The organism is Paenibacillus apii, from assembly GCF_011043685.1.
Classification (GTDB): Bacteria; Bacillota; Bacilli; order Paenibacillales; family Paenibacillaceae; genus Paenibacillus_AQ; species Paenibacillus_AQ sabinae.
The window spans coordinates 230,686-288,356 of sequence record NZ_JAAKGU010000004.1; the positions used below are offsets into that span (position 1 = coordinate 230,686).

The following is a 57,671-nucleotide window of genomic DNA, read 5'->3' on the forward strand; positions in this document are numbered from 1 at the left end:
AAGGAGGCTGCGACAATGGGTACGATTGATCGCATTTTGGATAAAGCGCTCCAGGGTGAACGCCTTGGGCTTGAAGATACGGTAAGACTGTTTGAGAGCAACGAAATCGAGAAAATGGGCGCCGCGGCGGATGTGATTATGAAAAGATGGCACCCCGAGCCGATCACGACGTTCGTTATTGGCCGCAACATTAACTATACGAATATATGCGATGTGTACTGCCGTTTTTGCGCATTCTACCGCAGACCCGGTTCGGATGAGGGCTATGTTCTGCCGGATGAGACGATTTTCGAGAAAATCAGGGAGACCCAGGCCGTCGACGGAACCGAGATTCTGATGCAGGGCGGCACGAATCCCGATCTGCCGTTTGATTATTATACGAACCTGCTGCGGAACATCAAGGAACGTTTCCCCGGCATCACGATGCATTCCTTCTCCCCTGCGGAAATCATGAAAATGAAGGAGCTATCGGGATTGTCTCTGGAAGAGACGCTTCGCCAGATTCATGCAGCCGGTCTGGACTCGCTTCCAGGAGGCGGCGCGGAAATTCTGGACGACCGCACGCGGCGCAAGATCAGCCGGCTCAAGGGCTCGTGGCATGACTGGATGGACGTGATGCGGACGGCGCACCGGATCGGTATGAATACGACGGCGACGATGGTCATCGGTCTAGGCGAGAGCATGGAGGAACGCGCGCTGCATCTTCTCCGGGTGCGTGAAGCCCAGGACGAGTGTATTGGGCATAATTACAACACGGAAGGGTTCCTCGCCTTTATCTCCTGGACGTTCCAGCCGGATAATACCAACCTGAAGCTGGAAAGACAGACGCCCGAGGAATACCTCAAGACCGTTGCGATCAGCCGGCTTGTGCTGGACAACATCAAGAATTTCCAATCCTCCTGGGTCACAATGGGACCGGAGGTAGGCAAGCTGTCGCTGCAGTACGGCTGCAACGATTTCGGCAGCACGATGATCGAGGAGAATGTCGTGTCTTCCGCGGGTGCCACATACAAGGTCAACATCGAATCGATTCTGCAAATTATCCGCGAGGCGGGCAAAATACCGGCGCAGCGCAACACGCAGTACGATATTCTGAGAGTGTTCGACGACGTTTCTTCAGGAGTACGGCGTGATTTTGTAATGCAGAATTAAATAGGGCAAGCTTAAGAGCCCGAGGCCGCTAAGGCTTCGGGCTCTTTATGCTGCGCGCGAAAGCTGGAGCCGGGTAAGGCGTGAAGGCTCCGGCGCATCAGCCGGACAGGGCAGCTTTCGTTCATGAGCCGCAAAGGCTGACTTATCCGGTCCGATAGGACTGTATCTGAACTGGAGTCTATTCGGCGGCTTCCCATTTGCAGCGGATGGGGGAGACGATCGCTTTTTCCTTTTTAAGCTCGTTGAATGCCTTGTCAATCTCCTTACGGTCCAGACCGGACAGCTTCTCTACCTCGCCTGCGCTTACCGGCTTGCCTGCAGATTTAATTGTTTCCAGCACCTGCTCCTTAACGCTCATTCTTCATTCACCTCCCCGTTTGTAGTCGCTTAATCCACAGCTTGTCTATCAAATTTATAGTAATGGAAAAACCGGCTGCACATCTGTGACCTTTTTCTGAAGTGCGATACGCCTGAAAATATAGATTTACAACAATATCCAAAAGTGATATCATATAAATATCAAATACATATCCTTTTGGAGGTGCCTCATGAAAGAGAAAATACTTCAGCCCGTCAGCGGTTTCTGGATTATTGCTTTAATCGTTGTTTTTGCGGCCGGGGGAGTTTATGGTGCCAATCAGGGCTACGATGCTGCGGCTGCCATTTTGTTTGTGCTGGCGGCGGTTCTGATGACAAGTATCACGGTAGTTCAGCCCAACAAGTCAGTCGTGGTCACTTTCTTCGGCCAATACGTCGGGACGATTTCGGAAAGCGGCCTGTGGGCCGTCATTCCGTTTAGCGTGCGCAAGACCGTCTCCCTGAGGGTCCGCAATTTCAACAGCGTCAAGCTGAAGGTCAACGATGTCGAGGGCAATCCGATCGAAATCGCAGCCGTTGTCGTGTTCAAGGTCATCAACTCGGCCAAAGCGCTCTTCGATGTGGACAAATACATGGAATTTGTTGAAATCCAGAGTGAGACTGCGCTGCGTCACGTAGCCAGCAAGTATCCGTACGACAGCTTCAGCGGAACCGGTATGTCCCTGCGAGCCAACGCCGACGAAATTGCGAAGGAATTGGCCGGCGAGCTCCAGGACCGGCTGTCTCTGTCCGGGGTTGAAGTGCTGGAGGCTCGCCTGACGCATCTGGCCTATTCCACCGAAATCGCAAGCACTATGCTTCAGCGTCAGCAGGCGTCCGCCGTTTTGTCGGCCCGGCAGATTATTGTAGAAGGCGCGGTCGGCATGGTGGATATGGCGATCAAGCAGCTGAAGGAGAGCGGCGTGGTGGAGCTGGACGAAGAACGGAAGGCCGCGATGATCAACAATCTGATGGTGGCCATCGTGTCCGAGCGCGGAGCGAGTCCGGTCATCAACGCCGGCTCGCTGTATTAAGGCGGTCCAATCATGGCGGCCAAGAAGAACTTTCCGCTGCGGATCGATCCCGCGCTGTACGAAGCGCTGGAGCGCTGGGCGGGGGAGGAGTTCCGCAGTGTGAACGGGCATATCGAGTTTTTGCTGCGGGAAAGCCTGAGACGCGCCGGCCGCTTGCCGGATCGAAAGACAGGCGAAGATCGGCCCTGAACGGCTCTTGGGCGTTCAATGCTTGAGCTTACAGGGTTGACGAAAGCGGCCGCCGGAATTATAATTACACATTATTCACGCGAACAGCATTGACAAAGACATGAATCGACTTTCTGGACCGTACAGAGAGAGGAAACACCTGGGCTGTAATTTCCTCCGGAATCCGGTATTCGGTTTACCCCTTTGTAGCTGCGGTTATGAACTTTCCGCGCTGGACGGATTCTTGATCCGTTAAGCACCGGAAACAGTAAGAACCGCCGGTTCATGGCCGTTATTCCCATGCTGAACAAGGATTCTGCCGTCGCCCGTTCTTTTTTGAAGTCCGGGGATATGAAGCAGAATTGAATTTGGGTGGAACCACGGGTATAACACTCGTCCCTGCGCGGGACGGGTGTTTTTTGTATGCGTGGATATGTCCGTTCCGCAAGACCGGAATGCGGCTGACGGCCGCTGGTATTAGTTTACTTGACTACCCGAGGAGGAAATGACAATGGCAGTAAGCATCAAATTGCCGGACGGCTCGGTCCGGGAATACGCAGAAGGCAGCAGCATCGAAGATGTAGCGTCTTCCATCAGCAGCGGGCTGCGCAAGAACGCCGCCGCCGGCAAGCTGAACGGGGTAATCGTCGATTTGTCCGCCAAGCTTGGCGACGGAGATCTGGTGGAGATCGTAACGCTGGATTCCCCGGATGGGCTGGAGGTTATGCGGCACAGTACCGCCCATTTGATGGCGCAGGCTGTCAAGCGCCTGTTCGGCGCCAAAGAGGTGAAGCTCGGCGTAGGACCGACGATTGAGGACGGATTCTACTATGACATGGATCTGGAGTATCCGCTGAATCCGGAGGACCTGCAGAAGATCGAGAAGGAAATGGAGCGCATCGTATCGGAGAATCTGCCGATTGTCCGCAAGGAAGTCAGCCGCAAGGAAGCGCTGGACCTGTTCGGGGAGCTTGGCGATCCGTACAAAATCGAGCTTATCGAGGCGCTGCCCGAGGACAGCGTGATCACTATATATGAGCAGGGCGAATTTTTCGATCTGTGCCGCGGGCCGCATCTCCCTTCGACCGGGAAAATCAAAGTGTTCAAGCTGATGAACGTGGCGGGAGCGTACTGGCGCGGAGACGCCAAGAACAAAATGCTGCAGCGCGTTTACGGCACCGCCTGGGTCAAGAAGGCGCAGCTTGACGAGTATCTCCGGCTGCTCGAGGAAGCGAAGAAGCGCGACCACCGTAAGCTCGGCAAGGAACTGGAAATTTTCACATTCAATCAGCTGGTCGGCCAGGGACTGCCGATCTGGCTGCCGAAGGGCGCCAAGCTGCGCAGCATTCTGGAACGCTATATCGTCGATCTTGAAGCGAGCCTTGGTTACCAGCATGTCTATACTCCGGTGCTCGGCAATGTCGATCTCTATAAGACCTCCGGCCACTGGGAGCATTATCAGGAAGACATGTTCCCGAAGATGACCATCGACACCGAGGAATTCGTGCTGCGTCCGATGAACTGTCCGCATCATATGATGGTGTACAAGAGCAGCATGCACAGCTACCGCGATCTGCCGATCCGGATTGCCGAGCTCGGCATCCAGCACCGCTACGAAATGTCCGGCGCGCTGACCGGCCTGCACCGCGTCCGCTCCATGACCTTGAACGATTCGCATATTTTCTGCCGCCTGGATCAGATTAAGGGTGAATTTAAACGGGTGCTTGAACTGGTCAAGCAGGTGTACAGCGACTTTGGCATCAACGATTACCGCTTCCGCCTATCGTATCGTGATCCGGCCGATACCGAGAAATACTACCAGAACGACGAGATGTGGGAGACCGCACAGCGCATGCTGCGCGAGGTAGTAGAGGAAGCGGGGCTGCCATTCTACGAAGCGGAGGGAGAAGCTGCGTTCTACGGACCGAAGCTGGACGTTCAGATCAAAACGGCGCTCGGCAAGGAAGAGACCCTGTCGACTGTACAGATCGACTTCCTGCTTCCGGAACGCTTTGAGCTGGAATATGTCGGCGACGACGGCCAGAAGCACCGTCCGGTCGTGCTGCACCGAGGCATCCTGGGAACAATGGAACGTTTCGTTGCCTTCCTGCTGGAGAACTTTGCCGGCTCGCTGCCGCTCTGGCTTTCTCCGCAGCAGGTGAAGGTTATTCCGGTGTCCAGCGCTTTTGACGACTATGCGAACGAAGTTGTCGACAAGCTGCGCCTTCGCGGCCTGAGAGCCGAGGCCGACCTTCGCAACGAGAAGCTGGGCTACAAGATCCGCGAAGCCCAGCTGGAGAAGCTGCCGTATATGTTCATCGTCGGCGAGAACGAGAAGAATGGCGGGTCCGTCTCCGTCCGCAAACGCGGCGAAGGCGATATCGGGGCGAAGCCGCTTGACGAGGTGATCAATAGCCTCTCTGCCGAAGTTTCGAACAAGTCCATTTTCTAAAATAAATTAATTTGCTGCTTAAGACCTCTGCCAACACTCCGTGGGACGGTATATCCGGCTCATGTATAAAATTTTGGGAATCGGGAAACCTTCGCTAATAAGGGGGAGGATTTCATGATGAACAAAATGGGTGTTTGGCAGAGGTCTTGGTGTATATTGGTTACATTTGCATTTTTGTTGGCGCTGTCCTTGATATATACGAAAGCGGGCCGCGAGGCCGACCGGGAACTTCGGTTTCCTCCGGTTCAGTTGAAGGCGTCCGCGCCGAACCTAGAGGCCGGTTCCTCGGCGCTTGCCTATGAGGGCGGCGGACACCGGCCCAGAATCAGGCTGATCCGTGCAACGGTATTTCCGCATCAATCGACGGAGAGTGACGCGGTGTTCGAGCCGTCCGAGGCAGTAATAACCCGGGCCCAAGCGCCGAAGCCTGGGAATAAATCTTCCATACCCGTTGCCGCTCCGGCACCGGATCAGATCATCCGCACGCTCAAGGTAACGGCGACGGGCTATACCGCGGGATTTGAATCGACCGGCAAGCGCCCGAACCATCCGGAATACGGAATTACCTATTCCGGCGTCAAGGTTCGGCGGGACAAGAACGCCATATCAACCATTGCCGCCGATCCGAAGGTGCTGCCGCTGGGAAGCATTTTGTATGTGCCGGGATACGGCTATGCGGTGGTCGCGGACACCGGGTCGGCGATCAAGGGCCATAAGGTAGATCTGTATTTTGCAACGACTAGGCAGGTTTACAAGGAATGGGGCAAACGAACGGTCGAGGTTCAACTGATCAAACACGGCAGCGGCAAATGTACGGAAGCGATGCTCAAAAATATCGGAAGAGCCATCCGGGCCTACGACACCGTGCCTCAGGAAATGCTTAAGGAATTAATCTAAAGGGAAAGTCATGAACTTAATTTCACATTCGGTTTGAATAATCGGCCGCCTGCCTAGCCATAATACGGACTGGGGCACAGCAGTTAGCCTCTATTCGTCCCCTGTGCGACGCTTCCATGCACGCGCGAGGGAGCAAAGGGAGGTGACCAACGTGGCTAAAAAACCGAAGGTTCAAGAAAACTACAAGACACCAAACGAAAAATTCAACGCTGAGTTCGCTGCCGAGAACAACGTAGCGTCGAACGTAGCATCGAAGCAAGGCGGCATCGCCAAACCGGTCCAAAAACCGCAGGTGTAACCGTCAAATAAGTTAATAAAGTGTCGGCTGCAGGCCGAGCGATGTCCCGTCTTCTTTTGGAGGCGGGGCATTTTATTGCGGGGACATTGGGTATTTTCGTATTTTAGGGTCAAAAACTTCCACTCTCTCCGTCCGCAGACCGATAAGGTTTTCATTCCGCCGCCGCTGTTATCCGGTCGAAGCCTGTTGTAAACTTAGTCCATAAGGAAAAGTGTTAGACTAAGCTAAAGGGGAAATGACAGATGAGAAGACGAATAGCCAGTCAGGTATTCGGCGGTCTAATTCTAATCGGAATCGGCGTGCTGTTTCTGCTCAGGCAGATGGGATATACAGATATTGATATCGGCTACCTGTTCTCCAATTTCTGGCCGGTAATTCTGATTATTATAGGCTTTCAGCGGCTGCTGGGGGGAGGACGAAACGGCAGGGGATTTGCTTCTGTCGGAGCCCTGTTCCTTCTGGCCATGGGCGTTTATTTTCTGGGACGGAATCTTGAGTGGTTCGAATTTTCCCCCGGAGATTTCTTCACCATGATTATTCCGGTCGCGTTGATCGGAGGAGGGCTAATGGTCATCTTCAGACCGCACCGCTCCGAACCGCCGGTCCCACCGGTTCCGCCGCCGGCACCGCCGAGATTCTATCCCGAGGACAAGCGGGGGAGCGATGAACCGCCCCGGCCGCTGGGGTCGACATTGGACGAAGAATTCGAGCGGAAATTCGGCAGACCCGAGGAGAACCGCAGCTCCATCGGCATGCATGAGGCCACAGAAGGAATGAGCGATGAGGAGCGTGAACGGCGCCCGCATGAAGATATGGACCTGGATGGTGAGAAGCCTGCAGGCTGGGATGAGAATCGGGACCGTCATCAGCACAGACGCCAGGAGCGGGAGGAGCGCCACGAACGCAGGAGAGAAGAACGCTGGGATCGTCATGAGCGCAAGCATGGACATTATGCCGGGCATGAATGGACCCAGAGCAGCGACAAGGAAACGACGAACCGGTCTACTTTTATCGGTGATATCCATATGGGCCGGGAACATTTTCAGCTCAAAAACACAAATATATCCCAGTTTATCGGCGATACGGTGCTTGATCTGACCAATGCGCAAATCCCGTACGGCGAGACGAAGATCAATCTTTCGGCGTTTATCGGCGATCTCAAGGTCTACATTCCGGACGATATGGATCTCGGCATTTCCGTCAACAGCAGCTCGTTCATCGGGGACATGGAAGTGCTGGAGCAGTCGCGCAGCGGATTTATGAGCAGTGTGCAGTGCAAGACGCCATATTATAAGGAAGCCGGCAAAAAAATCCGTATCAATGTCAGCGCTTTTATCGGAGATATCAAGGTTAAGACGGTGGGTTGACCGATGGGGACGATTATTAAAAATACAAAATGGGTGCTGCTGCTCTATTTTCTGCTATGCGGAAGCGTAACGGCGGTGCTGATGTATGCCGGGAGCTGTCTGGGCTATATCAAAGTCGAAGATTACCGGATGTGGGTGTACCTGTGCCTTGGCATCGTGCTGTTTACCGGCGTTATTGGCTATATGGCCGTGCAGCGGATTCAGCGGCGGATCGATCATCTGGATCTCAATATGCTGAAGGTAGCCAAAGGCAATCTTTCCGTTCGGATGCCGGGGAGTGACGACCCTTCTTTTGCAAGAGTTTATCATGAGTTCAATCTTATGATGGATGCGGTTGAGAACAAAATGAAACTGCTTCAGCGTCTGGGTGAGCAGGAGGTTGTTGAGAAGGAGAAGGCGGCGGAGAGCGCGGTTCTTGAGGAACGGCGGCGGATGGCCCGGGATTTGCATGATACGGTGAGCCAGCAGCTCTTCGCCATCCACATGTCCGCTTCTTCGCTGCCGAAGGTGCTTGAGCGGAATGAAGAACATGGGCGAACGGTGATGGATCAGCTGATCACCATGTCGCAGATGGCGCAGAAGCAGATGCGGGCGCTGATTGCCCAGCTTCGGCCGGTGGAGCTGGAAGACCGGGACCTCTCCGAAGCGCTGGAGAAATGGTTCCCGGATTACTGCCGCCAGAACGGGCTGAAGGGAATGAAGGAGCTTGAACTTCAGGGCGGGCTGTCCGAGGCGATCGAGCATCAGCTGTTCCTGATTATCCAGGAAGCGATGGCCAATATTGTCAAGCATTCTGGAGCGCGGCTGGTGAGCCTGTCGCTGCGTGAGGGAGCGAGGCTCGTTGCGCTCAGCATCAGCGACGACGGGCAGGGTTTTGAGCTTGCCCACAGTAAGCAGGGCTCGTACGGATTGACAACGATGCGGGAGCGCGCCGAGAAGCTCGGCGGTCAGGTTGAAATCATCAGCCGCAAGGGGGCGGGAACGACGATCCGCGTACATATCCCTAAGTTTGTTCAGGGGAACGGCGGCCGGATACCAGGCGATGAAGCCGTAGCGGCAGGAAGAGAAGACGAGGATGAGGAGGCAATCGGCGAATGAACCGAATCAAAATATTGCTGGTGGATGACCACGACATGGTCCGGATGGGGCTCAAAACGTATCTGATGCTGGAGCCGATGTTCGATGTGATCGCCGAGGCGTCAAACGGACGGGAGGCGCTGGAGCTGCTGCGTTTGAGCGGCGAGGAAGGGCTTCCCGATCTGATTCTGATGGATCTCATGATGCCGGTGATGAACGGTGTCGAGACGACCCGGGCGGTACAGTCTGAGTTTCCGGGGATGAAGATTGTCATACTGACCAGCTTCCTCGAAGATGATCTCGTGGTTGACGCAATTGAGGCAGGAGCGGTCAGCTACGTGCTGAAGACGGTATCGGCTGAGGAGCTGATTTACGCGCTGCAAGGCGCATACCGCGGTATGCCGGTGATGACAGGCGATGTGTCCCAGGCACTGACGCGCGGCATCCGCCAGCGCACGGTGCAGGACGATACATCCGGGCTGACCGAACGGGAAAGAGAGGTTCTGCTGCTGATTGCCGAGGGCAAGAGCAACAAGGATATCGGCGAGGAGCTTCATATCAGCATCAAGACAGTCAAGACGCATGTCAGCAATTTGCTGATGAAATGCGAATTGGAGGACCGCACCCAGCTTGCCATCTATGCCCACCGCAAAGGATGGGTTACCCAGGGATAAGCGTCCGATCTGCCTTCTTGGAATGTTGAACCGCAATCTTAAAGTCTATTATAAGTCCTGTATATGGGACTTTTTTTAATGAGAGGGAAGTCTTTTAGCAAAAAAGCCCGGCGCTGAACGCAGACAGCGCCGGGCTTTTTTGCTGGGTTGATCCGGAAGGTTTTATCTTCGCTTAAATTGTTTTTAATGTCGGTTTAAGGTTTAAAGTACAAAATAAAACCAAGAAAGCAAAATGAATTCTTGTCCTTGAGGGACAGAGCGCGGGAGGGCAAAAACATTGGACGACAATAAAAACAGATTCAACGGCGAAGGCGATGGCCGTTTCGAAGGACAATCTCCGGATCGGGAACAAAACGGTAACGAGCAGTCTCCCGTATCAAATTCTTCCTATTATTATTCATACGGCCCTTTTAAATCTCTTAATCATAATGAGCGTAACAGTGACGGCGTAGAGCATTATAACCGGCGGGAGCCGGAAAGGGTGGAAATTACCCCTCCCCAGCCGGTCAAGCCGGTACCTTACCAGCTGCCGCGCCCTTCGGGTTACGGCGGCGGCTATGACGGCGGCAACGGTTCGGACGGAGGCAACGGATGGCAGTATAACCGTAAGGCGAAGAAGCCCTTCAAGACTGCGGTCCTGTCCTTCATTGCCGGTATGCTCGTGCTCTCCGGTTCCATGTTCATGGCCGACAGGGGGAACTGGTTTACGGGAGACCAGGCTTCAACGGCTTTAAGCTCGCAGGGCAAGGCGGCCAATGAGAGCGCCAACGTTACACCGACGACGGCAACGACAAAGTTTGTGACCGGATCGGAAGGCGTGTCAAGCGTAGTGGATGAAGCGGGTCCTGCAGTTGTCAAGATCGAGACGCTGGTCAAGACGGGTTCCCGGAGCCAAGGCAATCCGAACGCCAACGATCCGTTCTATCAATTCTTCTTCGGCGACCAGTTCGGCGGCAATTCTAACGGAGGCTCGCAGCGGAACAACGGAGGCAGCGGTTCCGGCTTGAATTCACAGTTGACGCCTTATGGCATCGGTACCGGATTTATTTACGACAAAGCCGGTTACATCCTGACCAACCAGCACGTAATCGATAATGCCGACGTCATTCAGGTAACCGTCGACGGCAACTCCAAGCCGTATGAAGCGAAGCTGCTCGGCTCCAGCAAGGACCTGGACCTGGCGGTGCTGAAGATTGAAGGCGACAATAATTTCCCAACCGTACCGCTTGGAGATTCGGACGCCAGCAAAGTCGGCTCCGAGGTCGTGGCGATTGGCAACCCGCAGGGATTCGACCATACGGTTACCGCAGGCGTACTGAGCGCGAAAGGCCGCAGCATCGATATTAATGAAGAGGACGGCAGCGGCACCCGCAATTACTCCAACCTGCTTCAGACAGACGCTTCCATTAACCCCGGCAATTCCGGCGGGCCGCTTCTTAACGCCGACGGCCAGGTTATCGGCATGAACGTTGCCGTCAGCACGGACTCACAAGGGATCGGCTTCGCGATTCCGGTGAATCGGATCAAGGAAGTGGTCAGCAAGCTGGAAGCTAACCAGGCTATCCCGAAAGATCCGGTTCCGTTTATCGGTGCCTCGCTGATGACAATTACGGATGAAGTGGCGAAGCAGATGGGAACTAATATCACTGAAGGCTCTGTTGTAGCCGAAATTATTTTCAAATCTCCTGCCTATGTTGCCGATCTTCGTCCATACGATATCATTACCGGCGTTGATGGAACGAAGTACGTAACCAGCCAGGAACTGATCGACTTCATCAAGAGCAAGAAGGTCGGTGACAAAATTACGCTGAACGTCGTCAGAGACGGCAAGAAGCTGGATCTGCCCTTAACGATCGGCAACAAGAACGACTTCAACACCACGCAGACCGGTCAGCAGTAACCGGTTAACTTAGGAAGCGGGAGGGGCTGCCCTTCCGCTTTTGCTGTATATGTGCGTACGGCTGCTTTCACTGCTACAATAGAGATAAAAAGAAATCGAACAAAGGGGCGGCTTATGCGACCGAATATTTTGATCATTGACGATGATGAAAAAATCATTTCCATGCTGCGAAGAGGGCTTGCTTTCGAGGGGTACGACGTAAAAACGGCTACCAACGGGGCGGACGGCCTGCGGGCCGTATTGAACGGTGATCCCGATGTCGTCGTTCTCGACGTCATGATGCCGCAGGTGGACGGCTTTGAGGTATGCCGTAGGCTCAGAGAGGGCGGCAGCACCGTTCCTGTGCTGATGCTTACGGCCAAGGACGAGGTGGAGCACCGGGTAAAAGGGCTGGATCTCGGAGCGGACGACTATCTCGTCAAGCCGTTTGCGCTGGAAGAACTGCTGGCGCGGGTAAGAGCGCTGCTTCGCCGCAAGAGCGAACAGAGCGGAGGCGCCGAACAGACCGTTGTCTATGAGGATCTGATGCTGGATGTCGACTCGCGGGAAGTGACCCGCGGGGGCAAGCGGCTGGAACTGACGGCAAAGGAATTCGAGCTGCTGCATCTGTTTATGCAAAATCCGAAACGGGTATTGTCCCGCGATCTTATTATGGATAAAATCTGGGGCTATGATTACAGCGGGGAATCCAATGTGCTGGAGGTGTACATCGCCATGCTTCGCCAGAAGACGGAGGAACACGGCGGCAAACGCCTGATTCAGACGATCCGTGGAGCCGGATATATCTTAAGAGGTGACAACTAAGATGTCGATCAAGCTGCGGCTGACCGCCTGGTATTCGGGAATATTGGCCGTAATGCTGCTGGCCTTTTCAGCCGCCATTTACGGTTTTTTCTATATAAATACTTACGGAGATATCAAAGATCGGCTGCGGAATCAGGCGAAGGGCGAATCGCTGGACGTTGTCTTTGACAACCGCCTGGAAGCCCAGAATTTATATGGTCAAATGTATTTCTACGACAGCGGCAAGCTTGTCCAGAGCCTGACTTTAACAAATATCAATCTGCGGTTCGATATTCCACCGAGGGAGAGCCTGAAGGGTGACGGGTTTAAGGATGCCTATTACAAAGGCTATCACTTTTTGATTTTTCAAAAGGCGATCAATGTTGAAGGCTATAATAAAAATCCAGCGGCCGTTATTCAGATGGCGGCCTATACCGGTGAACAGGATAAATTGCTCGAGCGGCTAAAGACGATTCTGATCGCCGGCTCCTTCGCCACATTGATCGCCGCCTTTACTTTCGGCCTGTTCCTGGCCCGCAAGGCGATGAGTCCGATCGGCAAGGTGATCGAAGCGGCCGAAGGCATTCAGACCGGCAACGACCTCAGCGTGCGGATCGAATACGACGGGCCGCCCGACGAAATCGGAAGGCTGATCCGCACGGTCAACAGCATGATCGGGCGTATGGAAGGATTTTACAAAAATCTCGAGCAATCTTACGCGGCCCAGCGACGATTCGTGTCGGACGCATCGCATGAGCTACGTACTCCGCTGACAACGATCCGGGGGAACATTGAGCTGCTTCAGAAGGTATGGGAACTTGAGCCTGGAGAAAAACCGGCGATGGATGAGGCGACGATTCGGCAGATGTCGGTGGAGTCGGTGCGCGATATCGCGGACGAGGCGAAGCGCATGAGCCGGCTTGTCGGCGATATGCTGTCTTTGGCCCGGGCCGACACCGGCCGAACCTTTGAGAAGGAGCCGGTTGCGCTGGAGCCGATGATGGTCGAGGTCGCCCGCCGTGCAGCCTTCCTTCCGCGGGAAGCGGAGTGGGTGGTAGGCGATTTGTCGGTGCTTAACGGTAAATATGTGCTGGGCAACAAGGATTATCTGCAGCAGATGCTGTTCATTTTCATTGACAATGCGTTCAAATATACGCCGTCCGGAGAGGTGAGCTTCGACGCAGTCGTTTATCAATCCCAGGTGGGCTTGCGGGTTAGAGATACAGGGATCGGCATGGAAAAAAACGAGGTGCCGTATATATTCGACCGTTTCTACCGGGCAGATGAATCCCGCGGCATTACCGAGGGCATCGGACTGGGGCTGTCCATCGCAAAATGGATCATCGATGAGCACGGCGGCTCGATCGAGGTCGTTACCCGGCAGGGCGAAGGCACAACGTTCATCATCTGGCTGCCCCTTCTCTTTGCCGCCCCTTTGGAATAGGGTATAATGAAACGGCTTGGATTAATACATTCAATGACGGCAGAAAGCTGGTGAAGCAATGGAAGTAATCAAAATATCTCCCCGGGGATACTGCTACGGTGTGGTCGATGCCATGGTTATGGCCCGTCAGGCGGCGAAAAATCTCGATCTTCCCCGGCCGGTTTATATACTCGGCATGATTGTCCATAACAGCCACGTCACCCAATCTTTTGAGGACGAGGGCATTATTACTCTGGATGGCAGCAATCGTCTGGATATTCTGGACCAGATCGACAGCGGCACCGTCATCTTCACCGCGCACGGCATTTCGCCGGAGGTTCGCAAGAAAGCGCAGGCCAAGGGGCTGACGACCGTAGACGCCACTTGCCCCGATGTCACGAAGACGCATAATCTCATCCAGGAGAAGGTTTCGGAAGGCTGCGAAATTATCTATATCGGCAAGAAGGGCCACCCCGAGCCGGAAGGCGCTGTGGGTATCGCTCCGGGGCATGTGCACCTGATCGAGAAGGAAGAGGAGATCGCTTCGCTCTCGCTCCCGGCGGGCTCCCGGATTGTCATCACCAATCAGACGACGATGAGCCAATGGGACATCAAGCATATTATGAAAAAGCTGTTGGAAACCTTCCCCGGCGCCGAGGTTCATAACGAGATCTGCCTGGCGACGCAGGTCCGGCAGGAAGCTGTGGCGGAGCAGGCCGGACAGGCTGACCTCGTCATCGTTGTGGGCGATCCGCGCAGCAACAACTCCAACCGGCTTGCCCAGGTATCCGAGGAGATCGCTGGCGTTCCGGCTCACCGGATTGCCGACGTTTCGGAGCTGAAGCAGGAGTGGCTGAAGGGCGTGTCGAAAGTTGCCGTCACTTCTGGCGCGTCGACACCGACGCCGATCACCAAGGAAGTCATAGCCTACCTGGAGCAGTATGATCATGAAAATCCCGATACCTGGGAAATCAAACGGACGGTCAATATGGCCAAGCTGCTGCCGCCGGTTAAGGCCAAGGCCGGGCAGTCCACGTGACAACCGGTTTAATAATGTGCGAGCGGTTAGCGCTCTGCTTTCTCAGCGGAAGCAGGGCGATATTATTTTTTTGAATAAAGGGTTGACGGATTTGATATTCTATCATAGAATTACTTTAGTGATTAAAAGCATAAAAGCTTAAAAGCGTCGTAGTAAAATAGCGCTGAACGAATAATCAACCATTATATAATAGAGGTTTGGAAAGGAAGGAATCAGATGATCGTTATTACATCCAATCAAACGCCGGAGGAACAAATCAACGAAATTATCGCAGTAATCGAGAAGGAGGGTCTGCAGGTGCATCTGTCCAAAGGATCGGACCGTACGGTTATCGGCCTGGTGGGCAGCGTGAACCCGAAGCTTGCGGAGCATCTTCGTCAAATGAAAGGTGTTGAGAATGTGGTCAAGATTTCCAAATCCTACAAGCTGGCGAGCAGAGATTTCCATCCGGATGATACGATCATCGAAGTTAAGGGCGTTAAGATCGGCGGAGAGCATCTGGCCATTATGGGCGGACCTTGCGCGGTAGAATCGCCGGAGCAGATCGACGAGATCGCAAAACTTGTTAAAGCGTCGGGAGCGCAGATTCTTCGCGGCGGAGCGTTTAAGCCCCGTACCGGTCCTTACAGCTTCCAGGGAATCGGTGTGGAAGGTCTGAAGATGATGGCTGAAGCAGGTGAGCGCCACGGACTGCTGACCATTACTGAAGTTATGACGCCGGAGTATGTTGATGTATGCGCGGAATACGCCGATATCCTCCAAGTGGGCACGCGGAATATGCAGAACTTTGACTTGCTGCGCAAGCTTGGCACCTGCGGCCGTCCCGTGCTGCTGAAACGCGGTTTCAGCGCGACCTACGACGAGTTCCTGAATGCGGCTGAGTACATTCTGGCCGGCGGCAACCGGGACGTTATGCTCTGCGAGCGCGGTATCCGCACGTTCGAGACCTACACCCGCAATACGCTGGATCTCTCGGCTATCCCGGTCCTTCAAGGATTGAGCCATCTGCCTGTCATTTCCGACCCGAGCCACGGTACGGGACGCCGCGAACTGGTAGAGCCTATGGCCAAAGCATCCGTAGCGGCCGGCGCCAACGGTCTGATTATCGAAATGCACACCGATCCGGACAACTCCATGACAGGTGACGGCGTTCAGTCTCTGTTCCCGGACCAGTTCGACAACCTGCTGCGTGATCTGGAGAAGCTGGCTCCGCTGGTTGGCAAGAAATTCTCCAGCCAAGTGGCCGTACCGGTCGTTTAAGGGAAATAAAGAACCCGGTCTGTACTCTGCATAAACAAGGCGCAGTTTGGGATGAGAATATTTAGTATAAATGTTAAATGACGGGTATAATGTTAGAGAAGCAGACAGCCTTTTCCCCTCGAAAAATGAGGCGGCGGAAGGGCTGTTTGCCGCGTTTTTCCATCTCCAAATGCCATCTGCGAAATAATTCACTAAAGCGTAAGAATATCTCACATTGGCTTAAAAAATACCTCACATAAGCATTGACGATGTCAGGTTTGAGTTTTATAATGACGACAGTTAAAATTAATACAAGAACATTTGCATAGTGGGTACGGCTTAATGTTCAAACTTGAGGAGGAAAAAATTTCATGTCGGTTGAAAAAGTGCTGCAAACGATTAAAGAGAACAACATTGAATGGGTAGATTTCCGCTTTGTTGATTTGGGTGGACGGGCCCATCATATTGCTTTGCCTGCTGCTGCTGTTGACGAGGAGACCTTTGTAAATGGTGTAGCTTTTGACGGTTCTTCCATCGCCGGTTTCCGCGGAATTGAAGAGTCTGACATGGTTATGATGCCGGATACAACTACTACATATGTTGATCCTTTCACTGCTCATCCTACGCTCAACATTATGTGTGACATTTTTACTCCTGACGGAGAGCGTTATGAGCGTGACCCGCGCGGTATCGCAGTTAAAGCGGAAGAATACCTGCAAAAGAGCGGCGTAGGAACCGCAGCATTCTTCGCACCTGAATCCGAGTTCTTCATTTTTGACGACGTTCGTTACGAGAGCGGAATGAACAGCTCTTCCTACTTCGTTGATTCGGAAGAAGCGGTCTGGAACTCGAACCGTAAGGAAGAAGGCGGCAACCTCGGCTTTAAAGTAGGCGTCAAAGGCGGTTATGTACCGGTTGCTCCGGTTGATACTCAACAAGATATCCGCAGCGAAATGTGTCGTCTGCTTGCCGAAGCTGGTCTTGTAATCGAGCGCCATCACCATGAAGTTGCTACAGCTGGACAAGCTGAGATCAACTTCCGCTTCGATACACTGAAGAAAACTGCCGATAACCTGTTGACTTACAAATACATCGTGCAAAACACTGCCCGTCAATACGGCAAAGTGGCAACTTTCATGCCAAAACCGATCTTTGGCGACAATGGTAGCGGCATGCACGTTCACCAATCGATCTTTAACGGCGACAGCCCGCTGTTCTATGAAAAAGGCGGATATGCTAATCTGAGCGAGATGGCTCTGAACTACATCGGCGGTATCCTGTATCATGCTCCGGCACTGATCGCTCTGACCAACCCGAGCACGAACTCCTTCAAACGTCTGGTTCCTGGCTACGAAGCTCCGGTTAACCTGGTATTCTCTAAAGGTAACCGTTCCGCAGCAGTTCGTATCCCGGTAGCTGCCGTAACACCTAAAGGTTGCCGCATCGAGTTCCGTACTCCGGATACCACGGCTAACCCTTACCTGGCCTTCTCCGCAATGCTGCTGGCTGGTCTGGACGGCATCAAGAAGAAGATCAACCCGGTTGAGCTTGGCTATGGCCCGCTCGACAAGAACATTTACGAACTGCCAAATGAAGAAAAAGCGAAAATCCGCAGCGTACCGGGCAGCCTGAACGAAGCGCTCGACGCTCTGGAAGCTGACTATGAGTTCCTGACAGAAGGCGGCGTCTTCACTAAAGACTTCATCGACAACTACATCGAACTGAAACGCGGCGAGGCTCAAGCGGTTGCCATTCGTGTTCATCCGCACGAATACACTCTGTACTTCGATGTATAAGATTTCTTAACTTTAATAAAAAAAAAGGAGCCCCGTTGGCCATGTTAATGGCTAGCGGGCTCCTTTTTATTTTGTCACAAAAGGTAACAGGGCTGTTGTTATAGGATATGAGGAAAGGGAATGTACGTATAGGCTGCAGCGCGCTGCTGGCCGAAATGACTCAAATATGGGCTTATAGCCCACAGCTTGTATGGGCGATCTGCTGACGGGCCGTGGAAACCCCTTAGGCGCCGCGGAAATACGAATGGGTAAGAAGTCCTTTCGTATGAAACGAAAGACTCTTACCTGGAAAAGTGGCGGCACTCAATAGTAGGGCGGGTTTCAGCTTGCTGCCGCAGGTCATTGGTCGTCATTCCATTCAGTTGATTTTTTAGGTCAAGAGTTGGATTTACTTATTGCCTTTCCCGGATTTTATGGTCAATGCGGTGCATTTATCAAGCCAATGGGAGGAGAAAGTCAATTGCATAATTAATCCGACAGAACCCGCATTCCCTATTTTTCGGCGGCAGCCGGAAAAAACAGCGATTTTTTACCTTATCATCCGTATTATTTGTGAATAATTATACTTGCTGCCATGTTAGATTATTGCTATCATTACGATATTGAAAGAAGAGAAAGGGTGGGAGTATTTTGAGCAAGAGAGCTTATAATTTCAACGCCGGTCCGGCGGCTTTACCTCTTGAGGTACTGGAGCGCGCACAGGCGGAATTCGTCGATTTCCGCGAAACCGGAATGTCGATCATGGAAATGTCGCACCGCGGAGCCGTTTACGAATCCGTTCACAACGAAGCGCAGGAACGTCTGCTTTCGCTTTTGGGCAATCCGTCGGGCTATAAAGTATTATTCATTCAAGGCGGCGCAACGACGCAGTTCGCCATGATTCCGTTGAATTTCCTCTCCGAAGGCAAAGTGGGAAGCTATGTCATGACGGGAAGCTGGGCTGACAAAGCGTTCAAGGAAGCCAAAATCGCCGGCGGAGCGCATGTTGCAGCTACCTCCGAAGACAAGAAATTCCTGGCGATCCCGGATCTTGGTTCGATTAAACCGGCCGACAATGCGGCTTACCTGCACATTACTTCCAATGAGACGATTGAAGGCACCCAGTACAGCGAGTTCCCGGATACCGGTTCGCTTCCGCTGATCGCGGATATGTCGAGCGATATCTTGAGCCGCGCGTTTGACGTTAACAAGTTCGGACTGATCTATGCCGGCGCGCAAAAAAATCTCGGACCTTCGGGCGTTACCGTTGTGATCGCGAAAGAAGAGCTCATTGCCGAATCTCCATCCAACATTCCGACTATTTTGCGTTACAGCACCCATTACAAGAACAACTCTCTTTACAACACGCCGCCATCCTACTCGATCTACATGGTGAACCAGGTTCTGAAATGGATCGAAGAGCAGGGCGGTCTGGCAGGCGTCGAAGCGAAGAACCGCGACAAGGCCGGATTGCTGTACAATACCATCGACGGCAGCGGCGGATTCTACCGCGGCGTAGCCGAGCTGGGCAGCCGGTCGATCATGAACGTGACGTTCCGCATGGAATCCGAAGAGCTGGAGAAGAAATTCATCAAGGCATCGGAGCAGGAAGGCTTCGTCGGTCTTAAAGGACACCGCAGCGTAGGAGGACTTCGCGCTTCCATTTATAACGCTGTTCCTTATGAGAGCATCAAGGCGCTGACCGATTTCATGAGCCACTTCCAGAAGACTAACGGCTAATTGATCATTGCAGCTTAAGCAGAAGACCTTCCGCCTCCGGTGGAGGGTCTTCTAAGCGAATAGGCTATTTTTTCAAGGTTCCCCCAAAGCAAAGGAAGTCTTGCCTCAGGGCAAACCTTTGCTCTTGGGGGTATTTCCTTCACTAAGACATTGTTCAGCGATAAGGAGACTAGCACTATGGCCCTTCACATTGTACTGGTAGAGCCGGAGATTCCGGCCAACACGGGGAACATTTCCCGCACCTGCGCGGCTACCGGCACCCATCTGCATTTGGTTCGTCCGCTCGGCTTTCGTACAGATGATGCTACCCTGAAGCGGGCCGGACTGGATTATTGGCACGCCGTTCACATTGAATATCACGATTCTTTTGGAGAAGTGCTGGAGAAGTACCCGGAAGGGCGTTTCTTTTATGCAACAACCAAGGCGGACAAGCGGTATACGGATTATACTTTTCGCGACGGCGATTTTTTTGTATTCGGTAAAGAAACGAAAGGTTTGCCTGACAGCATCCTGAGCGCCGGAAGAGAAACGACGATGCGCATGCCGATGACCGGAGATGTAAGATCGCTTAATTTGTCGAATTCGGCGGCCATTATCGTATACGAGGCCCTTCGGCAACTGAACTTTCCGGGGTTAACCTGAAGAAGTTACAGAAATTTATTTTTCATCAGCAGGATTCGACATTTTCACATCGAATAATTCAACGTAATGGAAATTTCATCATTTTGATTAATCAGTTGAATAGGAAAGGTGTGCTTTTAGATGAAGCCTGCTGGTGTAGTTCGCAAGGTGGATCAGCTTGGCAGAATTGTTCTGCCCAAATCCCTGCGTAAAAGGTATCAAATGAATGAAGGGGACCCTGTTGAGATTTTGGTTCAGGGCGACCATATTATTTTGGAACGTTATCGTCCAAAATGCGTATTTTGCGGTTCGATGGAAGAGGTCAGCGAATATAAGGAACGTTACATTTGCGGCCAATGCCTGAGTGAAATGACCCAACTGCAAAGACACGCTTAAGCAAAATAGAGGACCTTCCCGAAACGCTTCAAGCCGTAGCGTCTTCGCTCGGAAGCCGGGCGCTGCATTTATGCGGCGCTTTTTTCTTCAGCGGATACGTTCTCCTGCTTAAGTATAATAGCCTTCCCAGCCTTCCCTCACACAAAAAAAGCTCCCTCCATGAAACGGAGGAAGCTCGGCCTTTATAGGCCCTTAGTCTTGTCGTCATTATACGAGGCAGTTAGAATCCCGGTCAGAAACAGCAGAAATACGAGTAAGACAATCCAAAAGGTCAAGGAGAACGACATTCGGGCACCTCCAAAATGGAAATGTTGTTGTCATTACTCTCATTATAACCGGCCTTTAAATAAAAATAAATGTTATGGTGATATGCCGCATAGACATTATTGATGAAGCTTTTATTTGAAAAATAGAAAGCTTGTCGGCACCGGCCGCAAAGCCCCGTCCGAAGGCCTGTTCACAACCCGCCCGTTAAAGACGAGCGACGAAGACCCCCCGCCATCCAGATTATAGGCATCGCTTACGCCCATATTGAACAGCTTGTCCTGAAGCTCCTCCAGCGTAGCTCCCGAGCTGCCGTTCTCATTGTCTCCCTCGGTTACAATAATCAGCAGCTGATCGTCTTTGTATTTGCCGATTGCGGTACGCGGCGCCCGCCTCGGGGAAACTTCCCATTTCGCGGGTATCTCCGTTTTGTAACCGCTCTGCAGCAGCACCGGCACAAAGGAAGCGCCAAAGGCCGGCTTCAGCTTGTCGAGCTGCTCCCGGCTGTAGAACTTCCCGCCGATCAGCCGCCCGTCCTTGTTCAGTCCAACGAAGCTTAAATCCTTATAGCTCGGTTCAAAGCCCGTTAAATACCGGCCGCCCACGATTGTGGTGCTGAGCGGGTATCTCTTGCCGTCCTGATCGGCAAAGCCCCCCGCGTTGATGCCGGCGACGGCTCCGTACCTACTGGCCGCCTGGAGCGTCGTTTCCGAGCTGCCGGGGCCTCCCTTGCCGAGACTCATCGTCATCGCGTTCTTGTCCTTGAGCTTGATCTTCATCGCATAGCCCGTATAAGTCCCGGGATTGACCCGGTATAACTCTATCGCAATCCGGCTGCTGGTGATCGTTTCGTACGGGAAGCCGAGCTTGGCCGTAATCCGCCGGTTGTATATCACCCCCGGACGGCCCGCCTGTGTCTTGGCCTTAACCACAATCGAGTTCATGGCAGTAGTCGTCTCCCTGTACAGCTTGGCGCTGGCGCTAACGGCGCGCATGGTATAATCGGCGGTGCTCCGTGCCTGATCCAACTGATCCTTGATCCCGGCCGTTAACTGAACGGGACCCTCTGAAGGCGCAAACCGCTGCGTTTCCAAATTCAGCGTAAGCGAGGGCTTATAGAACGCCAGGCACACCAGCAGGCCGATGAATGGGGCGGTAACGAGCATGAAGAAACGGTTCACTCTTTTGACCGGCGTTATCATTTCAGCAGATCCATCTCTTTCTGTAACGCGTCCAGCTGCTTGCGGACTTCGCTCAGCTGGGTGTACAGCTTGTTGCTGTTGTCCGTCTTGGTGCTCGCGTTATCTTTGGTAAATGTAAGAAGTTCATTGAATGACTGCACTTTATCCTGTAAATCATTCACTTCTTCCGAAAGGACCGACAGTTTCTTCTCGTAATCCGCTTGCACCGCGGCCAATTGCTGACGGTTCTGAGCGGCAAGCTGCTCAAGCACCTGATCCTTCAAATGATTCGTATAGCTGTACACGGCAAAGCCGCCGGCGGCGATTACGATTAGCCAGAACAACAGAAACCATTTAACGGAGGAGCCGTTTCTTGTCGCGGCGCGTGAAGGATATGCATCCGGCGATTTCATTGACGGCTGCATGAATAAATCACCTCTAAACCTATTAATGAGACCTTATTCTACCAGAATTGCGCCTTTTTCGCAAAAAAGAATAGAGGAAGATTCAGGAAAAAAGTAATTGCATCCTTTGAAAGCAGTGCGTTACAATTTCACTAGAATATTCTATGCATAAATGTATCCAGACTAGGAAAAAAGGCGGAGTAACCCTCATCTTTACTGAGGGCGCCCGAAGACGTTTCTTCTGGTTTGCACCATGCGCATAAACGCGAAACGCGTCTCTTTATTTGGGTAAAATACATAATAGCAGGAGGTTTGGGCTTTAATGAGGAAGGTTTGGCAGGTAGTGATTATGGGCTGTCATCCCACAAGTATGCTGGGAACAAAATTGATACTGGAAGAGGCGGGAAGTCTGATTGTGCTTGGCACCTTCTCCGACTGGGAGCAAGGAGCCGCAATGGTTCGGGAGGAGCGGCCGGAGCTGGTGCTTCTGGACTACTGTGTGCCGGACGAGGTGATCGAGACGATACTGCCCGGGCTGAAAAAAGAGGCTCCTGCGTCTCATTTTGTCGTTATGACCGACAGGGAGGGCAGGGAGCTGCTGCTGCCGCTGTTAAAGCTGGGAGCGAGCGGCATTATTTCCAAAGGAGCGTCACCAAGCCAGCTGCTGCAGCTGATCGAAGGACTAAGGGAGGGGTTTCTGTCCATGCCGCTTGACTGGCTGGAGATGGGGATCCTGCCGATCAGCGCGTCCGAGGATGGAGACGTTCTGCTGAAGCTTACCCCGACCGAGAGATTTATTATGGAGCGGATTGTCCAGGGAATCACCTACGATAAAATAGCGGCCGAGATTGAAGTAAGCCGCCGATCCATTGACAATTACCTGCGCAAGATTTATGTTAAACTCGAAGTTTCCACGCGGGCGCAGGCTATCGAGAAATATGCGCTGTATTCGCGTCAGGTCAGACCCGTGTACGCATAGCATCCGGCGGGGCGTCATAACGCGGCTTCCTCCGGAATAATCATTCATGAGAGCATGAAGGGAGGGACGCCGCATGAAATACGATTTTTCCGCCCGGGCGCATACGCTGATGTCTTCGCCATTGCTGAGCATCCGGACGCAGACGCGCAGAGGCTCCGTGATTTCGCTGGCCGAAGAGCTGCCCGCGGAAGAGCTGTTTCCGCTGCCTCTGCTGGCGGAAGCGGCGTCTACCGTCATTTCGGCCGATGCGCAGGCGCTTCAATACGGAGATCCCGAGGGATACGGACCGCTCAGGGAGTGGTTAGCCGATGATTGGCTGAAAGGCAAGGGAGTACATATTCCCGGGGACGGCGTTCTGCTGACCACAGGCAGCCAGCAGGCGGTGGATCTTCTATCCCGGGTATACATCGATCCTGGGGACCGTGTGCTTGTGGAGAATCCGACTTCTCCGGGATTTCTTCAGGCGCTGCGGATGCAGGGAGCGGTCATTATTCCGGTCCAGGGCGACCGGGAAGGGCTATTGCCGGAGGATTTGCGAGAGAAGATTGTCAGGCACCGGCCTAAAGTGCTGTTCGCCGCACCGAGCTTTACGAATCCGAGCGGCATCCTCTGGAGTCTAAAGCGCCGCAAGGAAGTGCTGGAGGCGTGCGTTTCGCATGATGTGCTTATTGTGGAAGACGACTCCTACGGTGATCTGCATTTCAAGAGACAGGACCGCAGCGGAAGCAAGTACCCATCTCTATATGCGCTGGAAGACGCGGGCGAGGACGGGCATGTGCTGTACATCGGTTCTTTCAGCAAGACGGTGGCTCCTGCACTTCGGACGGGCTGGGCGGCGGGCAGCCGTGAGCTGATCGGGGTAATGGCCGCCGCCAAGGGAATGGCAGATTGGCAGTCCAGCTCGCTGAACCAGCGTCTGCTGTATCATCTGCTGCATGCGTCCCCGTTCAATTTGCGCGAGCACATTGCGCTGCTGAACCGTGAATACGGCACAAGGCTGAAGCTGATGGCAGAGCTGCTCAAGCGCGCCGCCTGGAAGGACAGCACGTATGATCTTCCCGCCGGGGGCATGTTCCTGTGGGTTTCGCTCCCGGAGGGGCTGGACGCAGGAATATTGCTGAAGAATGCCCTCCGCAAGGGCGTCGTTTTCCTGCCGGGGCCGCTCTGTACGGCTGACGACAGCGGAAGCCGGTATATCCGGCTTAATTTCAGCCATCCCGGCCGCGATGAGCTGCTGCTTGGGATGAATTTGATGAGCGAAGCCGTATCGGAATTTACGGCCCGCAGTTAATAGGCGTACCTGGCGGGATGTTAACCGAAGAGCCCATTCTCTAGAATGTTCTAGGAGAATGGGCTCTTTTTGCATCCGGCATCGCTTCCGTCTTTAGAGTCGAAGTTTCGAGGGGCGAAGAAGGATATAATGGTGTGATTTATCAGAACAGCTTCGCCGGCCGTGTCAAGAGGATTGATGCTCATCCTCCCCGGCATTTATACGGTCCGCCAGCGACTGGGAGACCGATACGGCGGCATATTCCAGCAGCGCGGCGCGTCCGGCCGCCTCAAGCGTGTACCGGCCGCGGGCCACCCGCTTGAACCAGCCGTAGTAGTTGTTCTGCAGGATGGCGGCCGCTGCCGGCACCCCGCTGCGCCGGCGCAGCTCCGCCGGCGTCACGCCCTTCGGCGGCGCGCTCCCGGCCGCCGCGCCCCCGGGCACGGCGCCGGGCTTCGCCGCAGTCGTGCCGCTGCCGGGCCCCGCGGCAGAGCGCGGCTCGCCTATGGCCGCGGCCATGGCGGCCTCGCGCTCCGCCGCTTCCAGCGCGGCGGCTACGCGCAGCGCCTTCTCGCGGTAGGCGGTGACGAGCTTCACCCGCGCGCTGCCGCCGGTGTTGTAGTCGCCGCTGCGCTCGCGGAACTCATAGAGCAGCCGCTCCCGGCGCCGCCCGCCGCCCCGGGCAGGTCCGGCGGGCGCTGCGGGCTCCGCCAGTACCTCTACAAGCGGCGCCTTCGTCTTGTAGAAGACGACCGTGACGAGCCCGAGTCCGAGGCGGCGGCACAGATCGCTGAGTTCACCCCAGCGCTGGCTCGCAGAGCCCTTTTTCTCCCGGCATCTCTCAACCGCCAAATAGACGACCGGACTCAGCTTCAGCCGCTCGACCCCCTGCAGCAGCAGGGAGAGGTTGAACGTCTTCTTCATCTCAACAATCAGCGGCGGCTCACCGTCCTCCCGCACACCGACCAAATCGCAGGAGCGCACCTCGCCCTTGATTTCGTAGCCTTGCTGTTCAAAAAAAATTTTTAAAGGAGCATACAGCTCTGTTTCCCGCTTTACCGCCATAGTTTGTCTCCTTTGTCACAGTTAAAGCCGATTCTCTATTATAGCACATCAAAAAAGAGGTCAATATTTCGGGCTTCCCGCATAGGTATGTATTACACTTTTCGAATGCAGACCCCGCTCTTGGCGGCGGAAGCGTCGGAAGGGACGGCGGCAGGCAGGCGGATATTTGTCGAGGGCAACCGGGCAAAGCCCGATGGACATCACGCGAGGGTCACAAGAGCGCAAGGTGAGGAGGCAGCGAGCAATGGACATTTTTGAACGTATAGCATCGTACCGGGCAGAGAACGAGCGTTTGGCATGGAGCGGAACCTTCAAGGAATATATAGAACTGCTAAGAAAAGATCCCACTCCCGCCAAAACAGCACATTCCCGTGTGTATGACATGATCAAATCGCATGGTGTGGAGGAAATTAACGGCCGCAAACGCTACAAGTTTTTCGAGCAGGAGATTTTTGGACTGGACCGGGCCATTGAGAAGCTGGTGGAGGAGTATTTTCATTCGGCTGCGCGGCGGCTGGACGTACGCAAACGGATTCTGCTGCTGATGGGGCCGGTGAGCGGCGGTAAATCGACGCTGGTTACGCTTCTTAAGCGCGGGCTGGAGCAGTATTCCCGGACAATTCAGGGGGCGGTGTATGCGATTGAAGGCTGCCCGATGCACGAGGAGCCGCTGCATTTGATACCGGGTGAGCTGCGTCCGGAGATTGAGAAGGAGCTCGGGGTGCGCATTGAGGGCAACCTGTGCCCTTCCTGCCAGATGCGGCTGAAAAATGAGTATGACGGCGATATTGAAAAAGTGAGGGTCGTGCGGGTGCTTCTGTCCGAAGAAGAGCGCGTCGGCATCGGCACATTCAGCCCGTCCGACCCGAAATCGCAGGATATCGCCGACCTGACGGGCAGCATCGACTTTTCGACCATCACCGAGTACGGGTCGGAATCCGATCCCCGGGCGTACCGCTTTGACGGCGAGCTGAACAAGGCCAACCGCGGACTGATGGAGTTCCAGGAAATGCTGAAGTGCGACGAGAAGTTCCTGTGGAACCTGCTTTCGCTGACGCAGGAGGGCAATTTCAAGGCCGGGCGGTTTGCGCTGATCAGCGCCGACGAGCTGATAGTCGCCCATACGAACGAAACGGAGTACAAGGCGTTTATTTCGAATAAAAAGAACGAGGCGCTTCAGTCGCGGATGATTGTCATGCCAGTGCCTTACAATCTGAAGGTCTCGGAAGAGGAGAAGATTTATGCCAAGCTGATCGCCCAGAGCGACATGAAGCATGTGCATATCGCGCCCCACGCGCTGCGAGCCGCCGCGATTTTCTCCGTCCTGACCAGACTGAGGGAGAGCAAGAAGCAGGGCATGGACCTCATCAAGAAGCTGCGCATGTACGACGGCGAAGAGGTTGAAGGCTACAAGGAAGCCGATCTGAAGGAGATGCAGAACGAATACTTGGACGAAGGCATGTCCGGGATCGATCCCCGGTACGTCATCAACCGCATCTCCAGCGCGCTGATCAAGGGCGATCTGGAATGCATGAACGCTCTTGATGTGCTTCGGGCGATCAAGGACGGGCTGGATCAGCATCCTTCGATTACGAAGGAGGAGCGGGAGCGGTATTTGAACTTCATTTCCATCGCCCGGAAGGAGTACGATACGCTGGCCAAGAACGAAGTGCAGAAGGCGTTCGTCTACTCGTTCGAGGAGTCGGCCAAGACGTTGTTCGAGAATTACCTCGACAATATCGAGGCGTTCTGCAACTGGACCAAAATCCGCGATCCGCTGACCGACGAGGAGCTGGAGCCGGATGAGCGGCTCATGCGTTCCATCGAGGAGCAGATTGGCATCTCCGAAAACGCGAAGAAGGCCTTCCGGGAAGAGATCCTGATCCGGATTTCCGCGTATTCGCGTAAAGGCAAGAAGTTCGAGTACAGCAACCACGACCGTCTCCGAGAGGCGATCGAGAAGAAGCTGTTCGCGGATCTGAAGGATATCGTCAAGATCACGACCTCGTCCAAAACGCCGGATGAGAGCCAGTTGAAGCGCATCAACGAGGTGTCCCGCCGGCTGATCGAGGAGCATGGCTACTGCCCGATCTGCGCCAACGAGCTGCTGCGTTATGTGGGAAGCCTGCTGAACCGGTAAGATTGCCGAAAGTATACGGCGAATGCGCGATAGATGTGTTAGAGGGACCGCTGACGGCAGCGGTCTTTTTTTGTGCGATAGGGACTTGTGGCCAGGGAGCGGAGGATATGGTCCGCACTTGTTAGCTCTTTTTTTCTCAGAAAAAATTCAGACCCCGGAGAACCCAATATCATATATAATAGATTTCAATGCACTATGACAGGGGCGAGAACATGAAAAAACGTCTTTACCTATTACCCTCGATTCTTTTTTTGCTCTTCTTTGCCTATGGGCGTATTCTCTTGTATCTGCAGAAGGATATCTCCGTGGACTTTACCTCACTCTATGCTCCTGCCTTGAAGGATATCGGCATCGGCATTTTGATTCTGCTTTTTTTATATGCGCTTTCAAAGGTCAGTCTCATCGCTTCGTATGTTCTGGCGCTCGTGCTGGGCATTTTTCATTTGGCGAATGTCGAATATATTTACGCACTGGACCATGTCGTTAATCTGAAAGATATCACGATGGCTTCGGACAAGGAGTTTATTGCGGGCACGCTGTTTCACGTCAGTTTTCCGGTCTATTCCATCCTGCTGATGGCGTCTCTCCTGGCGTCGATTTTTTGTCAGCGCAAGCTGCCGCTGCTCCAGCTAAAGACCAAACGGTACAGTCTGCTCGCCTTCGCCGGGCTGCTGATTCTCTATCTGGCCCTCGCCGTTTACTCGAGCGGAGATTGGAAGAACGGCAATTTCGTCTCGGCCTCGATCCGCAATTCCGTAGCGCTGCTGACCTTCAACGACGAGGATTTGACCGACTACCCTCCGGATATCGAGCGGCAGATCAACACCTCGCAGCAGCTGAAAGAAGGCGAATATTTGCTTGGCAACCACACGGGCAAGAAGAATATTCTGATGGTCGTCATGGAAGGCATTCCCGGCGCCTATTCGCCAGCGAACCAGGAATATCTGAATATCCCGAACGAAATCAAGCTGACGAGTCTGGATAAAATCAAGGCGCACAGCCTCATTCTTCCCAACTACATCACCCATAACAATCAGACCATAAGAGGGATGTACTCGCTCGTTAGCGGAGATTACCCCAAGCTGGACGCGTCCACGCCGAAGGCTTACGAATATTTGCAAAAAGACCCCAGCTACCGCGAAGAGCTTCTGCCCAAGCTGCTGAAGAACCGCGGCTACAACACGGCGTTTATCCAGGGGGCGGTGCTGGAGTACATGTCCAAGGGCGATTTCATGACGGCGGCGGGCTTCGATACGGTAATCGGCGGGGAGAGCTTTAATAGTCCCTACGTTCCCTTCGGATGGGGGCCGGACGACAAAGCCTTTTTCGAGCAATCGCAAAAATATATCGACGAATTGAACGCCAAGGGCAAGCCGTGGTTCGCTACAATGCTGACGGTCGGAACCCATCATCCCTACGCGGTGACGGACGATTACGCAAAGAACTATCCGAGCCGCAAGGCGGCGGCGGTCGCTTATCTGAATGAGGCGCTGTCCGGATTCATCGATTATATCGACCATTCGAGCTTTGCCAAAGACACCTTGGTGCTGTTCGTCTCCGATGAATCGCACGGGGTGAACGACCAGCCCTACGGCTCGAACTGGGGGATTTTTGCGGCGTATTCACCTGATATTAATGGCCAGATTATCAACGACGGCGTATTCGGGCAGAAGGATATTCTGCTCTCGCTGCTGGATTATGCGGACCCTGATCTGGATGCGTATACGACGGGCCGGAGCGTGTTCCGCAAATACACGGAAGATTCGCCGATCCTGTTCGCTTCCCACTATAACGGCGATGTTTTTTACTCCACGGAGAAGGGGACCGTGTATCAGGTGGATAACAGCGGGCAGCTGTACAGCCTGACCTCGGAGAACGGGGAGCTGTTCAGCGGCAAGTACGAGAGGACATCCCTGTCGGACAGCGATCTGAAAAAGAAGATCCTCACGTATAGAAATTACATCGACAAATCGTCGGCGGAAGATCAGCGAATCGTTATCACCAAAGACAAGGAAATCCCGCTTGCGGACGGAAGCGAGTCGATCATTACAGACGGACAGTTCATCACGCTGCCTGCGGAATCGTACGTCGATGTTCAGGTGGATTATGCCGCTTCGGCGATGGCGGACCCCGATTGGCTTGTGCTGAAATTTGAGGATTACATCGGCCACAAAAGCGTGCGCATGATCGACAAGCAGAACGGCAGCGGAGCAATCACGTTCCGTTTCTACAATAAGAAGGTGGTCTACGGGTACGCCTTCAATCTGAAGACCGCCCTTCATTCCAATGATTATTCAGGGGCAGACAAGGCCATCCGAATCAACCGGATTACCGTCGAGTTCCCGAAGACCGCTCCTTCGGCTGCACCGACAGCTACCCCGTCACCCGGGGCAAGCGCCGGCCCGGCTGCCGCTCCGTCGCCGACAGCCAGCTCCGGGACGGAGCATGTGGAGGTCGTCGACATGGATTCGGGAAGCGAGTAGGCGGCACAGCAATGGCTTCAAATACAGCAAGGCCCGGGGACGGTCGGTCCCCGGGCCTGCTTTCGAATATGGCGCTATCCGGCGCCGTCTTTACCTAATCAGCAACACTCTCGGCCGAGGCTTTAGACGAACTTCCGCAGCACCTTTTTGCCGTCATAGGAGAAGCATGCCTTCTTGTCTTCAACGACGGTCTCCAGATGGACGGTCTTGCCCCACAGCGTGTGAATATGAGGCAGCGTGCGTTCCAGATACTTCAGATCCAGCTCGATGCCTTCATAGCGGTGGATGATGTACAGCTCGCCGTTGCGCTCGAAGTTGCCGTCCTGTACGACGAGATAGGGGGCGCCGCCGTTGATGCGGGCCTGCACCAGCTGGTCCCTGACATTTTCCCAGGCCTTGTCGGTGATCTTCCATTCCGGGCCTTTCTTCTCGAAGACGTACAAATCGAGCTCCTCGACCAATTCTTTGGTCAGATAGCTGCGGATGAAGGAGATATCCGAGTCGAGCTCCCGGACTTCGAAGATTTTGTCCCGGTCCCAGCGGCGCTCGATATCTTCGAGAATCTTCAGTCCCAGATAATACGGGTTCAGGCTCTGGCGGGAGGGCTGCACCACCGCGGAATTGAGCTTGGCGTACTCGATCGTCTCCTCCGGCGTCAGGTCCAGCTCCCGCATGATGCGTTGATGCCAGTAGGAAGCCCAGCCCTCGTTCATGATCTTCGTCTCCATCTGCGGCCAGAAGTAGAGCATTTCGTCATGCAGCATCGTCATAATGTCGCGCTGCCAATCCTCCAGACTGGCGGAATACTGTTGAATGAACCAGACCAAGTCCTTTTCGGGCTCCGCAGGGAACGGCTTATGTCCAGACGCGGGCTGCCGGGAGCCCCCTGTGGCGTCATCGAGCCCCCAAAGATCGTTGTAAGGGTTGGCATCGGCAAGACCCTGCGCCGTTTCCCGGCGTCCTTTCAGCCGCCCTTTGGCGATCTGGCTATTGCCGAGCCTGCCCTGCTGGATCAGGCTCGGGTCGACATGCTCCTGGATGGACAGAACGGCGTCGATGAAGCTCTCGACCGTGTCCGTCCCGTACTTGATCGAATACTCGCCGATCCGGTCGGCTGTGGCCGACATGCTCTCCACCATGTTCCGGTTCGACTTGGAGAAGCGGACATTGTTCTTGAAGAAGTCGCAGTGCGCGAGCACATGAGCGACGATCAGCTTGTTCTGGACCAGCGAGTTGCCGTCGAGAAGAAAGGCGTAGCACGGATTGGAGTTGATGACCAATTCGTATATTTTGCTCAGCCCGAAATCATATTGGGACTTCATCTTGTGAAACGTCTTGCCGAAGCTCCAGTGGCCAAAACGCGTCGGCATCCCGTAAGCTCCGAAGGTATAGATAATATCGGCAGGGCAAATCTCGTAGCGCATCGGATAGAAATCCAGGCCAAAGCCGGAGGCGATTTCCGTAATCTCGGCTATAGCCTTCTCAAGCGCCTGTATCTCGTCGCTGGGCATGTACCCATCTCCTTTCCAGCTGTCCATCCTGTCAGCGGCAGACCGTTCTTAACATGTATATGGAGAGTTGTGTGCAAATATGAGCCTCCCAAAGCACGAAAGTTAACAAAAAATCCCGTTAAACCTTTGAAAATTTTTGCTATAATAAGCTTAACTTCTGCTCGGATCTACACCAGTAGACTATCTTCGCCTGCCGGATCGGCCGGCGGTGCTTATATATTGGATTTCTATCACAGCAATGCAAAGCGGTTTCATGGCAAATTGCCCGTCGCAATGCTTTCTGAGGAAGGCATTCAGTTCGTTTAGAGAGGAAGTAGACTGTGCATAGGGATAAACTAGCCATATTAAAGCGGTTAATTGCCGAAGAGGGCATATACAAGGCACTGTATGAGCACCATCCGGACTGCGTCTACGTTCTGGATCTTGGAGGGCGCTCCATCGCTGCGAACCGTTCTGCTGAACAGCTGGCTGCACCCGAGGAAATAAGGGGCATCTGGAGCAGAGCGCTTTTGTTCGGAAGCCGGACCGAAGCCGGGCGTCATTTTGTGCTGGCCTGTGCGGGCAATACGACTACGTTTCATTTGAAGTTCATTCAAAGATCCGGCATCGTCGCTTCCGCCGAGGTGACATTTATTCCGATTATGAATAAGGAAGACGTGGTTGGCGTATTTGCCATTGTGCGGAACATCACCGCCGAGACAGTGGCGGATAGCGGCGGGACCGCGCCAAGGGTAGCCTATCCGGAGCTGGACTACGAGCATCAAGACCCGCAGAGCCTGATCCTGGATTCGGTTACGGAAGGGATCTTCGGACTCGACAGGGACGGGAAAATTATCTTCATCAACAAAACTGCGATGTTCATGCTGGGGTACTCCAGCGAGGAAATCATCGGCGTTCACAGCCTCTCGCATATCCATCATACCCGGCCTGACGGCTCCCGTTACTGCCCGAAGGAGTGCCCGATTCTTATGACGGTTGAGGACGGGACTTCAAGGACCATGAATGAGGAGATTTTCTGGCGCAAGGACGGTACCAGCTTCTGGGTGAACTACAGAGTGTCTCCCATCATGGAACGCGGCCAGATTGATGGTGCGGTCGTCGCCTTTACCGATATTACGAACGAACGGGAAATTCGCCGGGCGAAGGAGTCCGCCGAGCAGGCCTCCCGGGCGAAATCGGAGTTTCTGGCCATGATCAGCCACGAGATCCGGACCCCGATGAACGGCATGATCGGAATGGCCGATCTGCTGCTGGACAGTGACCTGGGGGAAGAGCAGCGGACGTATGCGGAGATTCTGCGCAGCAGCAGCTACAGTCTGCTGAATATTTTGAACGACATTCTCGATTTCAGCAAAATCGAAGCCGGCAAAATGCCGCTCGAGCTCGAACGGTTCGGCCTCCGGGAGATGCTCTCCGTGATCATCGATCTGTTCACTCCGAAGGCGGAGGAGAAGGGCTTGGCGCTTCGCTGGTGGGCGGATACAAGCGTCCCCGAGACGATCAAGGCCGATCCGAGCCGCCTTCGGCAGATTATCGTCAATCTGGTCGGCAATGCGCTGAAATTCACCGAGAAGGGAAGCGTGACGCTGTCCGTCAAGAACATTCTGCTGCCCGAATCGCCGAACTATCTGCTGGAATTTTCCGTACGGGATACCGGGGTCGGCATCGCCGAGGACAAGCTGGGGCTGCTGTTCCAGTCGTTCTCCCAGCTTCATCCGATGATTAACCGCAAATACGGCGGCACCGGGCTGGGGCTGGCGATCTGCAAGCAGCTGGTGGAGCTTATGGGCGGAACGATCTTTGTGGAGAGCGAGGAAGGCCGTGGTTCCATCTTCCGGTTCATGCTGCCCTTTGTCAAAGAAGAGGCGGAAGTTCAAATCTAGACTCAAATCTAAACTCAAATCAAAACTCAAATCAAAACGGATACCCCAGGTAATAGGCGGTATCCGTTTCTTGGTATAAGGTATAAGTGCTGTATAGCGATCAAGTCGCCGTGAAATCAGCGTTATCCCGGCTGTTCGTTCTTAAGGTACATCAAGCCTACGGTACGAGGTCCACAGTGGCTGCCGATTACACAGCCCGCTTCCATAACGGCAATTTCCTTCGCGCCTGCGCCTTCCAGCGCGTCGCATAAATATCTGGCGTCTTCCTCGGCCTGCGTATGCGCAACGATCACCATCTCCTTGTCCATCCGTTCGATGTCGGAAAGCGCATGGGAGAGCATTTGCTCGACCGCTTTTTCCTTCTTGCCGCGGACTTTGCTCACGGGAACGATGGAGCCGTCGACCATTCGAAGCACCGGTCGGATCTTGAGCAGGCTGCCGATAAAATTTTGCATGCCGGAGCAGCGGCCGCCCATATGTAAATAATCCAGCGTATCAATGACGAACTCCGTGCTGAGCCGCTCCCGGTCGCGCTCCAGCATGGAGACGATTTCGCCGGAGCTGCCGCCGCCGAGAGCCGCTTTGGCCGCCTTTACGGCGAGCAGGGCGATTCCGCCGCATACGGTGCAGGAATCCACGACCTGCACGCGTCCGGGAGGAAATTCCTCTGCGGCTAGCCGCGCGTTCTGGTAGGTGGAGGAAAGCGATGAGGAAAGGCTGAGATACACAATATCGTCGCCGTTCTCGATCACGGGCGCAAAGGCATGGATGAAGTCGGCAGGCGAAGGGGCGGCCGTCTTCGGCAGCGCGCCGGCAGCGGCTACTTTCCGGTACACCTCATCCGGTGTAATATCCGCGCCGTCTCTGTATGTAGTGTCCTCAAACACGACATACAGCGGGATAACGCCGATATCATAGGTTTCTTTCCAGCCTTGCGGCATATCGGATGTGCTGTCTGTAAAAATCTTGACGTTGGGCATGAAATTCTCCTTCACCAATGAATCGGATCACCTTAGGTCTAAAGCATGTATCGCGTATACGTTCATTATAGCATCTCCATGCTCCCATCGCGATGATCCGTTCCAGCCGGCTTACGGACTCCTTCTGCATGGCTTACTATGATTTCCGGGACGCCCTGTCCAGGGCAAACCGGCCGGGGGCACTGTAGCGCCCGGCCGGTTCTTGCCGTGCATATCCGCTCAATCAGCCCCGGTTAAGACTTCTTCAGAACCGGAATCCATATCTCGCAGCGGTAATCTTCCGATGCCGGGTCTCCTGGCGGATACAGCTCGAATTCAGGCCCGCCCGAATGCTCGTAGCCGGTGCCCGGGAACCATTCCTGAAAGATCCTTGCCCACACACTCTGAATCGCATGCGGCATGGGACCGACGGATGTGAAGACGGCCCAGGTCGCGGCCGGAATGACGGTGGAGGAGTAGCCTTCCGGGGCGGGTTCGCCGCTCTCCACGGCAATCCAATAAGTGAGCGTCTCCTGCTCGTGATTTATATCGGCGCATATCCCGAGCAGATCATGGACGCTGCCGCCCAACTCAAGAAGTTTGTCATAGGTGCCGTCCTTGTTGCATTCCAGCCAGAAAAGCGGGATTTTCCGCAAATTCTCTCCATCGCGGCAGGAGGTCCTCATCGTTTTGCCAACCACGGTAAACGCTTCTTTGTGTACGATACGGTAATCCATTTCTTTGTCTCCCTTCAAGGACAAGTGGAAGGAGAGGCGGGGAAAAGCCTTCAGAACGGTCCCCGGCTCGCGCGCCGCCGAGGGCGTAATGCCGTGCGCCTTGCGGAATGCCTTGGCAAATGCCTCCGGCGAGTCGTAGCCGTATTTGAGCGCAACGTCCAGCACCCGGACCGGCGTCATCGCCAGCTCCTGCGCGGCCAGCGTCAGCCGCCGCTTGCGGATGTACTCGGCTACGGTCACTCCGGTCAGCAGATTGAACATCCGCTGAAAGTGGAAGGGCGAAGAGCAGGCCGCTTTGGCGATCTCATCCATATTCACCGGTTGCGTCATATGCCCTTCCATATAGTCCAAAGCGTCCCTCATGCGGTTCAGCCATTCCATCGCTCGCCATCTCCTTTGCATTTATCCTACCATTCAGCGCTGCCCCGGTCCTGTTCTTCCGTGCTCCCTTGGGACAGTATCCCCTGGTTCATCCACACCAGTATATCGCAGATACAGAAGCTGCGCTTGCCCCATCACCTCATTACGCGGACAGAAGAAAACCGCCCGGCAAAAGGCCGGGCGGTGGAAGCTGTTTTTTTTAAAATATAAGAAATAATAAGCTGAGCGCTTATTATTTTGTCTTATATTTCTACGAGAAACGGTGCCGTCCCTAAAAGGACGACGAAGCCGTTTCTTCTTGAATGATTACAGGTATCCCTTGCGCAGTCACTTCGCCAAGTCCGTTCACCGTATACTCCTTATCGTAAATCCGGATGGAAGCCGGGGCTTCGGTTTCGTTGGTGACCGTAACGGCTTGGTCGGTGACAGTTACCTTAAGCCGGGAACCACGGAACATGATTTTGAACGAATACGACTTCCAGTGGCCCGGGTTGAACGGTTTCAGAATCAGGCGGCCATCCTGGACACGCAGTCCGCCGAAGCCGTGAACGATCGACATCCAGGTACCCGCCATACTGGTGGTATGGCAGCCGTCCTCGGTGTCGTTGTTGTAATTGTCCAGATCGAGCCTTGAAGTGCGCAGGTACATCTCGTAGGCCTTCTCCTTGTATCCCAGCTCGCAGGCGAGAATCGAATGGATGCACGGAGAGAGGGAGGACTCGTGAACGGTGATCGGCTCATAGAAGTCGAAGTTCCGTTTTTTTGTCTCCAGGTCGTAACGGTCGTTCAGGAAATACAGCCCTTGCAGCACGTCGGCCTGCTTGATATAGCAGGAGCGCAGAATGCGGTCCCAGGACCATTTCTGATTCAGCGGCAGATGTTCTTGGCCAAGCTCCCTGACCGGAATGATCTGCTTGTCGAGGAAGCCGTCCTGCTGCAGGAAAATGCCTCGTTCCTCGTCAGCCGGGTAATACATTTTGTCGATGATATCCTGCCACTTCTCCGTCTCGCTCTCCAGCAGATCCAGCTTGTCGACCAGCTCGGCATAGCGCGTTTCTTCATTGTCCCGCAAATAGGCGAGGGCTTCGAGAGTATACTCCAGCGTCCAGGCGGCGATCCGGTTCGTGTACCAGTTGTTGTTCACATTATTCTCGTACTCGTTCGGTCCGGTAACGCCGAGCATGACGTATTTGTTTTTATGCGGGACATAGTGCACGCGCTCTTCCCAGAAACGGGAGATTTCAGCCAGCACCTCCAGGCCGTATTGTCCGAGATAGGACTTGTCGCCGGTGTAGTTCACATAGTTGTAGATGGCATAAGCGATCGCTCCGTTGCGGTGGATTTCCTCAAAAGTGATCTCCCACTCGTTATGGCATTCCTCGCCGTTCATCGTCACCATCGGATACAGCGCGCCTTTGGCAAAGCCGAGCTTACGGGCATTCTCCTTGGCCTTCTCCAGATGCTTATAACGGTAAATCAGCAGATTGCGGGCAATGGAGGCATCCGCGGTGCTGAGGTAAAAAGGAACGCAGTACGCCTCCGTGTCCCAGTAGGTGCTGCCGCCGTATTTTTCACCGGTGAAGCCCTTGGGTCCGATATTCAGCCGGTCATCCTCGCCGGTATAGGTCTGGTTCAGCTGAAAAATATTGAAGCGGATCGCCTGCTGGGCCGAAGGGTCGCCTTCAATAATGATGTCGCTTTCTTTCCATTTGTCCTTCCAGGCATCCGCCTGCTCCGTTAGCAGGGCTACAAAACCGGCCTCCCTTGCCGACTGGAGAGCACTCTGCGCCGCCTCCACGAGCTGGCCCAGACCGTAGTTGCGCGAAGTCACGCTTGCGGCGTATTTGTAGACGACGACCTGCTCGCCCTGGTGCACCGGAACCTGAACGATATTCGCCACATACTTGTCGCGCAGAACTGGCTCGGCCTCGGCTTCCAGCTTCTCTCCGGCAACGACAATATCATACGCCATGGCGGTGGTCACATGAAAATCGAGCTTCTTCGTCTTCAGGGTCAGATAGCCCCCGCCGGGAAAACTATCCTTTTCCACCTCATTCCAGAACTTCTCATCATAGTTGGAATCCTTGTTCTTGATGTCCCCGTCCAGGTAGGGGGTTACCGTAATTGTTCCTGCAAAATTGAGCGGAGTCACCGAATAGCGGATCGCTCCAATCTCCCGCCGGGCCATGCTGACGATGCGGATGCTCTCCACCTTGAGTTCCTTGCCGCCCTCTAGGGCGGCGGTGAAGCTTCGGGACAGCGTGCCTTCCTTCATGTTCAGTACCCGCCGGAATTCCGATACGGTGCAAGACGCGAGATCCAGCGGAGCGCCGTCAATATCGATGTCGATGCCAATCCAGTTGGTGCTGTTCAATACTTTGGCAAAATACTCGGGATAGCCGTTCTTCCACCAGCCGACCCGGGTCTTGTCGGGATAATACACGCCGGCCATATAGCTGCCTTGAAGGCTGGGCCCGGTGTACCGTTCTTCGAAATTGGCGCGCCCGCCCAAATAGCCGTTGCCCAAACTGAATACGCTTTCGGAAATCTCCTGGGTCTGGGGATCGAATGATTCTTCAATAATGGACCATTCATCGACTTTTAAATACCGTTTCATTGCGAATCGTCTCCTTTGATTAACAATAATCTGAAATAGACAGGCCTTTCATTTAAACGGCGGCAAAAGCTTCCTTAAGCCGTGCGACGTTCATCTCCTGCAGGGACGGTATGACAAGGTTCGCGGCTCCAAGCGTCTCCGATGAACCAATACCGACGCTGGCCATGCCCCCGCGGATCGCGGCCTCGATTCCGGCCTCGGCGTCTTCGAAGACGACGCATTCGGCGGGAGAGACCCCGAGCGCTTCGGCTCCGAGCAGGAAGACTTCCGGATCGGGCTTGGCGGCGGACGTTTTGGTGCCGTCGATAATCGCGTCAAAATAAGGAGTGAGCCCGGTATTGTCCAGAATCGTCATCGCGTTCTTGCTGGCGGAGCCGAGGGCGACCAATATTCCCTGACTGCGGCATTCCTTCAGGAAGTCCAGCGCCCCGGGAAGGATCTCGGAGCTGTCCATCTTCGAAATGTATTCGACGTAGCGGTTATTCTTGCTCTCGGCCAGCTTGGTTTTTTCATCCTCGTCCAGCGTAAGTCCTCCGATTTCCAGCAGGATGTTCAGCGAGGCGGTCCGGCTGACGCCTTTCAGCCGCTCGTTATCCTTCTCGGTGAACTCGAAACCGAGGCGTTCCGCCAGCTCTTTCCAGGCGATGTAATGATACTTGGCCGTGTCGACCAGCACGCCGTCGAGATCGAACAGGCAGGCTTTGACTTCTTTCATATTAACCCTCCTTAACAGCAGTGGCGCCAATTCGGCGATTTTGTGCAAACGTTTGTACTAAATGTAAAAAAACAAATGAAGCTTGCGGCGCTTCATTTATTTACATGTTCTCGGCGTCATTTTCCGCCGGGTGAATACATGGAGGATTCTCGAACAATCAAACGATGAGGAATAATATGCCGCTTCGTGCCGCCCGGCTCGTTAACCTGCTTCTGAATCGTCTGAATCAGGATTTGGGAAGCGGTGTAGCCCAGCTGGTAAATTCCGATATCGATGCTGCTGATCGGCGGAGTAGACAGCTCTGACAGCGGAATGTTGTTAAAGCTGACCAGCGCCAGATCCGCGGGAACCGAGTAATTCAGCTCGCTGAGCCCCCGGAGAACTCCGAAGGAAACGATGTCGTCCACAACAACCAGCGCTGTGGGACGGCTCGGCAAATTCATGAAGAATGACATGGCCCGGTAGCCGCTTTCCTGCAGAAACTCGCCTTCCACAATCCATTCGGATTTCAGTTCCAGGCCGTTATCCTCCATAGCTGCCCGGTAGCCTTCCAGCCGGTCCCGGGAGACGATCAGGTTCGGAGGCCCGCTGACGAAGCCGATTCGTTTATGCCCCATGGAGATAAGGTGACTTGTGGCATCGTAAGCCGCCATCCGGTTGTCGGTATCGACGGACAGGATATCGTCATACTTGTCGCTGCGCCCCACCAGAACAAAGGGGTAGCCCTCTTCCTTGAGAAAATCGATCACGGCGTCGCCTTTGCGCGAGTAGAGCAGGATCGCGCCGTCGACGCGCCGGCCCTTCAGCAGCCGTGAGACCGCTTCCAGTTCTTCCTTCTCCGTTGCGCCGGAGCTGATCAGAACATCGTAGCCCGAGCGGCTTGCCTGTGTGACAATCCCGCGAATCAATTCCATAAAGAACAGATTGGAGAACAATTCTTCGGCTGGCTTCGGCAGAATGATGCAGATGCTGTTCGTCGTCCTTGAAACGAGACTCTTGGCCATGATGTTCGGGTGATAGCCCATTTCTTCCATTATAATCTTGACCTTGCGTGAGGTTTCCGCGCTGATTCTCGGATGGCCCGACAAAACCCGGGAGACCGTTGAAGGGGAGACGCCTGCTCTCTTGGCCACATCCTTGATGGTAACCGTCATAGAAACCCCCTTATGGAAACGTTTGCTTAAGCTTATCTTAATCGAAGTCCAATCAATTGTAAATAGTTGAACTTTGCAAGGCCGGACCATAAAAGGTATAGAAAAGTTATAGGTCTGCTGCGCCCAGAACTGCAAAGCCGTAGGCAGGCAGCTTGACGGATAGTACGCCCCGGCTTATGCTAAGCGTTTCCCCGGTGAACAGGTCTTTCCAGCGCTCTATCTCTACATTAAAATGGAACGATTGCGCCGTATCTTCATTATTAAGAAGCACAATCACTGACTCGTCCCCCAGCCGGCGTTCGTAGGCCAGCTTGCTGCCGTGACGATTGGCTTCAAGAAAAGTCATTGTGCCGGTACGGAGCGAAGGATGACTCTTCCGGATGTCGATCAGCTTGCGGTAGAAGCCGAACAGCTCGCGGTCCTGCTTGGCCTTGTCCCATTCCATACATTTCCGGCAGCCCGGATCTTCACCGCCTTCAAGACCGATCTCATCACCGTAATAGATGCAGGGAGCGCCCATGAATGTGAATTGGAACAGCGCGGCCAGTTTCATTATACGCTTGTCGCCTCCGGCGAGCGTCAGCAAACGGGCGGTATCGTGGCTGTCCAGAAGATTGAAGGCGACTTCGCTGGCTTGAAGCGGGTAACGGGATAACTGCTTGCCGATCGCATGGGCAAAGCCTTCCGAATCCAAAGAGCCGCGTATGAAGAAATCGAGTACCGCCTCGGTAAATGGATAGTTCATGACGGCGTCAAATTTGTCTCCCTCCAGCCAAGGGGCGGATTCATGCCAAATTTCGCCCAAAATATACGCTTCGGGGTTGGCCTGCTTGACGACCTTCCGGAAATCGCGCCAGAAACCGTGATCCACTTCGTTAGCCACGTCTAGACGCCAGCCGTCGATGCCTACTTCCTTGATCCAGTATTCGGCAACGCCCAGGAGATAACGCTTGACGTCCGGATGTTCGGTATTCAGCTTCGGCATTTCTCTCACAAAGCCAAAGGCATCGTACGTGGGAATTCCATTCTCGGAATGAACCGGAAACCTGCGGATATGAAACCAGTCCTTATAAACAGAGTTCTCCCCGTTCCGGACGACGTCGACAAACGGGGCAAAGGTACTGCCCGAATGATTGAACACGGCGTCGAGCAGCACGCGAATTCCTCTTTCGTGGCAGGCGTCCACAAGCCGCTTCAACGTCTCGGTGTCACCGAAATGCGGATCGACTCTCATGTAGTCCTCTGTGTCGTATTTATGATTCGAGGCAGCGGCGAACACAGGCGTAAAGTAGATACCGGTAATGCCGAGTTCGGTCAGGTGGTCCAGATGATTGATCACACCCTGCAGGTCGCCGCCGAAAAAATTGTTCGGTTTCGGAACGCCGCCCCAAGGCTCAACGTTTTCCGGATCAAGGCTGGGGTCTCCATTCGCGAAACGCTCCGGGAAAATTTGATAAAAGACCGAATCCTTGACCCAGGCAGGAGGTGCGAAGACGTCGCCGCGGTTGATATAAGGGAATTCAAACAGCCGATAAGGATTCAAGGGACGCTCGGCTTGAAATTCGCTTTCCGTCATCCAGATCCGCTCTTTACCCTTTTGCAGCAGAAAGCCGTATTTCAGCCGGCGGAACGGCGGAACGGACTCGCATTCCCAATAGTCAAACATGTCATCCGAGGCAAAAACGGTCATTGGAATCAGTTCCTTGGTTTGATCCCAGGCATATTTATCTCCTACCCAGGCGAACACTTCGGTCAAATCGCCTTTTTTGGCGCGAAGCCGCAGATGAATTGTGTTCTCATCATAAGCATAGGACCAGTTGACCCGTGGGCGATGATAGACAGCTTCCAGTAACATGAACAAAACCTCCCAAAAATTTTTTTAACGGGACTCTCTTGCTCCAGGACACCTCGTTATTTAAGCCACCCCGGTCACGACAAAGGAGATTATGCGCCCTTAAACCAAAGCAAAAAGGCACATCCAAAGCCGGGAAACGACCGAGGATGTACCTGTAACAAGTAGCATTGCCTTTAAATTGGTATCCGGGAAAGCGATTACTTCCGGAATGATTAGGATTATAGCATGAGGCCAAGATTACAGGCAATAGTGAATTCAAACCTTTGCACAAAATTGTTTTTGCTTCGAACAGGCTCAGGGAAGAATAGAGATTTTTTTGCAGTCTTACTCTGCTTAATTTGGCTTTCCTGTTTTGCTTGAATATGCATGAATATTTGCAGTTCACTAATAAATGTTTTAAAAAAAGAAACGAAAACAGGAGATATATTTTAATTTTAGAAGATAATAGGTGATTTTCCCGGAAAAATTAGACTAAATGACGTAAAATTCTATGTGAGAGCGTTTTTACAAACAAGATACGCTATTGTATGATTGGTTCGAAATGAAGCGCTTCCAAGTTGTGGGATTGTCTAATTCGACGAAATAAGATAAGAATTACGGTCCTGTGGCAGCTTTTTTGCAATCGTTTGCGCAAACTGCCGAACTTGATCACTTCAACTCAAAAATTAAGGGAATTGAACACGAAAGGGGCTAATGAAATTGAAGATGAAAAAGTTTGTCACTCTTGCCGCTGCGTTCACAATGGCTGTCTCCATTACGGCCTGCGGGTCCGGAAATAACGGAGCGAATTCCGCCCAAACGAGTGCACCTACAGAAAGCGCCTCCAATTCTGGAGGTACGAACACGGGATCAGTGTCCTCTCAAATCACTCCCGAAGACGGAGCTGCTTTGACGGTATGGGAAAGTAAAGAAGAAAGGGCGTTCACCGAGCAAATCGCCAAGGAATTTACCCAAAAATATAATGTGCCGGTCAAAATCGAAGAAGTGGCTCCATCCGATCAAGTGACGAAATTGTCTCAAGACGGTCCTTCGGGATTGGGAGCGGACGTTATCGTTATTCCTCATGACAATCTGGGCAAAGCGGTAGCCGCGAGTCTTGTCCTTCCAAACGATGTGTTTGCCGAGGAGACCAAAAAGAACAACACCGAGGCCTCAATTACCGGAGCCAGCTTTGAGGGCGAACTGTACGGCTACCCGCGTTCCGCCGAGACCTACGCCCTGTATTACAACAAATCGCTGGTGAAGGAAGCGCCGAAGTCTTTTGACGATGTACTTGCTTTCAGCAAGACGTTCACGGACAAATCGAAGAACAAATACGGGATTATGTGGGAAGTCGGCAACCTGTATTTTAACTATATGTTTATCGCTTCGACAGGCGGTTATGTCTTTGGCGATAGCGGCACTAACAAGGACGATATTGGCCTGAACTCTGATCAAGCCATTGAAGGCTTGAAAGCCTTTGTCAAAATGAAAGAGGCACTGCCGATCAAGAGCGGGGATATCAACCCGGATATCAAGCGCAGCCTGTTCAATTCCGGAGACGTAGCTATGGATATTAACGGTCCGTGGGAATTGGCCGGCTATAAACAAGCGCTTGGAGACAAGTTGGGTTTAGCGCCGCTGCCGACAGTTGACGGTAAAACGGCGGTTTCATTCTCCGGCATCAAAATCTACGGAGTTAATGCCTATAGTCAGTATCCGAATGCCGCCAAATTGTATGCCGAGTTCGCTACCAGCAAAGATGCCCAGCTTCTGCTGAACAAGCTTATCGGTTCCATCCCGACGAACAAGGAAGCTTTGGAGGATCCGCAAGTTAAAAATGATCCTTATGTGTCGGCCCTTGCCGAACAAGCGAAAAATTCCCAGCCTATGCCGTCCATACCGGAGATGGGCAATGTATGGAGCCCGGCTAACGCGGCGCTGCCGGAAATTTGGGATAAAAATGCCGATCCGAAGGCGGCAATGGACAGAGCGGTTCAGCAAATCAAGGATTTAAACAATGGAGCCGCAGCTCAATAATGAAACAATCACTATCGCCCGCCGCGTCAAGCCTGGCGGGCGATATAGATTCCCCCGGGAGAGGAGAGCGGAGAAGGATGCGGCGACAACGCGCAACAGCAACGATACTGTCGACGATTTTTATGGGACTCGGACAAATATACAACCGCCAATTCATTAAAGGTATCATTTTATTCTTGATCGAATCGGCTTGTCTCTATTATTTTATCGGGAATTTGGGAAGGGCCTTATGGGGCATCGTCACTTTGGGAGATACACCCAACCATTTGGCAAAAGTGAACGGTATCACGAAAATGGTGGCTGGAGACCATTCCATTTATATTTTGATTCAGAGCTTGATTACCTTGTTTGTTCTGATTTTGTTTCTGATTGCCTGGTATATGAACATCAGGGATGCATTCCATACCGCCAAGAAGCGGGAAGCCGGAATTGCCGTTAATCATTTCAAGCAAACGCTCCGCTATATCAAGGATTATAAATTTGCGGAAACCTTCCTGATTCTTCCCGCCGTTGGCATTTTGTTCTTCACCATCATGCCGATTATCTTCATGATCCTGATTGCCTTTACGAACTATTCCGCCCCCTCGCACGTACCGCCGGCAAAGCTTGTGGATTGGGTCGGCTTCGAAACATTCCGCAATTTGCTGGCACTGAAGACATGGAGCCATACTTTTTACGGGGTTCTGACCTGGACAATTATATGGGCGATTTTATCGACGGTTACCACTTATTTCGGAGGTCTGCTGGTAGCGCTGCTGATTAGCCAGCAGGGTATAAAATTCAAAGGGTTCTGGAGAGCGATTCTGATTATTCCGTATGCTGTTCCTCAGCTGATCTCCCTGCTGCTGATGCGCAACCTGTTCAATGGGCAATTCGGCCCGATCAATCAATATCTGAGATATTTTGGACTCGGCGGACTGCCGTGGCTAACCGATCCGTTCTGGGCCAAGGTAACCGTCATTATTGTAAATATGTGGGTTGGTATACCGGTGTCAATGCTGCTTATTATGGGTGTTCTTACGACAATTCCGCGGGATATGTACGAAGCAGCTGAGGTTGACGGAGCTTCCAATTTTCAAAAATTTCGTATTGTCACTTTACCCATGGTTCTGTTCACCACTGCTCCTACGCTTATTACGCAGTTTGCGGGCAACATCAACAACTTTAACGCGATTTTTCTGCTTACGGGCGGAAATCCGGTGAACGGGAATTATCAATACGCAGGTTCAACCGATTTGCTCGTAACATGGTTGTATAAATTGACGCTTGACCAGAACAAAAACAACATGGCCGCCGCCGTAGGGATTATTATCTTTATCATCATCGCTTCTTTTTCGATATACAACTACCGCCGGACCAATTCATTCAAACAGGAGGACATGATCCAATGAACGGACGTAAACTGGCAAATATCATTCGTCTGGCTGCGAGTTATATCGTCCTGGTTGTGCTGGCGATATCCGCCCTGTATCCGGCGATATGGATTGTTTTCGGATCGCTTCGGCCCGGAAAGTCGCTGTACAGCAAACATTTTATTCCGGATCAGCTGACGCTTGTCCATTATAAAGAGCTCTTTACTTCTCAGGTCTATTTGTTCGGCACCTGGTACATGAATACGTTGAAGATCGCTCTTTGTTCTATGCTGATCGGCGTATTGTTGACTCTGCTGACAAGCTATGCGGTATCGAGATTTCGTTTTAAGGGCCGTCAGACGGCATTGTCCACGCTGCTGATTCTCGGCATGTTCCCGGGCTTTATGAGTATGATCGCCATTTATTTGCTGCTGAAGGAGTTTCATCTTCTGGATACTCATCTGGCGTTAATTATCGTCTACGCGGCCGGCGCTCCTCTCAGCGGAACATTCATCGCCAAAGGCTTTCTCGATACGATTCCCCGTTCCCTTGACGAGGCCGCACGGATTGACGGGGCAAGCAACTTCGGCATCTTCGCGAGAATTATTCTGCCATTATCACGACCGATGATTACTTTTATGGCGCTGACCCAGTTTGTCGGACCATGGGTTGACTTCATTTTCGCACGGCTGATTCTGCGGACAAAAGAGAACTGGACCGTCGCGGTGGGGATGTGGGACATGGTTAATACCATTCAGAACTCCAACTTTACCCTGTTCTCGGCCGGAGCCGTACTGATTGCTGTGCCGATTATGATCTTGTTCGCTTTCCTCCAACGTTTGCTGGTAGACGGATTGACAGCGGGAGCCAGCAAAGGGTAAGAGCGTAAAGGGAAATAGCTGCTTAGCCCATATAAAATATGAAAAGCTTCCCGTTCTTACAACAGGGAAGCTTTTTTCGGTAATAAACTGCCATTTTTTCGTTTTTGTATGCTGCTAAAGGCTGTAAGGTGTGAAACCGAAAAACCGGTCCGTTCCCGTGGCGTCCGGGGTTAGCGGATTACCGGCCTGCGGGCTCTTTTTTGGCGAAAAAGGTCTTCAGCGCCTGATACACTTCCTTCTTGTCCTTGATGACATAGTACATAAACTGCGGCTGCTTGATATGCTTATATGCCGACATCAGCGTGCTGCTCCGGTTATACTGGTTGACTTCGCCGTAGCCGAAGATATTGCTGCGCTTCAGGAGCTCCCCGATCAGCTTGACGCAGCGCTCGTTGTCGGAGCTTAAATTGTCGCCGTCCGAGAAATGGAAAGGATAGATGTTGTACTTGGAAGGCGGGTACCGCTTGTCGATAATATCCAGCGCTTTTTGATAAGCCGACGAACAGATCGTTCCGCCGCTCTCGCCCCGGGTGAAGAAATCATGCTCGGTGACCTCTTTGGCTTCTGTATGATGGGCCAGAAAGACAATCTCGACCTTCTCGTACTGGCGGCGCAGGAAGCGGGTCATCCAGAAGAAGAAGCTGCGGGCGCAGTATTTTTCAAAGGTTCCCATACTGCCCGAAGTATCCATCATGGCGATAATGACCGCGTTGGAATGCGGGATGGTCGTTTCGTCCCATGTTTTGTAGCGCAGATCGTCGGGACTGATGCGGTGAATTTTCGGAATACCGGCTCTGGCGTTGCGGCGCAGGTTCTCAAGCAGGGTGCGCTTTTTGTCGATATTGGACATCATGCCTTTTTTGCGGATATCGTTGAAGACGATGGACTGGACCTCAACTTCTTCCTTGTCCTTGGGCTTCAGATGCGGCAGCTCAAATTCCTGAAACAGAATGTCCTCCAGATCCTCCAGATCGACCTCCGCCTCCACCAGGTCCTGACCCGGCTGATCGCCGGCTTTATCTCCCTTGCCCGGACCCGCCTGGGCCGGTTCCCGTCCCAGAACATCTCCAATTTGGCTGTCTCCGTCGCCTTGCCCGACATGCTTCTGTTTGCGGTAATTATAAATAATCCGGTACTCATCCAGACTGCGGATCGGCACTTTCACAATTTGCTTGCCATCGGACATGATAATGTTCTCTTCCGTAACGAGATCGGGCAGATTGCTCTTGATCGCTTCCTTGACCTTCTGCTGGTGACGTTCCTGATCCTGATGGCCTTTGCGGTGCAGGGACCAGTCTTCTCTTGAGACGACGAATGAAAAAGGCTGTGACGATTGCGGCAAAGAGGATCACCTCCCATGGAATATAAGAAACGAAAGAATTCGCGGCTTGCGGCGCGGACCGGCATAAGGGGGACAGACCCGGCAAAGAGCCGGGGCGGGGAAGCCGGTAGTTGTAACTAAAGTATATTCACGGGGCTTGGGGATATGTGCGCTGAAAGCGGCGGAGAAGGCAAAGGCCGGTTTCCGGAAAAATTCATTTGCAACCTTAGCACGGGATGGGACGTTAAAAGGGTAAGTGCGCACCGCACGAGAACCTTAAGGAGGCAAAACTGCATGAAACCACAACGTTCCATATCGGCCGCGGCCGCTCTTGCCGTATTCTTGCTCGCCCTGACGGCTTGCACGGGAGATAAGCCTGCCGCAGGCTCTACGGATGCGCCTGTCTCGGCTTCGCCGACGACTGCGCTCACGGCCGTTCCCGAACCGAGCACGGCGCCTGAACCACCCGCTTCACCGAGCCAGCCGGCGGGCGGGGAGACTCAGGTTATAAAAGGGACCGGGGTCTACAACGGTCAAATCGATAATCATTCCATAGAAATCCAGACGGAGGAAGGTCCGATTGCCTTTGAACTCGGAGCCGGATTGGAGAATGTGCCGGAAACGCTGAATGAAGAGAACAAGGTCTCCTTTGAATACGTGGAAAAAGAGGTGGAGGGCGACGATTCGGTCAAGCAGCGTGTGCTCACCAAGCTGAGCGCTTCGGAAGGAAGCGCGGATAGTTCGTCCGAATTGCCGCCCACGAAGAAGCTGGAGCTTACGCTGGAAGGCAGCAAGGAAGTGAAGACGGCTGCGCTTGCCCAAGGCAACGGTTATGCGGTGTATTTATTCGATATTCTTGGTTTCGACCAGGCGAAGGGCCGGATCTATCTGAAGGTGGATTCCGAATATTACGCCGACATTGAGAAGCTTCCTTCGGACTTTAATCTGGATTATTTGCGGCTTGAAGGCAGCAAGGAGCTGTCCAAGATTGGAGAGGTCAAAGAGCTTAAAGGGGACGAGAGAACCCGGGCTATGGCGGACGCCCGGCTGTTCCTGACCGCAACCGGCAAGGACGGGACGAAAAAATATATCGTCAAGGAGTCGGGCGGGCAGGGCTATATCATTACCATGAATATCCCATTCGGTGACGCCACGGAAGGATTTCCGCCACATGCCTTCGCTTCATTGAATACGCTTGTGAACCGCTAATCGCAGCATAAAAGGCTTCACAGGCGGAGAGACAAAACGGCCCCTCGGGTCTTGTCTTCGGGTATTACCCGGACAACCCGAGGGGCCGCTTATGCAGTCGAAGCCGCCATTCAAGGGAGAAGCGCTCGTTCCCTGACTTCTCCTAAAGGGCACCTACGCTTATCAGAACCACCGCAATGAGCAGTACGAACATAAGTAAGATTAGTCCGTTGATGATCGTCCCGATGATTCCGAATACTTTGCGCCTACCGCGCAGGGCAAGGCCGATGATCCCCACCACCAGGCCGATGAAATTAAGCGCCGCAAGCGCAAGCACCGACAAGCCGAGGAACAGGAAACCTTCGCCTCCCTGGTCATTAAACGTGAGTGGTTCATTAACTACCGGCCCGACCAAAGCTCCGGCGACTATGAAGGAGACGATGTATCCTGCAATTGTCACCATAGCGATGACAAAGGAGGCGATGCCCGGGCCGGAATGCTTGAGCTTTCGCGGTTCCTCCGGGTAGGGAGAGAAGCCGGGGGCACCGGTATAGGGGTTGTTTTGCTGTGGGTCTTGCTTGGGAAAATCCTGTTCATCCATAGACTGGGTATGCTCCTTTGCCGATTATTTACTATGTATATGCTATAACTATTGTTCACAGGCTAAGCTCCAAATGCAAGGCCTCTGGCAAAAAAGGTGAACACTGGATATGGCGGCTGTGCATCCGTTATGATAGAAGGGATCGAAAAAGCATGCCGTATGTAGCGTATTCTCGGCATAGGATAAGGAGTTGTCAGTCTTTGCAGCGGACATTTATCACTTGGGGAGCGCTGCTCGCCATGCTGGCCGTAGCCGTCGGCGCTTTCGGCGCCCATATCCTGAAAGCCTCGCTCGATGAATCGGCGATGGCGGTCTATGAAACGGGCGTCCATTATCACATGATGCATGCGCTGGGTCTGCTGATCGTCGGCTTTGCCGCCGGACAATGGGGCGAAAGCGGCCGGCTACGTTGGTCCGGCTGGCTGCTTATTGCCGGCATCATCCTGTTCTCGGGGAGCCTTTATGCGCTGAGCATTTCGGGAATCAAGGTGCTGGGGGCAATTACTCCGTTAGGCGGAGTATGCTTCATTGCCGGCTGGCTGCTGCTGGCTTTGGAGGGCTGGTCCCGGAAAAAAGCCCGCTAGTTTCAAAAGGCGCTCCGGTGGCAGAAGCGCATTGAATCTCGCGGAGCGATCTTATGGCATTACGCAAGCGAGGGTGCTCTTAGACCGTCTTATGGTCTAAAGGCACCCTCGTTTGCTTTTTATAAAAATTCGTCGATTTCATTCAGCCTGAACGTATATACCTGCTTCTCGTCTACATGATAGACGTTTATGGTGCCTGTCTCTTCGTCAAAATTCAGAATACGGCACGGGAGTGACAACTGCTTGCCTTGGCGGTTGGCCCTTAACCGGACCAGCCGGTTATCCCGGATAAACGTGCGAATCTGTTCGAAGGCGTCTGCGGGACTTTCCGCGGGTGCCTTCGGAGGAGATGCCGCTGCAGAAGGCGAAGCGTGCACGGAAGACTTATAACCCGAGAGTTTCTTGAGCAGAGCGCTTTCCTGTTTGGACAACGTTTTAGGCGGATTCAGCAGGCTGTCGATTTTTTTTCCCAGGGGGAGTTCCGAATTGATTTTGAAATCACCTACGACCTGGCTGCCGTTCATCAGTTCCAGCAAATACTGCAGAGCAAGCGGATGGGTACGGGCATTAATCAAGATGTCGACGTTAAACAAATAATGATCGTCTTCGCTTAGTGTTTTTTTGTCCATAATGCCCCCAGCTTATCCTTAGGAATGGTTCTATGTAAACAAACTATATCATTAAATGCGAAATAATAATATAGAAGAATTTTGGGGAGAATGGGCCTTTTGTCACCTGATTCATCCGTAAAAATCGGGACCATCGTCCACACGTCTGCAAGAAGGCAGGCATACACATAGAGCGGGGAAACGATAAGGGAGGTGGCTGTTAATGGTGACTTTAGAGCCTGTAGCGGTCGGCAATCATATCATGCTTGGCGTGGAAGTGAAACTGCCCAAAACGACGCTGCTGACGATCAGCACCGATAAAGGTTATATTATGTGCGGAGCGCTTGATGTCGGACTGCTGAACGAACGTCTTGCGGACCGGGGCATCATTGCCGGAAGGGCTGTGGGGGTACGAACTTTGGAGCAGCTGCTTGCCGCACCGCTGGAATCCGTGACGTTCGAAGCGGAGAAGCTTGGAATCGTTCCGGGCATGACCGGGTCTGAGGCTTTGCTCAGAATGCTGTAGAGAAATGCGCAGGTGAGATGGGGCCAATCGGCCCTTTTTTTAATGCTCAGCCTTTAGCCAAATTGATATCCATAAATAGATGTTACGCGTTTGTGTAAATAAGCCGGAAGCGGACAGGTCAGGCATAAGCGGGAATCCCTTTGAGCATCCTACAGAAGTCGATCCATCCGGTATTTTGAAAAAATTATGGAGATTTGGTCATATTGTTTCGCCCGGAGGGACATCGGGGTAATTGGTCAGTAGACAGCGGCAGGGCCGGACCATCGGATGAGATGCCGGCTACATTTTTGGACAAGGAAGGGATTTAAAATGGCTAAAGCAACAAATAAAGTTGAATCTACCTCAGTCGAGCAAGTATTGAACCGTCAGGTTGCCAATCTGAATGTGCTGTATGTCAAAATACACAATTACCATTGGTATGTAAAAGGCGAGCAGTTCTTCTCGCTTCATGTCAAATTCGAAGAATTATATGATGAGGTTACGGAGAAAATGGACGAGGTAGCCGAGCGTCTCTTGAGCATCAAAGGGCAACCGGCTGCAACCTTGAAGGAGTATCTGGAGATTGCGACCATTCAGGAAGCAACCGGCAAGGAGGATACGCGTGCGATGGTGCAATCGCTGATCGAGGATTTCACCACTATTGCCGAAGAAGTAACGGAAGGTATTGAACTGGCGGAAGAAAGCGGCGACCACCCGACGGCGGACCTGTTCATCAAAATCCGCACCGACTTTGAAAAGCATGCCTGGATGCTACGTTCTTTCCTCGGCTGAGGAACGGACCGTACGTTTGACAGGCAGTGAAGATCTATGAATTAGCGGAAAAGCCTCCCCCGGGAGGCTTTTTTGCGTTATTCGACAAATTCGTAATGCCTTTTGAAAAAAACTGCTTTGGAAAATATTTCGAGATGATACCGCGGCTGAGGAAGGAAATCTATACACGGCGCTTTTTTTTACGACTTACTGGTTCCGAATTACGAGCTTGGATGGTCTTTTTGCGGAAGCTTTTTTAACATCAGCCTGTCGGAATGGAACGAATGCCGTTATAATAGATTCATAAGCAGCTGAAAAATTGGGATTGGAAGGAGGGATAAGCGATGAAACTCAACCCCGTCGCTCTGAAAGAATGGGCTTCGGTCATTGATGTTCTGCTGGAAGGTGATCAGATCCTGCTTATGCGAAAAGGCGGCATCGAGGAGGAAACGAGGCGGTTTGAGCTGAAGAGCCGTTCCTTTTATCTGTTCCCGACCTATGAACACCAGCGGGCCCACCTGATCAAGGACCCCTATCAATCCTTCGTGGAGCGTTCACTTTCGGAATTTGATGCGGGAGCCGCCCATGTGAAGCTTACCGCATATGCCGAGGCAACCGATGATCTTGAAGTGCGTGATTTCGCGCAGCTTGAGCTGCTTTATCCTTATCATATGTGGACGGGAAATTTGGCCGAGGAGCGGCTCAAATGGAAGGCGAAGCAGCCGCTTCATATATTACTGCTCCGGGTATACAAGCTGGAGGAGCCGGTTCTGATCGAGGCGCTTCCGGAATATGGGGGCTGCCGTTCCTGGATTGAGCTTCCGGCGCTGAAGGACGACATCCGGTTAAACCCGGTTTTGAGCGAAGAGTCGTTTGAAGAAAAGCGTGTGAGAATTAAGTCCATATTAGGGCAATAATATGACAATAATGGTGAAACTTCGTTGAAAGATTTTGAAAAAATGAAAATTCGGTTTGTAATGACAGGTTCATTATAATAAAATGAGTGAAAATCATTGATAATCAGTGAGAATCAAATTATAATGATTATAATTTGATAAGCACTATAAAGCATAACGCTGGGATCAGGGCTAACCTGTTTTAATATAATTCTGATTTCGCAAATCGATCAATGGAGGGAATGAACGTTATGGCAGCAGAATTTGTCATTGAGGGTTTGAAAGCGACAGTTGAGGGGAAAGAGATTCTAAAGGGGTTCAACCTTCAAATGAAGGGCGGCGAGGTTCATGCCATCATGGGGCCGAACGGCACCGGCAAGAGTACACTTGCTTCTTCGCTGATGGGCCATCCGAAATATGAAGTAACGGAAGGAACTGTAACCCTTGAGGGCGAAGACTTGCTGGAAATGGGCGTTGACGAGCGCGCCCGCGCCGGATTGTTCCTTGCAATGCAGTATCCGAGTGAAATCGCCGGCGTAACGAACTCCGACTTTCTCCGCAGCGCGATTAACGCCCGCCGCGAAGAGGGAAGTGAAATTTCGCTAATCAAGTTTATCCGCCAGATGGAAAGCAAAATGAAGGAACTGGAAATGAACCCCGAGTTCATGCACCGCTATTTGAACGAAGGCTTCTCCGGTGGCGAGAAGAAACGCAACGAAATCCTGCAAATGATGTTGCTGGAACCGAAAATCGTCATTCTGGACGAAATTGACTCCGGTCTGGATATCGACGCATTGAGAGTTGTAGCCCAAGGGGTAAACGCTATGCGCAGCGAAGACCGCGGATTCCTGGTTATCACCCACTACCAACGTTTGCTCAACTATATCAAGCCTGACTTTGTTCATATAATGATGCAAGGCAGAATCGTCAAATCCGGCGGTCCGGAGCTGGCGGAACGTCTTGAAGCCGAAGGCTATGAATGGGTAAAGGAAGAACTCGGAATCGAAGATGAAACCGTAGGACAGGAAGCTTAAGAACACCTGGAAGGAGGAGACCATTATGATGACGCAAACCATTCTTCCGGTGGACGCCGGCCGGCTGAGCGAACTGTCGCTGCGAAGCGGAGAGCCGGAATGGCTGAAGGAAAGCCGCCTGAAGGCGCTGGAGCTTGCAGCGAAGCTGGAGCTTCCAAAACTGGAGAAGACACGGATTGAGCGCTGGAATATACACGGGTACGGGAGTTATAAAGAAAGCGCGGCGATTGCCGCATTGAACGAAGCCCCCTCCTCCATTGCTGCACTTGCTGGCAGCGCAGGGGAAGGCAGCCTGATCATTCAACGGAATTCGGGAGTAGTCTATACCCGCCTGGCCCCGGAGCTTGCGGAGAAGGGAGTCATCTTCACCGATCTGCAGACTGCGGCTAAGGAACACGGCGAGCTTGTGCAGCGTTATCTGCACACTGCGGTCAAACCGGAGGAGCATTTGATCGCTGCGCTGCACGCAGCGCTGTGGAACGGAGGCGTGTTCCTGTACATTCCGAAGAATGTCGTAGTCGATACGCCGGTACAGGCGATATTCCTGACGGACGACGCGGAGGCTGCATTCGCGCCTCACGTCCTGATCGTGGCCGACAGCAACAGCTCGGTGACCTATGTCGACAACTACGTGTCGGGTAAGGAAGAAGCCGGACTTCATAACGGCGCTGTCGAAGTGTTCGTCGGAGCCGGAGCGAAAGTCCGCTACGCCACGGTGCATCAATTCGGAACGGATACGACCGATGTGACTTACCGCCGCGCCATTGTTGAAAATGACGGAGCGGTCGAGTGGATCGTCGGCGAAATGAATGAAGGCGATACGGCCAGCGACACGAAGTCGGTGCTTAAGGGCAACGGGGCAAGCTCCGACGCGAAAGTCATTGCGGTTGGCTCGGGCGCGCAAAAGCTGAACTATACGACGCAGGCTCAGCATTTTGGCAAAAACACGCCAAGCAATATGATTACCCGCGCGGTAATGCGGGAAAGCGCAACGTCGATTATCAACGGAATTACCAAAATCGAGAAAGGCGCTACGCGCGCAGACGGCCAGCAGACGGAAAAAGTGCTGATGCTGAGTCCGAAGGCACGCGGGGACGCCAATCCGATCCTGCTTATTGACGAAGATGACGTGACCGCAGGACACGCAGCTTCCGTCGGTCAGGTCAATCCAGAGCAAATCTACTATCTGATGTCGCGCGGCATTTCGCGCGCCGAAGCAGAGAGACTGGTTATATACGGCTTCCTTGCGCCGGTTGTGTCGCAAATTCCACTAGAGGGACTGCGCGAACAGCTGAAGTCTCTTGTGGAAAGGAAGTTGGGACAATGAACAAGGCCATCCGGGAGCAATTCCCCATCCTGAACCAGAACGTCAACGGCCATCCGCTTGTATACCTGGACAGTGCTGCGACTTCGCAGAAGCCTCGGCAGGTTATTGAAGCGATCAAGGCTTATTATGAACATGATAATTCCAACGTTCACCGCGGCGTCCATACGCTGGGCAGCCGGGCCACCGATGCCTATGAGGGTGCCAGAGAGAAGGTCGCCAAATTTATTAACGCCCGAAGCACCAAGGAAATCGTATTTACCCGCGGTACGACGACGGCGCTTAATTTGGTAGCTTCCTCCTATGGGCCTTCCGCCGTTGGCGAAGGCGATGAAATTGTAATTACGCTGATGGAGCACCACAGCAACCTGATTCCGTGGCAGCAGCTTGCCAAGAAGACGGGAGCTACGCTGAAGTTCATTCCGCTGCAGAAAGACGGAACTATTCTGTTGGAAGACGCCGAGAAGACGATTACGGACAGAACGAAGATCGTATCCGTAGCCTATGTTTCCAACGTAATGGGCGTTACAAGCCCGGTGAAGGAGCTGGCGGCCATTGCCCACCGGCATGGCGCGGTTATGGTGGTGGACGGTGCGCAGAGCACGCCGCATATGAAGGTCGACGTCCAGGATCTGGACTGCGATTTCTATGCGTTGTCCGGCCACAAAATGTGCGCGCCTACCGGCATCGGCGCCCTTTACGGCAAGAGAGCGCTGCTTGAAGCCATGGAGCCGGTGGAATTCGGCGGGGAAATGATTGATGACGTTGGTCTTTACGAGTCGACCTGGAAGGAGCTGCCGTGGAAGTTCGAAGGCGGCACGCCGATCATTGCGGGCGCTGTCGGCCTCGGAGCCGCGATCGATTTCCTTCAGGAGGTCGGTCTCGATGAGATTCACCGGCATGAGATCAAGCTCGCAGCCTATGCCGAGGAGCGGCTTTCCGAAATCGATGGCATCACCATCTACGGACCGCGCAACCGGCAAGTGGGCGTCGTGACCTTTAATCTGGGGGATGTTCACCCGCATGACGTAGCAACCGTGCTCGATGCGGAGGGAATTGCGGTCCGGGCGGGCCATCACTGCTGCCAGCCGCTTATGCGCTGGCTGGAAGCTAGTTCAACGGCGCGGGCCAGCTTGTACTTGTACAACAACGAAGAAGATATTGACCGGCTGGCCTCGGCGTTAATCCGGACAAAGGAGTATTTCGCCGATGCAATTGGATGATTTGTACAGACGTGTAATCATGGATCATTATAAGAATCCCCGGAACCGCGGCTTGTTCGAAGACGACGCTATGAAGGTGGAGTTGAACAATCCAACCTGCGGAGACCGTATTACACTGCAGTTGAAGGTTGAGGACGGGATCGTTAAAGAGGCTCGGTATGTCGGCGAAGGCTGCTCAATCAGCATGTCCTCCGCCTCGATGATGACCGAAGTCGTTAAAGGCAAAACCGTGGAACAGGCGCTGGACCTGGCCAGCCGCTTCTCCGCACTGATGCAAGGCGAGGACGTGACGTTCGGCGATTATGAAGATATCGAAGCCCTTTCCGGCGTGAACAAATTCCCGGCGCGGATCAAATGCGCGACACTGGCCTGGAATGCGCTGCGCAAAGGCATCGACGAGGAAGAGCGACACCACTAAATGAAATGAAGGAGGCATACCCCCATGGCCAAAAAAGCGCCTGAAATTGAAGAGTACAAATATGGTTTTCGGGACGAGCACAAGGCGGTATTTCAAACGGGTAAAGGGCTGACTCCGGAAATCGTCAAGGAAATTTCGGCTATCAAGAATGAACCGCAGTGGATGCTGGACTTCCGACTGAAATCGCTCGGTCAATTCGACAAAATGCCGCTGCCGCGTTGGGGCGGAAACCTTGACGAGCTGGACTTCAACGACATTCAGTACTATGTCAGACCCTCCGAGAAGCAGGGGAAGACCTGGGAAGAGGTCCCTTCCGAAATCAAGGAAACCTTCGATAAGCTTGGTATTCCCGAAGCGGAACAAAAGTTCCTAGCGGGTGTATCCGCCCAGTATGAATCCGAAGTCGTATATCACAGCATGCAGAAGGATCTGGAAGAGCAGGGCGTTATCTTTACGGATACGGACACGGCTCTTCGTGAGCATCCCGAGATTTTCAAGGAATATTTCGGCACCGTTATTCCTCCTGCCGACAACAAGTTCGCCGCGCTGAACAGCGCCGTGTGGTCGGGCGGCAGCTTTATCTATGTTCCAAAGGGCGTTAAATGCGAAGTTCCGCTGCAAGCCTACTTCCGCATCAACTCCGAGAACATGGGTCAATTCGAAAGAACGCTGATCATCGCCGACGAGGACAGCTTCGTGCATTACGTGGAAGGCTGTACCGCTCCGGTCTACAGCACGAACTCGCTGCACAGCGCCGTCGTTGAGATCATCTGCAAAAAGAACGCGCGTGTCCGTTATACCACTATCCAGAACTGGGCGCCGAACATCTACAACCTCGTAACGAAACGCGCGGTTGCGGAAGAGAACGCGACGATGGAATGGGTTGACGGCAACATCGGCTCCAAGCTGACGATGAAATACCCGGCCGTTGTACTGAAAGGACGCGGCGCCAAAGG

Annotated in this window: 50 protein-coding genes (1 of these 50 running past the window's edge); 36 read left to right on the plus strand and 14 right to left on the minus strand. The window is 53.3% G+C overall.

Going from position 1 to position 57,671, the window contains the following annotated elements; translation table 11 throughout:
• The first annotated feature begins 15 nt into the window (after window positions 1–15).
• On the plus strand, window positions 16–1,152 hold the full coding sequence (gene mqnC / locus G5B47_RS11285; RefSeq protein ID WP_165097919.1) for a cyclic dehypoxanthinyl futalosine synthase: 1,137 nt from the start codon (window positions 16–18) through the stop codon (window positions 1,150–1,152).
• Window positions 1,153–1,330: 178 nt separating this feature from the next.
• Here the strand turns inward: mqnC and G5B47_RS11290 are convergent, their stop codons facing one another.
• Entirely contained in the window at window positions 1,331–1,510 is a 180-nt protein-coding gene (locus tag G5B47_RS11290) for a transcriptional regulator (protein WP_025334110.1), read from the minus strand.
• 190 nt (window positions 1,511–1,700) lie between these two features.
• On the opposite strand from G5B47_RS11290, the gene G5B47_RS11295 reads away from it, so the two are divergent.
• The 17 genes from G5B47_RS11295 (at window position 1,701) to G5B47_RS11375 (ending at window position 20,392) form a co-directional block, all read left to right on the plus strand.
• Complete coding sequence (locus G5B47_RS11295) at window positions 1,701–2,543, plus strand: SPFH domain-containing protein (RefSeq protein ID WP_165097921.1); 843 nt, start codon at window positions 1,701–1,703, stop codon at window positions 2,541–2,543.
• Between the two features lie 12 nt (window positions 2,544–2,555).
• Window positions 2,556–2,732, plus strand: coding sequence for a hypothetical protein (locus G5B47_RS11300; protein WP_038595688.1), 177 nt, complete (start codon window positions 2,556–2,558; stop codon window positions 2,730–2,732).
• A 490-nt stretch (window positions 2,733–3,222) separates the two neighbouring features.
• The gene (gene thrS / locus G5B47_RS11305) at window positions 3,223–5,163 is read left to right on the plus strand and encodes a threonine--tRNA ligase (protein WP_165097923.1); all 1,941 of its coding nucleotides are present in this window, start codon (window positions 3,223–3,225) and stop codon (window positions 5,161–5,163) included.
• Window positions 5,164–5,541: 378 nt separating this feature from the next.
• Window positions 5,542–6,060, plus strand: a complete 519-nt coding sequence (locus G5B47_RS11310; RefSeq protein WP_328804520.1) for a 3D domain-containing protein — start codon at window positions 5,542–5,544, stop codon at window positions 6,058–6,060.
• A gap of 151 nt (window positions 6,061–6,211) precedes the next feature.
• On the plus strand, window positions 6,212–6,358 hold the full coding sequence (locus tag G5B47_RS11315; RefSeq protein WP_165097926.1) for a hypothetical protein: 147 nt from the start codon (window positions 6,212–6,214) through the stop codon (window positions 6,356–6,358).
• A gap of 242 nt (window positions 6,359–6,600) precedes the next feature.
• A complete protein-coding gene (gene liaF / locus G5B47_RS11320; RefSeq protein WP_165097929.1) occupies window positions 6,601–7,725 on the plus strand; it encodes a cell wall-active antibiotics response protein LiaF in 1,125 nt (374 codons plus the stop codon).
• A gap of 3 nt (window positions 7,726–7,728) precedes the next feature.
• The gene (locus G5B47_RS11325) at window positions 7,729–8,823 is read left to right on the plus strand and encodes a HAMP domain-containing sensor histidine kinase (protein ID WP_165097931.1); all 1,095 of its coding nucleotides are present in this window, start codon (window positions 7,729–7,731) and stop codon (window positions 8,821–8,823) included.
• Entirely contained in the window at window positions 8,820–9,476 is a 657-nt protein-coding gene (locus tag G5B47_RS11330; protein ID WP_165097934.1) for a response regulator, read from the plus strand. Before G5B47_RS11325 ends, G5B47_RS11330 begins: the two co-directional genes overlap by 4 nt.
• Before the next feature lie 277 nt (window positions 9,477–9,753).
• Window positions 9,754–11,376, plus strand: coding sequence for a S1C family serine protease (locus tag G5B47_RS11335; protein ID WP_165097937.1), 1,623 nt, complete (start codon window positions 9,754–9,756; stop codon window positions 11,374–11,376).
• A gap of 114 nt (window positions 11,377–11,490) precedes the next feature.
• Complete coding sequence (locus G5B47_RS11340) at window positions 11,491–12,180, plus strand: response regulator transcription factor (RefSeq protein WP_165097939.1); 690 nt, start codon at window positions 11,491–11,493, stop codon at window positions 12,178–12,180.
• A 1-nt stretch (window position 12,181) separates the two neighbouring features.
• Window positions 12,182–13,603 carry a sensor histidine kinase gene (locus G5B47_RS11345; protein WP_165097941.1) on the plus strand — a complete coding sequence of 474 codons (1,422 nt, stop codon included), beginning with the start codon at window positions 12,182–12,184 and terminating at the stop codon, window positions 13,601–13,603.
• 58 nt (window positions 13,604–13,661) lie between these two features.
• On the plus strand, window positions 13,662–14,621 hold the full coding sequence (locus G5B47_RS11350; RefSeq protein ID WP_165097944.1) for a 4-hydroxy-3-methylbut-2-enyl diphosphate reductase: 960 nt from the start codon (window positions 13,662–13,664) through the stop codon (window positions 14,619–14,621).
• Between the two features lie 216 nt (window positions 14,622–14,837).
• On the plus strand, window positions 14,838–15,881 hold the full coding sequence (gene aroF, locus G5B47_RS11355) for a 3-deoxy-7-phosphoheptulonate synthase (RefSeq protein WP_165097947.1): 1,044 nt from the start codon (window positions 14,838–14,840) through the stop codon (window positions 15,879–15,881).
• Between the two features lie 350 nt (window positions 15,882–16,231).
• Window positions 16,232–17,656 carry a type I glutamate--ammonia ligase gene (gene glnA / locus G5B47_RS11360; protein ID WP_165097950.1) on the plus strand — a complete coding sequence of 475 codons (1,425 nt, stop codon included), beginning with the start codon at window positions 16,232–16,234 and terminating at the stop codon, window positions 17,654–17,656.
• Between the two features lie 627 nt (window positions 17,657–18,283).
• On the plus strand, window positions 18,284–19,375 hold the full coding sequence (gene serC, locus G5B47_RS11365) for a 3-phosphoserine/phosphohydroxythreonine transaminase (protein WP_328804521.1): 1,092 nt from the start codon (window positions 18,284–18,286) through the stop codon (window positions 19,373–19,375).
• Window positions 19,376–19,552: 177 nt separating this feature from the next.
• A complete protein-coding gene (gene trmL, locus G5B47_RS11370; RefSeq protein ID WP_165097956.1) occupies window positions 19,553–20,017 on the plus strand; it encodes a tRNA (uridine(34)/cytosine(34)/5-carboxymethylaminomethyluridine(34)-2'-O)-methyltransferase TrmL in 465 nt (154 codons plus the stop codon).
• A 120-nt stretch (window positions 20,018–20,137) separates the two neighbouring features.
• The gene (locus tag G5B47_RS11375; RefSeq protein WP_124694710.1) at window positions 20,138–20,392 is read left to right on the plus strand and encodes an AbrB/MazE/SpoVT family DNA-binding domain-containing protein; all 255 of its coding nucleotides are present in this window, start codon (window positions 20,138–20,140) and stop codon (window positions 20,390–20,392) included.
• Window positions 20,393–20,790: 398 nt separating this feature from the next.
• On the opposite strand, the gene G5B47_RS11380 is transcribed toward G5B47_RS11375, so the two are convergent.
• A complete protein-coding gene (locus tag G5B47_RS11380) occupies window positions 20,791–21,858 on the minus strand; it encodes a phosphodiester glycosidase family protein (RefSeq protein ID WP_165097959.1) in 1,068 nt (355 codons plus the stop codon).
• Window positions 21,855–22,262 (minus strand): hypothetical protein, encoded by a 408-nt coding sequence (locus G5B47_RS11385; RefSeq protein WP_165097961.1) that lies wholly within the window; start codon window positions 22,260–22,262, stop codon window positions 21,855–21,857. The genes G5B47_RS11380 and G5B47_RS11385 overlap by 4 nt, the downstream gene beginning before the upstream one ends.
• A 301-nt stretch (window positions 22,263–22,563) precedes the next feature.
• On the opposite strand from G5B47_RS11385, the gene G5B47_RS11390 reads away from it, so the two are divergent.
• Complete coding sequence (locus tag G5B47_RS11390) at window positions 22,564–23,220, plus strand: LuxR C-terminal-related transcriptional regulator (RefSeq protein ID WP_165097964.1); 657 nt, start codon at window positions 22,564–22,566, stop codon at window positions 23,218–23,220.
• Window positions 23,221–23,293: 73 nt separating this feature from the next.
• Window positions 23,294–24,511: an aminotransferase-like domain-containing protein gene (locus G5B47_RS11395; RefSeq protein ID WP_165097966.1), complete on the plus strand. Its 1,218-nt coding sequence runs from the start codon at window positions 23,294–23,296 to the stop codon at window positions 24,509–24,511.
• A gap of 165 nt (window positions 24,512–24,676) precedes the next feature.
• On the opposite strand, the gene G5B47_RS11400 is transcribed toward G5B47_RS11395, so the two are convergent.
• Entirely contained in the window at window positions 24,677–25,555 is an 879-nt protein-coding gene (locus tag G5B47_RS11400; protein WP_165097968.1) for a DUF2161 family putative PD-(D/E)XK-type phosphodiesterase, read from the minus strand.
• A gap of 244 nt (window positions 25,556–25,799) precedes the next feature.
• Between G5B47_RS11400 and G5B47_RS11405 the strand changes: the two genes are divergently transcribed.
• Both G5B47_RS11405 and G5B47_RS11410 read left to right on the plus strand, forming a co-directional pair.
• The gene (locus G5B47_RS11405; protein ID WP_165097970.1) at window positions 25,800–27,695 is read left to right on the plus strand and encodes a PrkA family serine protein kinase; all 1,896 of its coding nucleotides are present in this window, start codon (window positions 25,800–25,802) and stop codon (window positions 27,693–27,695) included.
• A gap of 212 nt (window positions 27,696–27,907) precedes the next feature.
• Complete coding sequence (locus G5B47_RS11410) at window positions 27,908–30,178, plus strand: LTA synthase family protein (protein ID WP_165097973.1); 2,271 nt, start codon at window positions 27,908–27,910, stop codon at window positions 30,176–30,178.
• A gap of 122 nt (window positions 30,179–30,300) precedes the next feature.
• On the opposite strand, the gene G5B47_RS11415 is transcribed toward G5B47_RS11410, so the two are convergent.
• Window positions 30,301–31,689 carry a SpoVR family protein gene (locus G5B47_RS11415; RefSeq protein WP_165097975.1) on the minus strand — a complete coding sequence of 463 codons (1,389 nt, stop codon included), beginning with the start codon at window positions 31,687–31,689 and terminating at the stop codon, window positions 30,301–30,303.
• Between the two features lie 320 nt (window positions 31,690–32,009).
• Between G5B47_RS11415 and G5B47_RS26030 the strand changes: the two genes are divergently transcribed.
• Window positions 32,010–33,572 carry an ATP-binding protein gene (locus G5B47_RS26030; RefSeq protein ID WP_165097977.1) on the plus strand — a complete coding sequence of 521 codons (1,563 nt, stop codon included), beginning with the start codon at window positions 32,010–32,012 and terminating at the stop codon, window positions 33,570–33,572.
• Between the two features lie 122 nt (window positions 33,573–33,694).
• Here G5B47_RS26030 and G5B47_RS11425 read toward each other — a convergent pair whose 3' ends face one another.
• From G5B47_RS11425 to G5B47_RS11450, 6 genes are all read right to left on the minus strand, one after another.
• The gene (locus G5B47_RS11425; RefSeq protein ID WP_165097980.1) at window positions 33,695–34,552 is read right to left on the minus strand and encodes a DegV family protein; all 858 of its coding nucleotides are present in this window, start codon (window positions 34,550–34,552) and stop codon (window positions 33,695–33,697) included.
• A gap of 233 nt (window positions 34,553–34,785) precedes the next feature.
• Entirely contained in the window at window positions 34,786–35,649 is an 864-nt protein-coding gene (locus tag G5B47_RS11430) for an AraC family transcriptional regulator (protein ID WP_165097983.1), read from the minus strand.
• A gap of 271 nt (window positions 35,650–35,920) precedes the next feature.
• A complete protein-coding gene (locus tag G5B47_RS11435) occupies window positions 35,921–38,266 on the minus strand; it encodes a glycoside hydrolase family 65 protein (protein ID WP_165097986.1) in 2,346 nt (781 codons plus the stop codon).
• Between the two features lie 52 nt (window positions 38,267–38,318).
• Entirely contained in the window at window positions 38,319–38,981 is a 663-nt protein-coding gene (gene pgmB, locus G5B47_RS11440) for a beta-phosphoglucomutase (RefSeq protein WP_165097988.1), read from the minus strand.
• Window positions 38,982–39,097: 116 nt separating this feature from the next.
• Window positions 39,098–40,135: a LacI family DNA-binding transcriptional regulator gene (locus G5B47_RS11445; protein ID WP_025334137.1), complete on the minus strand. Its 1,038-nt coding sequence runs from the start codon at window positions 40,133–40,135 to the stop codon at window positions 39,098–39,100.
• Window positions 40,136–40,241: 106 nt separating this feature from the next.
• Window positions 40,242–41,990 carry an alpha-glycosidase gene (locus G5B47_RS11450; RefSeq protein ID WP_165097990.1) on the minus strand — a complete coding sequence of 583 codons (1,749 nt, stop codon included), beginning with the start codon at window positions 41,988–41,990 and terminating at the stop codon, window positions 40,242–40,244.
• 699 nt (window positions 41,991–42,689) lie between these two features.
• Here G5B47_RS11450 and G5B47_RS11455 point away from each other — a divergent pair.
• From G5B47_RS11455 to G5B47_RS11465, 3 genes are all read left to right on the plus strand, one after another.
• Window positions 42,690–44,009 carry a sugar ABC transporter substrate-binding protein gene (locus tag G5B47_RS11455; protein ID WP_165097992.1) on the plus strand — a complete coding sequence of 440 codons (1,320 nt, stop codon included), beginning with the start codon at window positions 42,690–42,692 and terminating at the stop codon, window positions 44,007–44,009.
• 77 nt (window positions 44,010–44,086) lie between these two features.
• Window positions 44,087–45,400 (plus strand): carbohydrate ABC transporter permease, encoded by a 1,314-nt coding sequence (locus G5B47_RS11460; protein WP_165097994.1) that lies wholly within the window; start codon window positions 44,087–44,089, stop codon window positions 45,398–45,400.
• Entirely contained in the window at window positions 45,397–46,242 is an 846-nt protein-coding gene (locus G5B47_RS11465; protein ID WP_165097996.1) for a sugar ABC transporter permease, read from the plus strand. The genes G5B47_RS11460 and G5B47_RS11465 overlap by 4 nt, the downstream gene beginning before the upstream one ends.
• 178 nt (window positions 46,243–46,420) lie before the next feature.
• Here the strand turns inward: G5B47_RS11465 and yhbH are convergent, their stop codons facing one another.
• Window positions 46,421–47,584, minus strand: a complete 1,164-nt coding sequence (yhbH, locus tag G5B47_RS11470) for a sporulation protein YhbH (RefSeq protein ID WP_165097998.1) — start codon at window positions 47,582–47,584, stop codon at window positions 46,421–46,423.
• 273 nt (window positions 47,585–47,857) lie between these two features.
• Between yhbH and G5B47_RS11475 the strand changes: the two genes are divergently transcribed.
• The gene (locus G5B47_RS11475) at window positions 47,858–48,772 is read left to right on the plus strand and encodes a hypothetical protein (protein WP_165098000.1); all 915 of its coding nucleotides are present in this window, start codon (window positions 47,858–47,860) and stop codon (window positions 48,770–48,772) included.
• A 142-nt stretch (window positions 48,773–48,914) separates the two neighbouring features.
• On the opposite strand, the gene G5B47_RS11480 is transcribed toward G5B47_RS11475, so the two are convergent.
• Window positions 48,915–49,352, minus strand: coding sequence for a hypothetical protein (locus G5B47_RS11480; protein ID WP_165098002.1), 438 nt, complete (start codon window positions 49,350–49,352; stop codon window positions 48,915–48,917).
• A gap of 200 nt (window positions 49,353–49,552) precedes the next feature.
• Between G5B47_RS11480 and G5B47_RS11485 the strand changes: the two genes are divergently transcribed.
• A complete protein-coding gene (locus G5B47_RS11485; RefSeq protein ID WP_165098004.1) occupies window positions 49,553–49,936 on the plus strand; it encodes a DUF423 domain-containing protein in 384 nt (127 codons plus the stop codon).
• Between the two features lie 119 nt (window positions 49,937–50,055).
• Here the strand turns inward: G5B47_RS11485 and G5B47_RS11490 are convergent, their stop codons facing one another.
• Window positions 50,056–50,565: a hypothetical protein gene (locus tag G5B47_RS11490; RefSeq protein ID WP_025334146.1), complete on the minus strand. Its 510-nt coding sequence runs from the start codon at window positions 50,563–50,565 to the stop codon at window positions 50,056–50,058.
• A gap of 202 nt (window positions 50,566–50,767) precedes the next feature.
• On the opposite strand from G5B47_RS11490, the gene G5B47_RS11495 reads away from it, so the two are divergent.
• The 8 genes from G5B47_RS11495 to sufB all read left to right on the plus strand — a co-directional run.
• The gene (locus G5B47_RS11495; RefSeq protein WP_124694681.1) at window positions 50,768–51,070 is read left to right on the plus strand and encodes a YunC family protein; all 303 of its coding nucleotides are present in this window, start codon (window positions 50,768–50,770) and stop codon (window positions 51,068–51,070) included.
• A 309-nt stretch (window positions 51,071–51,379) separates the two neighbouring features.
• The gene (locus G5B47_RS11500) at window positions 51,380–51,841 is read left to right on the plus strand and encodes a Dps family protein (RefSeq protein ID WP_165098007.1); all 462 of its coding nucleotides are present in this window, start codon (window positions 51,380–51,382) and stop codon (window positions 51,839–51,841) included.
• A gap of 323 nt (window positions 51,842–52,164) precedes the next feature.
• Window positions 52,165–52,737, plus strand: a complete 573-nt coding sequence (locus tag G5B47_RS11505) for a DUF1802 family protein (protein ID WP_165098010.1) — start codon at window positions 52,165–52,167, stop codon at window positions 52,735–52,737.
• 230 nt (window positions 52,738–52,967) lie between these two features.
• Window positions 52,968–53,750, plus strand: coding sequence for a Fe-S cluster assembly ATPase SufC (sufC, locus tag G5B47_RS11510; protein WP_165098012.1), 783 nt, complete (start codon window positions 52,968–52,970; stop codon window positions 53,748–53,750).
• Between the two features lie 25 nt (window positions 53,751–53,775).
• Window positions 53,776–55,077, plus strand: a complete 1,302-nt coding sequence (gene sufD / locus G5B47_RS11515) for a Fe-S cluster assembly protein SufD (protein ID WP_165098014.1) — start codon at window positions 53,776–53,778, stop codon at window positions 55,075–55,077.
• Window positions 55,074–56,297, plus strand: coding sequence for a cysteine desulfurase (locus G5B47_RS11520; RefSeq protein WP_025334152.1), 1,224 nt, complete (start codon window positions 55,074–55,076; stop codon window positions 56,295–56,297). Before sufD ends, G5B47_RS11520 begins: the two co-directional genes overlap by 4 nt.
• A complete protein-coding gene (gene sufU / locus G5B47_RS11525) occupies window positions 56,284–56,715 on the plus strand; it encodes a Fe-S cluster assembly sulfur transfer protein SufU (protein WP_025334153.1) in 432 nt (143 codons plus the stop codon). The genes G5B47_RS11520 and sufU overlap by 14 nt, the downstream gene beginning before the upstream one ends.
• A 24-nt stretch (window positions 56,716–56,739) precedes the next feature.
• A protein-coding gene (gene sufB, locus G5B47_RS11530) for a Fe-S cluster assembly protein SufB (protein WP_165098016.1) crosses the window boundary here: on the plus strand, window positions 56,740–57,671 show its 5' portion. The gene runs 466 nt beyond the window's last position; only the first 932 of its 1,398 coding nucleotides appear in the window; its start codon is at window positions 56,740–56,742; the stop codon falls past the right edge of the window.

What these genes read in the sequence shown, in the direction of transcription:
- pgmB (WP_165097988.1), bottom strand. Translation starts at nt 38,981, where the DNA reads ATGAAAGAAGTCAAAGCCTGCCTGTTCGATCTCGACGGCGTGCTGGTC.
- G5B47_RS11405 (WP_165097970.1), top strand. Translation starts at nt 25,800, where the DNA reads ATGGACATTTTTGAACGTATAGCATCGTACCGGGCAGAGAACGAGCGT.
- G5B47_RS11460 (WP_165097994.1), top strand. Translation starts at nt 44,087, where the DNA reads ATGCGGCGACAACGCGCAACAGCAACGATACTGTCGACGATTTTTATG.
- G5B47_RS11400 (WP_165097968.1), bottom strand. Translation starts at nt 25,555, where the DNA reads ATGGCGGTAAAGCGGGAAACAGAGCTGTATGCTCCTTTAAAAATTTTT.
- G5B47_RS11300 (WP_038595688.1), top strand. Translation starts at nt 2,556, where the DNA reads ATGGCGGCCAAGAAGAACTTTCCGCTGCGGATCGATCCCGCGCTGTAC.
- sufC (WP_165098012.1), top strand. Translation starts at nt 52,968, where the DNA reads ATGGCAGCAGAATTTGTCATTGAGGGTTTGAAAGCGACAGTTGAGGGG.
- G5B47_RS11450 (WP_165097990.1), bottom strand. Translation starts at nt 41,990, where the DNA reads ATGTTACTGGAAGCTGTCTATCATCGCCCACGGGTCAACTGGTCCTAT.
- G5B47_RS11325 (WP_165097931.1), top strand. Translation starts at nt 7,729, where the DNA reads ATGGGGACGATTATTAAAAATACAAAATGGGTGCTGCTGCTCTATTTT.
- G5B47_RS11475 (WP_165098000.1), top strand. Translation starts at nt 47,858, where the DNA reads ATGAAACCACAACGTTCCATATCGGCCGCGGCCGCTCTTGCCGTATTC.
- G5B47_RS11495 (WP_124694681.1), top strand. Translation starts at nt 50,768, where the DNA reads ATGGTGACTTTAGAGCCTGTAGCGGTCGGCAATCATATCATGCTTGGC.
- G5B47_RS11520 (WP_025334152.1), top strand. Translation starts at nt 55,074, where the DNA reads ATGAACAAGGCCATCCGGGAGCAATTCCCCATCCTGAACCAGAACGTC.
- G5B47_RS11375 (WP_124694710.1), top strand. Translation starts at nt 20,138, where the DNA reads ATGAAGCCTGCTGGTGTAGTTCGCAAGGTGGATCAGCTTGGCAGAATT.
- mqnC (WP_165097919.1), top strand. Translation starts at nt 16, where the DNA reads ATGGGTACGATTGATCGCATTTTGGATAAAGCGCTCCAGGGTGAACGC.
- G5B47_RS11290 (WP_025334110.1), bottom strand. Translation starts at nt 1,510, where the DNA reads ATGAGCGTTAAGGAGCAGGTGCTGGAAACAATTAAATCTGCAGGCAAG.
- G5B47_RS11345 (WP_165097941.1), top strand. Translation starts at nt 12,182, where the DNA reads ATGTCGATCAAGCTGCGGCTGACCGCCTGGTATTCGGGAATATTGGCC.
- G5B47_RS11385 (WP_165097961.1), bottom strand. Translation starts at nt 22,262, where the DNA reads ATGCAGCCGTCAATGAAATCGCCGGATGCATATCCTTCACGCGCCGCG.
- G5B47_RS11445 (WP_025334137.1), bottom strand. Translation starts at nt 40,135, where the DNA reads ATGACGGTTACCATCAAGGATGTGGCCAAGAGAGCAGGCGTCTCCCCT.
- G5B47_RS11490 (WP_025334146.1), bottom strand. Translation starts at nt 50,565, where the DNA reads ATGGACAAAAAAACACTAAGCGAAGACGATCATTATTTGTTTAACGTC.
- aroF (WP_165097947.1), top strand. Translation starts at nt 14,838, where the DNA reads ATGATCGTTATTACATCCAATCAAACGCCGGAGGAACAAATCAACGAA.
- G5B47_RS11380 (WP_165097959.1), bottom strand. Translation starts at nt 21,858, where the DNA reads ATGATAACGCCGGTCAAAAGAGTGAACCGTTTCTTCATGCTCGTTACC.
- G5B47_RS11340 (WP_165097939.1), top strand. Translation starts at nt 11,491, where the DNA reads ATGCGACCGAATATTTTGATCATTGACGATGATGAAAAAATCATTTCC.
- G5B47_RS11500 (WP_165098007.1), top strand. Translation starts at nt 51,380, where the DNA reads ATGGCTAAAGCAACAAATAAAGTTGAATCTACCTCAGTCGAGCAAGTA.
- thrS (WP_165097923.1), top strand. Translation starts at nt 3,223, where the DNA reads ATGGCAGTAAGCATCAAATTGCCGGACGGCTCGGTCCGGGAATACGCA.
- G5B47_RS11430 (WP_165097983.1), bottom strand. Translation starts at nt 35,649, where the DNA reads ATGGAATGGCTGAACCGCATGAGGGACGCTTTGGACTATATGGAAGGG.
- G5B47_RS11415 (WP_165097975.1), bottom strand. Translation starts at nt 31,689, where the DNA reads ATGCCCAGCGACGAGATACAGGCGCTTGAGAAGGCTATAGCCGAGATT.
- G5B47_RS11295 (WP_165097921.1), top strand. Translation starts at nt 1,701, where the DNA reads ATGAAAGAGAAAATACTTCAGCCCGTCAGCGGTTTCTGGATTATTGCT.
- G5B47_RS11425 (WP_165097980.1), bottom strand. Translation starts at nt 34,552, where the DNA reads ATGCCCAACGTCAAGATTTTTACAGACAGCACATCCGATATGCCGCAA.
- sufD (WP_165098014.1), top strand. Translation starts at nt 53,776, where the DNA reads ATGATGACGCAAACCATTCTTCCGGTGGACGCCGGCCGGCTGAGCGAA.
- sufU (WP_025334153.1), top strand. Translation starts at nt 56,284, where the DNA reads ATGCAATTGGATGATTTGTACAGACGTGTAATCATGGATCATTATAAG.
- G5B47_RS11390 (WP_165097964.1), top strand. Translation starts at nt 22,564, where the DNA reads ATGAGGAAGGTTTGGCAGGTAGTGATTATGGGCTGTCATCCCACAAGT.
- G5B47_RS11395 (WP_165097966.1), top strand. Translation starts at nt 23,294, where the DNA reads ATGAAATACGATTTTTCCGCCCGGGCGCATACGCTGATGTCTTCGCCA.
- liaF (WP_165097929.1), top strand. Translation starts at nt 6,601, where the DNA reads ATGAGAAGACGAATAGCCAGTCAGGTATTCGGCGGTCTAATTCTAATC.
- G5B47_RS11480 (WP_165098002.1), bottom strand. Translation starts at nt 49,352, where the DNA reads ATGGATGAACAGGATTTTCCCAAGCAAGACCCACAGCAAAACAACCCC.
- G5B47_RS11410 (WP_165097973.1), top strand. Translation starts at nt 27,908, where the DNA reads ATGAAAAAACGTCTTTACCTATTACCCTCGATTCTTTTTTTGCTCTTC.
- G5B47_RS11330 (WP_165097934.1), top strand. Translation starts at nt 8,820, where the DNA reads ATGAACCGAATCAAAATATTGCTGGTGGATGACCACGACATGGTCCGG.
- G5B47_RS11465 (WP_165097996.1), top strand. Translation starts at nt 45,397, where the DNA reads ATGAACGGACGTAAACTGGCAAATATCATTCGTCTGGCTGCGAGTTAT.
- G5B47_RS11350 (WP_165097944.1), top strand. Translation starts at nt 13,662, where the DNA reads ATGGAAGTAATCAAAATATCTCCCCGGGGATACTGCTACGGTGTGGTC.
- glnA (WP_165097950.1), top strand. Translation starts at nt 16,232, where the DNA reads ATGTCGGTTGAAAAAGTGCTGCAAACGATTAAAGAGAACAACATTGAA.
- G5B47_RS11505 (WP_165098010.1), top strand. Translation starts at nt 52,165, where the DNA reads ATGAAACTCAACCCCGTCGCTCTGAAAGAATGGGCTTCGGTCATTGAT.
- trmL (WP_165097956.1), top strand. Translation starts at nt 19,553, where the DNA reads ATGGCCCTTCACATTGTACTGGTAGAGCCGGAGATTCCGGCCAACACG.
- G5B47_RS11435 (WP_165097986.1), bottom strand. Translation starts at nt 38,266, where the DNA reads ATGAAACGGTATTTAAAAGTCGATGAATGGTCCATTATTGAAGAATCA.